This window comes from Pseudomonas sp. W2-17, assembly GCF_041060445.1.
Taxonomy (GTDB): Bacteria; Pseudomonadota; Gammaproteobacteria; order Pseudomonadales; family Pseudomonadaceae; genus Aquipseudomonas.
In genome coordinates this window covers 114,327-161,511 of sequence record NZ_JAUFNS010000015.1, presented here as the reverse complement: position 1 = coordinate 161,511, position 47,185 = coordinate 114,327, and the positions used below count along the sequence as shown (strand labels likewise).

The 47,185-nt window shown below is 61.7% G+C and carries 40 protein-coding genes (1 of these 40 running past the window's edge); 15 read left to right on the top strand and 25 right to left on the bottom strand.

The annotated features are described in order from the left end of the window. A partial coding sequence (gene tnpB, locus QWI20_RS19255) for an IS66 family insertion sequence element accessory protein TnpB (protein ID WP_369306775.1) occupies positions 1-283 on the bottom strand: 283 nt, incomplete at its 3' end. On the opposite strand from tnpB, the gene QWI20_RS19250 reads away from it, so the two are divergent. Genes QWI20_RS19250 through QWI20_RS19240 form a run of 3 tightly spaced genes read left to right on the top strand, consistent with a single transcriptional unit; the run spans position 282 to position 3,270 of the window. After that, complete coding sequence (locus QWI20_RS19250; protein ID WP_369306774.1) at positions 282-1,328, top strand: DUF6396 domain-containing protein; 1,047 nt, start codon at positions 282-284, stop codon at positions 1,326-1,328. The genes tnpB and QWI20_RS19250 overlap by 2 nt on opposite strands. 50 nt (positions 1,329-1,378) lie before the next feature. Beyond that, on the top strand, positions 1,379-2,458 hold the full coding sequence (locus QWI20_RS19245; protein WP_369306773.1) for a DUF6396 domain-containing protein: 1,080 nt from the start codon (positions 1,379-1,381) through the stop codon (positions 2,456-2,458). Between the two features lie 14 nt (positions 2,459-2,472). Beyond that, positions 2,473-3,270, top strand: coding sequence for a hypothetical protein (locus tag QWI20_RS19240; RefSeq protein WP_369306772.1), 798 nt, complete (start codon positions 2,473-2,475; stop codon positions 3,268-3,270). 329 nt (positions 3,271-3,599) lie between these two features. Here QWI20_RS19240 and QWI20_RS19235 read toward each other — a convergent pair whose 3' ends face one another. Next, complete coding sequence (locus QWI20_RS19235) at positions 3,600-5,072, bottom strand: MFS transporter (RefSeq protein WP_369306771.1); 1,473 nt, start codon at positions 5,070-5,072, stop codon at positions 3,600-3,602. A gap of 54 nt (positions 5,073-5,126) precedes the next feature. Beyond that, positions 5,127-6,368: a glutamine synthetase family protein gene (locus QWI20_RS19230; protein WP_369306785.1), complete on the bottom strand. Its 1,242-nt coding sequence runs from the start codon at positions 6,366-6,368 to the stop codon at positions 5,127-5,129. 354 nt (positions 6,369-6,722) lie between these two features. Between QWI20_RS19230 and vioA the strand changes: the two genes are divergently transcribed. Both vioA and QWI20_RS19220 read left to right on the top strand, forming a co-directional pair. Beyond that, the gene (gene vioA / locus QWI20_RS19225; RefSeq protein ID WP_369306770.1) at positions 6,723-7,841 is read left to right on the top strand and encodes a dTDP-4-amino-4,6-dideoxy-D-glucose aminotransferase VioA; all 1,119 of its coding nucleotides are present in this window, start codon (positions 6,723-6,725) and stop codon (positions 7,839-7,841) included. A 77-nt stretch (positions 7,842-7,918) separates the two neighbouring features. Further along, complete coding sequence (locus QWI20_RS19220) at positions 7,919-11,434, top strand: glycosyltransferase (protein WP_369306769.1); 3,516 nt, start codon at positions 7,919-7,921, stop codon at positions 11,432-11,434. A gap of 69 nt (positions 11,435-11,503) precedes the next feature. Here QWI20_RS19220 and QWI20_RS19215 read toward each other — a convergent pair whose 3' ends face one another. From QWI20_RS19215 to QWI20_RS19200, 4 genes are read right to left on the bottom strand one after another with little or no spacing between them, the layout of a single operon-like run. After that, positions 11,504-12,523: a ketoacyl-ACP synthase III gene (locus tag QWI20_RS19215; RefSeq protein ID WP_369306768.1), complete on the bottom strand. Its 1,020-nt coding sequence runs from the start codon at positions 12,521-12,523 to the stop codon at positions 11,504-11,506. A gap of 7 nt (positions 12,524-12,530) precedes the next feature. Continuing rightward, positions 12,531-13,172 (bottom strand): acetyltransferase, encoded by a 642-nt coding sequence (locus tag QWI20_RS19210; protein ID WP_369306767.1) that lies wholly within the window; start codon positions 13,170-13,172, stop codon positions 12,531-12,533. Continuing rightward, positions 13,172-13,930 (bottom strand): SDR family NAD(P)-dependent oxidoreductase, encoded by a 759-nt coding sequence (locus tag QWI20_RS19205; protein ID WP_369306766.1) that lies wholly within the window; start codon positions 13,928-13,930, stop codon positions 13,172-13,174. The genes QWI20_RS19210 and QWI20_RS19205 overlap by 1 nt, the downstream gene beginning before the upstream one ends. 8 nt (positions 13,931-13,938) lie before the next feature. Continuing rightward, complete coding sequence (locus tag QWI20_RS19200) at positions 13,939-14,145, bottom strand: acyl carrier protein (protein WP_369306784.1); 207 nt, start codon at positions 14,143-14,145, stop codon at positions 13,939-13,941. A gap of 296 nt (positions 14,146-14,441) precedes the next feature. Between QWI20_RS19200 and QWI20_RS19195 the strand changes: the two genes are divergently transcribed. After that, on the top strand, positions 14,442-17,996 hold the full coding sequence (locus QWI20_RS19195) for a glycosyltransferase (protein WP_369306765.1): 3,555 nt from the start codon (positions 14,442-14,444) through the stop codon (positions 17,994-17,996). 16 nt (positions 17,997-18,012) lie between these two features. Here QWI20_RS19195 and QWI20_RS19190 read toward each other — a convergent pair whose 3' ends face one another. Beyond that, the gene (locus QWI20_RS19190) at positions 18,013-19,041 is read right to left on the bottom strand and encodes an AraC family transcriptional regulator ligand-binding domain-containing protein (RefSeq protein ID WP_369306764.1); all 1,029 of its coding nucleotides are present in this window, start codon (positions 19,039-19,041) and stop codon (positions 18,013-18,015) included. Positions 19,042-19,229: 188 nt separating this feature from the next. Here QWI20_RS19190 and QWI20_RS19185 point away from each other — a divergent pair, with 188 nt between their 5' ends. Further along, entirely contained in the window at positions 19,230-20,414 is a 1,185-nt protein-coding gene (locus QWI20_RS19185; RefSeq protein ID WP_369306763.1) for an acetyl-CoA C-acyltransferase family protein, read from the top strand. Between the two features lie 12 nt (positions 20,415-20,426). Beyond that, on the top strand, positions 20,427-21,278 hold the full coding sequence (locus QWI20_RS19180) for a 3-hydroxybutyryl-CoA dehydrogenase (protein ID WP_369306762.1): 852 nt from the start codon (positions 20,427-20,429) through the stop codon (positions 21,276-21,278). Positions 21,279-21,722: 444 nt separating this feature from the next. On the opposite strand, the gene QWI20_RS19175 is transcribed toward QWI20_RS19180, so the two are convergent. The 6 genes from QWI20_RS19175 to gabT all read right to left on the bottom strand — a co-directional run bounded on the left by QWI20_RS19175 (position 21,723) and on the right by gabT (position 29,219). Continuing rightward, entirely contained in the window at positions 21,723-24,104 is a 2,382-nt protein-coding gene (locus QWI20_RS19175; protein ID WP_369306761.1) for an RND family transporter, read from the bottom strand. A 26-nt stretch (positions 24,105-24,130) separates the two neighbouring features. Continuing rightward, complete coding sequence (locus QWI20_RS19170; protein ID WP_369306783.1) at positions 24,131-25,168, bottom strand: WD40/YVTN/BNR-like repeat-containing protein; 1,038 nt, start codon at positions 25,166-25,168, stop codon at positions 24,131-24,133. 359 nt (positions 25,169-25,527) lie between these two features. Continuing rightward, positions 25,528-26,487, bottom strand: a complete 960-nt coding sequence (locus QWI20_RS19165; RefSeq protein ID WP_369306760.1) for an omptin family outer membrane protease — start codon at positions 26,485-26,487, stop codon at positions 25,528-25,530. A gap of 174 nt (positions 26,488-26,661) precedes the next feature. Further along, positions 26,662-27,150 carry an Lrp/AsnC family transcriptional regulator gene (locus QWI20_RS19160; RefSeq protein WP_003174918.1) on the bottom strand — a complete coding sequence of 163 codons (489 nt, stop codon included), beginning with the start codon at positions 27,148-27,150 and terminating at the stop codon, positions 26,662-26,664. A gap of 44 nt (positions 27,151-27,194) precedes the next feature. After that, positions 27,195-27,839 (bottom strand): 2-haloalkanoic acid dehalogenase, encoded by a 645-nt coding sequence (locus QWI20_RS19155; protein WP_369306782.1) that lies wholly within the window; start codon positions 27,837-27,839, stop codon positions 27,195-27,197. 81 nt (positions 27,840-27,920) lie between these two features. Next, a complete protein-coding gene (gene gabT / locus QWI20_RS19150) occupies positions 27,921-29,219 on the bottom strand; it encodes a 4-aminobutyrate--2-oxoglutarate transaminase (protein ID WP_369306759.1) in 1,299 nt (432 codons plus the stop codon). A 214-nt stretch (positions 29,220-29,433) separates the two neighbouring features. Between gabT and QWI20_RS19145 the strand changes: the two genes are divergently transcribed. The 7 genes from QWI20_RS19145 to QWI20_RS19115 all read left to right on the top strand — a co-directional run bounded on the left by QWI20_RS19145 (position 29,434) and on the right by QWI20_RS19115 (position 33,694). Then, entirely contained in the window at positions 29,434-30,360 is a 927-nt protein-coding gene (locus tag QWI20_RS19145; protein ID WP_369306758.1) for a 2-hydroxyacid dehydrogenase, read from the top strand. 523 nt (positions 30,361-30,883) lie between these two features. Continuing rightward, a complete protein-coding gene (locus QWI20_RS19140) occupies positions 30,884-32,146 on the top strand; it encodes an S-type pyocin domain-containing protein (RefSeq protein WP_369306757.1) in 1,263 nt (420 codons plus the stop codon). Between the two features lie 15 nt (positions 32,147-32,161). Beyond that, positions 32,162-32,404, top strand: a complete 243-nt coding sequence (locus QWI20_RS19135; RefSeq protein WP_369306756.1) for a pyocin S6 family toxin immunity protein — start codon at positions 32,162-32,164, stop codon at positions 32,402-32,404. Between the two features lie 31 nt (positions 32,405-32,435). Then, positions 32,436-32,681, top strand: coding sequence for a pyocin S6 family toxin immunity protein (locus QWI20_RS19130; protein WP_369306755.1), 246 nt, complete (start codon positions 32,436-32,438; stop codon positions 32,679-32,681). 109 nt (positions 32,682-32,790) lie between these two features. Then, positions 32,791-33,030: a pyocin S6 family toxin immunity protein gene (locus QWI20_RS19125; protein ID WP_369306754.1), complete on the top strand. Its 240-nt coding sequence runs from the start codon at positions 32,791-32,793 to the stop codon at positions 33,028-33,030. Between the two features lie 130 nt (positions 33,031-33,160). Next, the gene (locus tag QWI20_RS19120) at positions 33,161-33,400 is read left to right on the top strand and encodes a pyocin S6 family toxin immunity protein (protein ID WP_369306753.1); all 240 of its coding nucleotides are present in this window, start codon (positions 33,161-33,163) and stop codon (positions 33,398-33,400) included. A 60-nt stretch (positions 33,401-33,460) separates the two neighbouring features. Further along, positions 33,461-33,694: a hypothetical protein gene (locus tag QWI20_RS19115; protein ID WP_369306752.1), complete on the top strand. Its 234-nt coding sequence runs from the start codon at positions 33,461-33,463 to the stop codon at positions 33,692-33,694. Positions 33,695-33,961: 267 nt separating this feature from the next. Here the strand turns inward: QWI20_RS19115 and QWI20_RS19110 are convergent, their stop codons facing one another. The 11 genes from QWI20_RS19110 to QWI20_RS19060 form a co-directional block, all read right to left on the bottom strand. Further along, a complete protein-coding gene (locus tag QWI20_RS19110) occupies positions 33,962-35,068 on the bottom strand; it encodes a tartrate dehydrogenase (protein ID WP_369306751.1) in 1,107 nt (368 codons plus the stop codon). Positions 35,069-35,088: 20 nt separating this feature from the next. Continuing rightward, a complete protein-coding gene (locus QWI20_RS19105; RefSeq protein WP_369306750.1) occupies positions 35,089-36,549 on the bottom strand; it encodes an NAD-dependent succinate-semialdehyde dehydrogenase in 1,461 nt (486 codons plus the stop codon). Between the two features lie 117 nt (positions 36,550-36,666). After that, positions 36,667-37,836 carry an acetylornithine deacetylase gene (gene argE / locus QWI20_RS19100; RefSeq protein ID WP_369306749.1) on the bottom strand — a complete coding sequence of 390 codons (1,170 nt, stop codon included), beginning with the start codon at positions 37,834-37,836 and terminating at the stop codon, positions 36,667-36,669. After that, positions 37,833-38,987 (bottom strand): NAD(P)/FAD-dependent oxidoreductase, encoded by a 1,155-nt coding sequence (locus QWI20_RS19095; RefSeq protein WP_369306748.1) that lies wholly within the window; start codon positions 38,985-38,987, stop codon positions 37,833-37,835. The genes argE and QWI20_RS19095 overlap by 4 nt, the downstream gene beginning before the upstream one ends. Continuing rightward, on the bottom strand, positions 38,984-40,375 hold the full coding sequence (locus QWI20_RS19090) for an FAD-dependent oxidoreductase (RefSeq protein WP_369306747.1): 1,392 nt from the start codon (positions 40,373-40,375) through the stop codon (positions 38,984-38,986). Before QWI20_RS19090 ends, QWI20_RS19095 begins: the two co-directional genes overlap by 4 nt. Next, the gene (locus tag QWI20_RS19085) at positions 40,357-40,665 is read right to left on the bottom strand and encodes a (2Fe-2S)-binding protein (RefSeq protein ID WP_369306746.1); all 309 of its coding nucleotides are present in this window, start codon (positions 40,663-40,665) and stop codon (positions 40,357-40,359) included. The genes QWI20_RS19090 and QWI20_RS19085 overlap by 19 nt, the downstream gene beginning before the upstream one ends. Continuing rightward, positions 40,662-42,503, bottom strand: coding sequence for an ABC transporter ATP-binding protein (locus QWI20_RS19080; protein ID WP_369306745.1), 1,842 nt, complete (start codon positions 42,501-42,503; stop codon positions 40,662-40,664). Before QWI20_RS19080 ends, QWI20_RS19085 begins: the two co-directional genes overlap by 4 nt. 1 nt (position 42,504) lies before the next feature. Then, positions 42,505-43,380 carry an ABC transporter permease gene (locus tag QWI20_RS19075; protein ID WP_122624288.1) on the bottom strand — a complete coding sequence of 292 codons (876 nt, stop codon included), beginning with the start codon at positions 43,378-43,380 and terminating at the stop codon, positions 42,505-42,507. Continuing rightward, positions 43,377-44,333: an ABC transporter permease gene (locus QWI20_RS19070; protein WP_065987220.1), complete on the bottom strand. Its 957-nt coding sequence runs from the start codon at positions 44,331-44,333 to the stop codon at positions 43,377-43,379. Before QWI20_RS19070 ends, QWI20_RS19075 begins: the two co-directional genes overlap by 4 nt. A gap of 12 nt (positions 44,334-44,345) precedes the next feature. After that, positions 44,346-45,983: an ABC transporter substrate-binding protein gene (locus QWI20_RS19065; RefSeq protein ID WP_369306744.1), complete on the bottom strand. Its 1,638-nt coding sequence runs from the start codon at positions 45,981-45,983 to the stop codon at positions 44,346-44,348. A gap of 95 nt (positions 45,984-46,078) precedes the next feature. Beyond that, a protein-coding gene (locus QWI20_RS19060) for an NAD(P)/FAD-dependent oxidoreductase (RefSeq protein WP_369306743.1) crosses the window boundary here: on the bottom strand, positions 46,079-47,185 show its 3' portion. Its footprint extends 168 nt past the window's final position; the window shows 1,107 of its 1,275 coding nt (coding positions 169-1,275); its start codon lies beyond the right edge, outside the window — the gene reads right to left on this strand; the stop codon is at positions 46,079-46,081.

The following is a 47,185-nucleotide window of genomic DNA, read 5'->3' as shown; positions in this document are numbered from 1 at the left end:
GTTCCTGAACTGTCAGAACGATCGCCTCGTCAGTGGCATCCGGTGATGTTTTGAATCGTTCGGACTCGAGTCGCTTGAGCCAAAGGCAAAAGCCGTTGCGCTCCCAATATAAAATCTTCACTCGGTTGCGGGACTTGTTGAGGAAGACGAAAAGCACGGGGTCGAATACTGCGACTTTAATATCCAGTTCGACCAGCGCAGCCAAGCCGTCGATCGATTTTCGAAAGTCGACCGGCTTGGGGTACAGATACACTTTTTCGACTTTGGCATCGGGTCGCATCATGGTGAGCTGGCTCCTGAGAGAATCGGGAGCACAGCATCCAACATCAGCTAAGCGCTTCGAATGTGGGGTTTATGGAGCGCTTACTTTCATTCCTCAGAAAGCCGATTATGATGTTGCCTACAAACGTCTGGAATTTGAGTGTGTGCACGAAAGCGAACGTATGCCAAGCGTACCTCCAGACGCAGAACCTTTATATCGATATGGATTACATCTGACACAACTTAAGGGTCCAAAAGATTTCGACAAGGCCGCTCGCTATTTTCGAATTGCCGCTGCAATTGGGGATTATCGCGCTGCGACCAATTTGCAAAAATTACTTTCGCAAGGGATGACTGCCGCAGAGCATCCCGCTCGGGAGACCATAAATTTAGTAGAGGAATTTATGGCCCAAGGCATCCCAGGCGCTTTCTACGACATGGGACATTATTTGGAACTTGGGTACGGCTTAAGGCAAGACGTGGAAGCTGCACGCTACTATTTCAGGCGCGCAGCAGACATGGGTAACCCCAGCGCCCAATATTACGTCGCTGATATGCTCGCTCGGATCGGCAATGTAGGAGATGTAGCGCACTCTATGATGCGATGTGCTATGGAGCAGGGACACGCTGAAGCAGCGGCAGATGTGGGCACTTCCGAACAGATACGACATAACTACACAGACGCTGCGTTTGCTTATCAAGCGGCTGTAAAAGCTGGGGATTCCGCCAGCGCAACGGTTTTAGCAAAAGCATTTAGTAAAGATCAGCAGATCAATGCTCCGGACAGTTTCGCGCTAGGAATGGATTCAGAAAGGGCGCGACGCTATAGAATAATCGCTGGCTTCATACGCAGATACGAACACGTAGGCGGCAAAGTCCCCGACATTGACCTAATCGTCCCCCTCCCCCCAGCCAAACTTCCCGATTGGGACGAAACATTCGAATGGAAGCGCAAGCGCGACGCCGCCGCACCTCCCTCCCCACCCAGCGAAGAATTGATCGCGCGAATGTGCGAGAAAAAGGGACTTGATCCAGCCACAGGCTGGCCGTTGAGTGGGTTGAGGTAATACCTCTCGTTGCATGAGCACTCAAGCAAACAGCGTATACAAGGACTGATATGAACTATTACGCATTAGCAGCGCTACTGATCGCGCTGGCTCTAATTGGCTGCGATACAAAAGATGAAACACCCGCAGGCTTACCCCCTGTAAGTGCAGATTACGACGCCGCGCCTGATACATCGGAATTTAAATGCGTGTATGAGTCGGCAAACCTGCCAGCACCTAATCCAGAAGTAGAACTCTTGTATCAATATGGAATGCACCTCGCAGCGGCAAGAGAGCCTGAAGACCTCGATAAAATTGCGCATTACTTTCGGATTGCCGCCGCGCATGGTCATTACCTGGCGGCGACTGACTTAGAGCAACTGATGTTTCAGCACAAAATAAATACGACGAAGCGGGTGGGCGAGACTATTAATCTGATGAAGCCTTTAACAACCGAAGATATCCCCTGGGCGCATTTATATATGGGTGTTTATCTTGGACTTGGATATGGCGTCAAACAAGATGTTCCAGCATCGCAGTATTACCTTAGACGCGCGGCCGACCTAGGAAGCCCTGATGCCCAATATAGTATCGCCAGAGCTGGTATATATTATCCAGACCTTCCGGCGATCACCCGCACCATGCTACGCTGCGCGATGTTACAAGGACACGTAAACGCCATATATCTTTACTTTGAGATGACCCCTGGCAATAAGAATTATGGTGATGCGTTACCCGGTCTTCAGTCAACCGTTAAATCAGGAAATGCGGAAAGTGCGTCATTTCTCGCCAAAGCATTTAAACGGACGAGCTTGGCAGGAGATTCCATTGCCTTCACTTCGGAGGAGAGCGGAGAAAGGTCTCGGCGTTATACTCTGATCGCAAAATTTTTAGCCAGATACGTAAATCTTCATCCTCAGTTACCGGACATTGATCAAATTGTACCTCTGCCCCCAGCCAAATTGCCTGACTGGGACGAGACGTTCAAATGGAAACGTGACTGGAATGCAGCCATTGCACCGCTTCCGCCAAGTGATGAACTCATTGCCCGGATGAGTAGAGAAAAAGACCTTGATCCGGAAACTGGACTGCGATTGAGCGCGCTGAAACTGAAATTCAGGTCTTTCGTTAACAACATTCTGTGGCAGTAAGGAGACGAATAACTATGGCTGCGTCATCGAACAAAGTCTTGGGCAAGGTGCTCGCCTCGATTTCTATTATGAGTTTTCTCGCCATCTGTCTTTTGGGGAGCGACTCATTCCATAAGTGGCTCATCAACTCTGCTTTAGAAGTGTCTCGTTTCCTGACCTCACCTGTCGATGCAGACGAGGAGAACGCAAAATGGATACTGGAGTCCATGAGCCTGCAAGCTGCTGCAGATGCGCTAAGTGACGCTAAGCTAGATCAGGAGATATGGATCACGACACCGCAAGCTACCATTGATGAGAGGTATTTCTCTTGTGCGCCCCTTCGCCTTGAAAAACCGAGCGCGTCTGCACTAGCCGCGTTCAACGAAGCGGAAATGCTGGGTCAGGGGTCTGAAGCAAAGCTCAGATATACCGCCTCTGCTCGGGGAGGATATTGGCGGGCGGCGGAACGCCTGGTAACTATAAATTTGCGTGAGGGGCATGAGAGCTACGCAGCCCTCTCAGTAGCTTGGCTTATTCGCAACAACATACCTGCCGGCTACAACAAAATGGCCGACCTTTTACGGAGCGAACCTGAAGGGCTAGCACACAACCCGTCGCTTCTTAGAGGCTCGTTCAGATGGCGGGCCGCTCTCAACGGCGATCCGGATGCTTTGTCGAAAATGGCAGACCTGCTGACGCGTGAAGGCGAGCCGCAGTTTGCCAAAACGCTGCGTGACTGTGCTGAACGTAACAGTCAAACATTCGGGGAACACGAGGAAAGCCCTTGGGATTCATTCCTGCAGTGGCTGCTGGAGGCCGGATCTACCCCGTAGAGTTTTGCCGGCTGATGCCCGCATTCGAGAGCAAGCTCCCCGCAGGTCCAGCGGCCCGCGACAGATCGGCGGTTGAATGGAGATCAACTGTAGGAGCGACCGGGGTGGCGCTCCACCTTGCCCGCGAATTGGGGTCGGTCAGACGAAATTCATTTCGCAGACAGATCGCCTTCGCGAGCAAGCTCACTCCTACAGTGGCTTGTGTCGGCCAAGGTTTGGGGGTGAGACACCGAACCTGTGGGAGCGGCCGGGGTGGCGCTCCCGCAGAGTTCTAGGGCGCAGCGGAGAAAGTGGATGGCAGCAAGATCAACGAGATCAACGAGCCCCCATCACAAAGGCCGATCCACCCCGACATCTCGACGCACTTCAACCGCCTCCTCAGGCCCAGCCGCTTCAGGTTCAGCAGCCACTTCCTCATCCATAATCGCCACCGGCCGCACGACGCCTTCACCCGACGCCACAACCCGCTCCACCATCTCTGGCTGCACTTCAGATTCAGCCGCCACATCCGGCGCCACATCCGACGAAACCTCAGGCTCAACATCCTGCATCTGATCCTGCACCACCTGCTCATCCACCCGCGGGTCAAGGGCAACCACCAGCGGCGAGCTGGACATGCTGTCGGGCATGGCGATGTGGTGCAGCGGGGCGTCTTCGACCTGGTGCAGGTTGGTGACGGCTTTCGGACGAATACGCGTCACCAGCACCAGCGCCACGCAGCAGACGAAGGCATAGAGCATGTTGCTGCCGAACATCTTCATCAGCACGCCGGACACGAGGGGGCCGACACTGGCGCCGACGCCGTAGGTCATCAGCAACATGGCGGTCAGCGAGACGCGGCGTTCGCCTTCGACGTGGTCGTTGGAGAAGGCCACCGCCAGCGGATACAGCGAAAACTGCAGCAGGGACGCCAGGAAGCCCACCGCCAGCAGCAGCTCCATGGGCACGTTCGGGAGGATCGCCAACGGCAGCGAGGCCAGCACCAGCAACCCGGCAACGCCGCGGATCAGCCAGGCGCGGTCGTAGCGGTCCGAGAGTTTGCCCAGCGGGCCTTGCACGATGAGCCCCGCGCCGATGCAGCTGGCCATGAACAGACCGACATGCTCGGTCGACAGCCCCTGTTGCGCCGCATACAACGGCGCCAGGCCGTAGAAGGAGCCGATGATCATGCCGGCGCTCAATACCGTGGTCAGGGATTGCGGCACCCGGCGCATGAAGAACAGCGGCTCCAGCGGGGCCGGGTGCATGGGCGCCGGGTGAATGCTGCGGGTCATTGCCACGGGCACGAGGCAGAGGGCGAAACACATCGCCACGAGCATCAGCAGTTCAGGGCCGAGCTGCGGATGGATGACCAGAATCAGTTGGCCGAGCACCAGCCCCAGGTACGACGCAATCATGTAGAGGCTGAACACCGTGCCGCGCTGCTTGGGCGAGGCCTGCTCGTTGAGCCAGCTCTCGATGACCATGTACTGGCACATCATCCCCAGGCCGACAATCATCCGCAGGAAGATCCACGCCGGCAGGTAGTCGAACAGCCCGTGGCCCAAGACCGCCGCGCCGACGATCCCGGCGCAGGTCGCGTACGCACGAATGTGCCCGATCCGGCCGATCAGCCGGTGGCCGATCTTGCCGCCCAGGGCCAGACCGACATAGTTCGCAGCCATCAACGCACCCACCCACAGGCCATCGACCTGATCGGCGGCCAGACGCAAGGCAAGGTAGGTGCTGAGCAGGCCCGAGCCGATCAACATCATCAGCGAGGCAAAATACAGCGCTCGAAAGGACTTCCAGATTTGGCGCATAGCTTTCCAAAAGACGGAAACCCTCGATTCCAGAGGATTTCCGAACAGCGATTCTTAAGCCTGAGCGGCCAGAACGCGGCGCTCCCAGGGGGTGATTTCGTTAAAGAAGCTGGTCAGTTCCAGGGTCTTCGACGCGACGTAGCCTTCGATGAATTCGGCACCAAACAGTTCCTTGGCCAACGTGCTGCGAGTCAGACGTTCCAGGGCCGCGTGCAGGGTACATGGCAACGACAGATTATCGGGCACATCGAACTCGCCCTGGATCGGCGGAGAAGGTTCGAGCCTGTGCTCGATGCCATGGAGCCCCGCAGCCAGACTGGCCGCAATCGCCAGATACGGGTTGGCGTCGGCGCCTGGCAGACGGTTTTCGACCCGACGGGCGACCGGTGCGCTGGCCGGAATGCGCAGCCCCGCCGAGCGATTGTCGTGGGACCAGCACGCGTTGTTCGGCGAGGCGAATGGATGACACAAGCGCTGGTAGGAATTGACGTTGGGCGCGAACAACGCAGTGAAATCGGCCATCGCCGCCTGCTGCCCGCCGATGAAGTGATGGAACAGCTCGGTGGCCTCGCCCTGATCGTCGCTGAAGATGTTCTTGCCAGTCGTCGTCTCGACCACGCTCTGGTGAATGTGCATCGAGCTGCCGGGGGTGTGCGCCAGCGGTTTGGCCATGCACACCACGATCAGGCCGTGCTTGAGCGCGACTTCCTTGAGCATGTGTTTGAACAGAAAGGTCTGGTCGGCCAGCAGCAGCGGATCGCCGTGCAGCAGATTGATCTCGAACTGGCTGACGCCCATCTCGTGCATGACGGTGTCGCGGGGCAGGCCCAGCGCCGCCATGCAGGCGTAGACCTCTTTGAAGAACGGCCGCAGGCCGTTGTTGGAACTGATGCTGAACGCCGACTGGCCGTCTTCGCGACGACCGTCCAGACCGACCGGCGGCTGGAAGGGCTGGCTCGGATCCGGGTTGGCGGCGAAGACGAAGAACTCAAGCTCAGTGGCCACCACCGGTGACCAGCCATGCCCGGCGTAGCGGGCGATCACCGATTTGAGCTGACCGCGGGTGGACAGCGGCGACGGCTGGCCGTCGAGCTCGTCGGCGTCGCAGATTGCGAGGGCGCGAGGCTCGTCGCTCCACGGCAGACGGTGAATCTGCTGCGGGTCGGCGATCAAGGCCAGGTCGCCGTCGTCGCTGCCGTAGAATTTTGACGGCGGATAGCCGCCCATGATGCATTGCAGCAGCACGCCCCGCGCCAGCTGCAACCGACGGCCTTCGAGAAAGCCCTCCCCGGTCATCACCTTCCCTCGTGGCACGCCGTTCAGATCCGGCGTGACGCATTCAATTTCATCAATGCCCATCAGTCGCTGCGCGAGTGAATGGTGGTCATCGCTACTCATGACTCAAATCCTTTTTCATGGGGCAGGCCGCAGGGCGGCAAGGCGTACAAAATAAGCGTCAGGCGTTCGGAATATCAAGCGCATCTTTGCAGCACGGCGGGTTGGCCGGCTTCTTGCTTTTTCGGTGCCATAGCGCCGCAAACGCCATTTCGATGACGGCAGGCGTTCGACGACGCCAGCCACGACAGCGCGGGCGTTACGCCGTGCGTCAACGCGCACAGCCCGCAGCGCGTCAGAGAGCACAGGAAGCTTATGAGTAAAACGATCCCGGTCACCCAGCCGCTGCTGCCTCCGCTGGAAGAGTTCATGCCGTATCTGCAGCAGATATGGGACAGTAAGCGCCTGACCAACGCCGGGCCTTTCCATGAAAAGCTGGAGAAAGACCTGGCCGCGTACCTGGGCGTCGACCACTTGTGCCTGTTTTCCAACGGCACGCTGGCGCTGCTCACGGCGTTGCAGGCGTTGCGTGTGACCGGCGAAGTCATCACCACGCCCTACTCGTTTGTCGCCACCGCCCATTCGCTGCTGTGGAACGGGCTCAAACCGGTGTTCGTCGACATCGCGCCGGGCACCTTCAACCTCGACCCAGACCGCATCGAAGAAGCCATCACCCCGGCAACCACCGCCATCATGCCGGTGCATTGCTATGGCATGCCATGTGACGTCGACCGTATCCAGCAAATCGCCGACCGCTACGGCCTGAAGGTGATTTACGACGCCGCCCACGCCTTCGGTGTGCAGCACCAGGGGCAGAGCCTGCTGCGCAACGGCGACCTGTCGGTCCTCAGCTTCCACGCCACCAAAGTCTTCAACACCTTCGAGGGCGGCGCGATCGTCTGCCCGGACGCGAAAACCAAAAAACGCATCGATTACCTGAAGAACTTCGGTTTCGCCGACGAAGTGACGGTCGTCGCCCCCGGCATCAACGGCAAGATGAGCGAGATCAACGCCGCGTTCGGTCTGTTGCAGCTCAACTACATCGATGGCGCGCTGGAACGCAGGAAGCAGATCGACACGATGTACCGCGAAGCCCTGACGCAAATACCGGGCATCGATTTGCTCTGGAGCCCCGGCGAGCACCACAACTATTCGTACTTCCCGGTGCTGGTGGGCGACGGGTTTCCGATCAGCCGCGACGCCTTGTTCGAGCGCTTTCGCGAGCAGGACATTCTGGTCCGGCGCTATTTCTACCCGTTGATCTCCTCGTTCCCGATGTACCGCAGCCTGGAATCCGCCAGACCGGAGCGCTTGCAAGTGGCGAGCGACGTGTCGAGCCGGGTTCTCTGCCTGCCGATCTTCGATAGTCTTACCCCGGATGAATTCGCCAGGATCATCGCGATCATGCAGACGGTACTGGCCGAGCACCGCTGAGCAGCGCCCACATTCACATCGCCGGTCCGCGCCCATGGGCGTGAACCGGCGCCCGTCATCCGTCGCAAGGTAACCCGATGAGCGCTTCACGCCTGGTCAGCATCGTCATTCCCGCCTACAAACCCACGTACTTCGAGTTGGCGCTGCGCAGCGCTTTTGCGCAGGACTACGACCAGCTGGAGATCGTGATCTGCGACGACTGTCGTGACGGCGGCATTCGCGCGCTGGTGGATGAGCTGACGCCGGAAAGCCCGTTTCCGATTCGTTACTTCTTTAACGAACATTCCCTGGGCGAGGCGCTGAACGTTGCGCGCGGGGTCAGGGAGGCGCGGGGCGCGTACATCAAGTTTCTTTACGATGACGACCTGCTGGAACCCGAGTGCGTCAGTGCGCTGGTCGAGTTGCTGCATGGCCATCCGGACATCACCCTTGCCGCCTCCACCCGACGGCTGATCGACGAAAACGGCGACTTTCTGCCGGATACCCTGGTGACGTTCTTCCCGTTCAAGGAAGACGTGGTCATTCACGGCCCCGAACTGGTGTCGTTACTGTCGGAAATCCCGCTGACCTTCATGGGCGAGCCCAGCTCGGTGATGTGCCGTCGCGATGACGTGCTGGCCCATGGCGACGACATCATGTCGCTCAAGGGTCAGCTGATCCATTGGCTCGGCGACATTAGTCTGTACGTCAAGCTGCTGCGGGCGGGCAACCTGGCCATGCTGGGGCGCCCGCTGTCGCGCTTTCGCATGACCGACACCCAGAGCAGCAGCATCACCCGTTCAGCGCCGCAGATCGCCAAAGAAGGCCACGCCAACTTTTACCGCATCACCCAAGAGCTGGAGTGGCGCCGGGAATCCAGCCTCAACGGCGACGTGAAGATAGCCCCCCTGCGCGATCGCGATAACTTCTCCAATTTCAATCTGCGTGCCTGGTTCTTGCAGAAGTCGGCTGCCGACCTGCGCAATGACCAGATTCTGGACTGGGCGGGCAAGCGTCGCCCCACCGGGCCGCAAAAGCCGCACATCGTGCAGTATTTTCAGCAGCACAACGGCGCGCCGGCCCTGGCGGTCATCATCTCGGATTTGCACAACCGTCAGCAGGCATTGATCAAGACGCTGGTGAGTGTCGAGGCCGCCACCCGAGGCTGGATGCCGCCGAAAGTCTTCGTGCTGTATGACGGATCTGTCGACGCTCCGCGCCCCGAGAGCGAGGGCACCGCCGTTTACCTGCCGGTCTCCGGCCACAACCGCGCGGCGCAACTCAACCGGTTGATGGATGAGCAGGGGTTCGACTGGTTCCTGATGCTCGATGCCGGCGCCACGGTGAATGTCGCCGGGCTGTTCAAGGCGGCGGTCAAAATCAGTGAGGGGCCGACCACCCGGGCCTTGTTCGCCGATGAGATCGCCCAGACCCCGGACGACACGTTCGAAGTCATGCTGCGACCGGACTTCAGTCTTGACTACCTGCTCAGCCGCCCCGCCGTCACCAGCAAGCACTGGATCTTCAACCGCTATTCGGTGATCGATGCCGGACGGTTTGACCCGAATTACCCTCAGGCCCTCGAACTGGACCTGATCCTCAGCCTGATCGAGCACGACGGCATGGGCGGCCTCGAGCACATTGCCGAGCCGCTCGTTACCCATCGACCGCAAGCGCGCGAGTCGAACCTCGATGAAGCGCGAACGCTGCAGCGTCACTTGCTCGACCGAGGCTATGAAAACGGCCAGGTGGTCGAGATACGCCCTCGGCAGTACCAGATCAAGTACGGCCACGCCGGCCAGCCCAAGGTGTCGATCGTTGTTGTCGCCCGGGATCAGATCCTGCTGCTGCAGCGATGTGTCGAGAGCATTCTGGAAAAGACCACGTACCCGAATTACGAGATCCTCATCGTCGACAACGACTGCCAGGCGCCGGAGACCATTGACTGGCTGAACGGTGTCGCGGCCATGGGGCTGGATCAGTTGCGGGTGCTGCGCCACTCCGGCGAATTCGACCGCTCGGCCCTCTACAACAGCGCCGCACGCCAGGCGACCGGCGAGTACCTGTTGCTGCTCGACAACAGCACCGCCGTGTTGCACGGCGACTGGCTCGACAACCTGCTCAATCATGCGCAGCGGCCCGAAGTCGGCATCGTCGGCGCAAAACTGCTGGCGCCGGACAACACGATCCGGCACGCGGGCCTGATCCTCGGTTTACACGAGCCGGTCACCCCGATCTTCAGCGGCCAGAGCGGCGCCAGCGAAGGCTACATGCAGCGGCTGGCGGTGGATCAGAATTACAGCGCGGTCAGCGACGCCTGCCTGATGATCAGCCGGGCCCTGTTCGAAGCGGCGGACGGGCTGGATGAAGGTGCGTTGAATAACCGCTATCGCGGCGTCGACCTGTGCCTGCGGGTGAAGGAATCCGGGCGATTGATTGTCTGGACGCCCCACGTTGTGCTGCTTCAAGAAGCGGCCGAGGCCCAAGTGCCGGATGAAGACGCAACGCACGCGCTGTACAACAAGTGGCTGAAGTACATCGCCCATGATCCTGCGTACAACGACAACTTTTCGGCCCGCGCCCAAGGCTTGCAGCTCGAAACCAACACCGAGTTGACGTGGCGGCCGCTGTCATGGCGACCGGTGCCCATCGTGCTTGCTCATCCGGATGAGCTGTCCGGATCAAGCCAACGCCTGAAGGGTGCGCTGGATGCATTGGCTCAAGCGCTGCTGATCGAGCCTGTGTCGGTTCCTGAGACACTGACCCTCGGCGAGTTCACTAGGCTGCGCCCGGAGACGCTTATCCTCCAGAGGCCCTGGAACCAGGCGGCGATCAGAGACGTGACGACCATCAAGTCACACGCCAATGCGCTGCGCCTCTACGACATGGATGAATATCCGCCCTCAGCCGAGCAACTGCCGGATGCCCCTTCTGTGCAGCAGGTCCGTGCCGACCTTCAGGCCGGTCTTGCGCTGATGGACAGGGTGGTGGTTTCCAGCGCCGGGCTGGCGGATGAACTGGGCGCCTGCCACGAGAATATTTACATCATCGAAACCCGGCTGGCGGAGCGTTGGAAAGCGGTGCAGTGCGTCTCGCTGCCCCACCGCAAACCACGGGTTGGCTGGGTGGGCAGCGTGGCGGATTTGCCTACGCTGGCATTGATCGCCGACGTCATCAAAGCCCTCGCCGATCAGGTCGAGTGGGTGATGATGGGCCCCTGCCCAAAGACCCTGCGCCCTTACGTCCATGAATGGCGCAGCCCCGTGCACGGCGAGTTGTACCCCGGCGTGGTCGCATCTCTGGATCTTGCCGTCGCCCTGATTCCCGCCCGGCACGACGTTTTTGGCGAACACAGAAGCTGCCGCCTGGCGCTGGAATTCGGCGCCTGTGGCTATCCGGTGATTGCCACTGACGTGCAGGGCCTGCGTAACAACCTGCCACTCACGCGGGTGCAGAACACAACGGCTGCCTGGACCGATGCCATCGCCCAGCACCTCAATGATCCGGACGAGTCGAAACGACTTGGCCAGGTCTTGAAACAGCGGGTGCTGGGTGACTGGATGATCGATGAGGCGTATCTGCAGTGCTGGCAGCAGGTGTTGCTGGATCGCTGAACTAAAAAGGGCTCCTGTATGGAGCCCTTTTGGGTATCGGTTGATCCGCCTCGAAGAGGTCAGATTCACTCACCAGCGAATAACGCATCCACCCCACGAATACCCCACGCCGAAACCCACCGCCGTGATCACGCTGCCGGGCTGCACCTGGCCTTTCTTCAGGGACTCCTTCAACGCGATGGGAATGCTGCACGACACCGTGTTGCCGCAGTGTTTGAATTCGGTGATGAATTTCTCCGGCGGCAGTTTCAGTCGGCGCCGCAGGGCTTCGAGCATGAACTGGTTGGCCTGGTGGAACACGAACAGGTCGGAATGCTCGACCGTGAATTGCTCGTCGAACAGTGAGGCGAACAAGGCCGGCACCCGGGTCATGGAGAATTCGAAGATGGCCGGGCCGTTCATGTACAAGTCCGCGTCAGAGCGAACATTGCCGCTGTCGTCTTCGTACTCGGCGGGCATGTGTTCTGCATCGAAAGGCCGCCGGGCAGCGCCCATGGGCACGATCAGATTGTTCGCCCCGGCACCGTCGCTGCCGTAACGAAAACGATCGAGGCAAGGCCCCTCCTCGTCCGACGCTTTGATCAACGTCGCAGCCGCCGCATCGCCGAACAGCGTGCGCACGCTCTTGTCCCGGGGGTTGATGTAGCGGCTGTAGGTTTCGGCGGTGATCAACAGCACGTTCTTGCACTGGCCGGATTCGATGAAGCCTTTGGCAATCCCCAGCCCGTAGATAAACCCCGAACAGCCCTGATTGAAATCGAACGCGGCGCAGTGCTGCGGCAGTTGCAGGCGATGCTGCAGGATGCAGGCGGTGGCCGGCAACATGTGATCGGGGCTTTGGGTGCAGTAGATCAGGCAGTCGATCTGCTCTCGCGGCGTGGCGCTGTTGGCGAAGAGTTTTTCGCAGGCGCGAAACGCCAGGTCCGACGCGGTCTCGCCCTCGGCAACGATATGCCGCTGGCTGATCCCGGTCTTCTGGAAAATCTTGTCGACGTCCCACTCCGGAAACGCCTCGGCCAGCATCTGGTTGTCGAGCACTTGCTCGGGCAATTCGTATTCGATTTCAGCAATTCGAGCGTAGGTAGGCATGTCGTTCTTATCCTGAGATGCGCTTGGCCGGCACACCGAAAACCACGCTGCCGGGTTTGACCGCTCGCAGCACCACGCTGCCGGCGCCGACCACAGCCCCTTTGCCGACGCGCACTTTAGGCAGTACTGACGCGCGCGAGCCCATGAACACTTCATCTTCCAACACAGCGCCACCGGTGACATCGCATTGACAGCTCAATGTGGAGAAGTCGCCGATCTGCGCGTCGTGCCCGACCGTGCAGGCGGAGTTTATGGTGACGAAATCACCAATCACCAAATCAACCGACAGCACCACGCGAGGACAGATCAACACGCCGCGGCCCAGTTTGACATTGTCGCCAACCACGGCTGTGGGGTGGACCAGGCTGAAAAACGCTGTGCCCTTGGCCAGCAGTTTATCCACCACGTATTTTTTATCGGACGGTTTGCCGATGGCGCAAATGACGAGTTCATCTGCAGCCGGCTGGTAGCCGTCGATGGTGCCCAGAATATCGGCGTAATGGTGAAAGCCATTGAGTGACAAACCGCCGTCATCAATGAAGCCGGCGATGATGTAGCCGGGATTGTGCTCGACCCAATCCTTCATCCACGCATGGACCTCTCGGCCCAAGCCACCCGCGCCTGCGATGATGAGTTTTTTTATGTGCATCAGGCCAGATAACCCCCATCAACAACCAGTGACGTGCCTGTCACCCAACGTGCGGCGGGTGACAGTAAATAGTTGACGGCATAAGCGACATCACGGGGCTCGCCAAGGCCCAGCGGATGCTGGCGCTCAATGGTAGCCATCGAATCTTCGCCCACAAGCCCTTCGAGCTTCTGTGCCATCTCGGTCCTGACCACGCCGGGCGCAACGGCGTTGACACGAACCCCCTCACGGGCCAGCTCAAGTGCGGCGGCGCGAACCATCGATTCAACTGCACCTTTGCTCGCGCAGTAACCCATCAACGCGGGCTGGGCCACCTGAGCCATGACCGACGACAGCATGACGATGCTGGACGGATTGCGGCACACGCCTTTTTGCCTGAACGCCTTGATCAGCGAAAAGCCTGAGGTGACGTTGGTGGCGAAAATGGTTTCCCAATGATCCAGGCCCATGGCGCGAATCGGCAGCGGCAACTGCACACCGGCGGCATGTACGAGACCGTCGAAAGGCGAGCTGTTGCGCGCCAGGGCTTTCATCCAGGCCGAGACATCGGTGCCACCCAGAAAATCAAACACCTCGATCACATGCCCTTGGCCGTGCAACTGGCCCAGGGTTTCTTCCAGCCGCTGAGTATCACGGGCAACGGCGACAATCCTGGCGCCCTGCCGGCTTAGCCATACGGCGACTTCACGGCCGATACCGGAGGACGCCCCGGTCACGAGGATGGACATACCCTCCAGCGAAAACGGATTGTCGTGCACGGAAACCCTCAATCGGCAACCAGCGTAATGACGTCCCTGACGGTGACGCACTTATTGAGGCGCGAGGCCGAAATGGTTTTCTCCAGGCGTTCATCAACCAGGGCCATGAAGGTCACTAAAGCAATCGAATCCCAGTCCAGCGGCTGGTCGACCTTGAGGGAGCCCTCATCGGCTTCCATCGCTTCTTCGATCAGCGCGACTACCTGCTCTTCCAACGCCACTGCTTGGTCTTCCATCACTCGCCACTCCACAGAACATGATCGGACGCCTTCGCCGATGCGTGTTCGTGCAGAAGCAAGTTCCGAACCAAAGACCGAAAAGCAGGCGCAGGGCCGCGAATCATAGGGGTGCAGGGATTTCGGAGAGGGTTGGAGGAATCGAGGGGAGACAAAAAAACGGCGCGCCCCACGCTGCAGGCCACCGGGAGCCTTGGCCGGGATATTGCTTCAACCGTCGCTCATGCCGTGGGCGTCATTTTCATGGCAGATTTTTTTATTTAACGGGTACCCCCATGGATTCTCAACGACTGGTCAGTGTCGTCATCGCTGTCTGCCGCACCGAGTTTTTTGAAACCGCGCTGAGCAGCGTGATCGGGCAGACCCACGATGCCATTGAAATCGTGATCTGCGACGACGCCACCGACGGTCTGGCAGAAACCGTGACTGACCTGTACCGGGCGTCGTGCCGCTGGCCGATTCGCTACCTGCGCAACGAATTTCCCGAGGGCGCCGACGCCTGTTTCAACCGTGCCGTTGCCGACGCTTGCGGGCAGTACATCAAGTTCATGGCGGGTGACGCCGTGCTGGCGCCGGACTGCATTCAGCAGATGGTCGCGGCGCTGGAGGTCAATCCCCAGGCCTCACTGGTGGCTGCGCACCGCCAATGGTTGAACGCCGAGGGCGCGGCGCTGCAGGAGAATCTGGCAACCCGTTTTCGTGTCAGTGAGCCGACGGTATTCAACGGGCCTGACATCGTCGGGCTGCTGGGGGAGTTCACCTGCAATTTCATCGGTGAGTTGAGCAGCGTGCTGTGTCGCCGCGACGACCTGCTGGCGTTAGGACCCGATCTGTTCTCGCTCAACGGAGAGTCCGTCGGCCCGCTCGGGAATCTGGCGCTGTACGCCAAATTGCTGCACGGTGCCGAGCTGATCCTGCTGCCGGCCACACTGACGGGCACGCGCATCGCCCCGCAGCAGTTGACCGAACAGGGCATCGAAATCGTCGGCACCGACAGTGATCACCTCCCTGTGTTTCACCGGCTGATCCGTGAAGCCGGCTGGGCCAGCACGTCGCTGGACAACGGCTGGGTCGGCGCCCGCCCGTTGTCGGCAACCCAAGGGTTTACCGATTTCAACCTGCTCGCGCAGTTGTCCGCGCCGTTGCCGCAGCGGCTGAACCCGCAACAGGTCGAGGCCTGGCTCGGTCATCGCGTGCCGACGGCCGACCAGCAAACGCAGATCGACCAGCACTTGGCTGACGTCGGCGCGCCTTCGCTGTTGGTGGTGATCAAGGATGTCGGCAACGCCCCGGAAAAGATTCAGCGCAGCCTCGACAGCCTGGCCCTCCACGGCGCCCTGCACGCTGCCATGAACGTGGTGGTGTTGACCGACGCGACCACGCTGCCGGCCACTTTAGTCGGCCCTAGGCTGACCACCCTTGCCATCGGCGCGATGAACGCTGCCGCGCTGCTGAATCAGGTGGTCGATAGCCACCGTTTCGACTGGCTGATCGTGATCGACGCCGGCACGCAATTCACGGCGTTCGGCCTCGCTGCCAGCGCGCTGAAGCTGCTCGAATCCCCTGACGCCCGCGCCGCCTTCGCCGACGAAATGCACCGGCGGCCTCGGGGTGGCTTGAGTTCAGCCATGCGCCCGGACTTCAACCTCGATTATCTGCTGAGCTACCCGCTGCTGACGGCGGGTCATTGGCTGTTCCGGCGGCAGACGCTGGTGGACCTCGGCGGCTTCGATGAGCGCATCGCCGATGCCGCTGAATTCGACCTGATCTTGCGGTTGTATGAGCGTGAAGGCGCCGGGCAGATCGCTCACATCAGTGAGCCGCTGCTGGTGTGTGACCTGCCGGAAGCGGTGGATAATCCCGACGAAATCGCGACGCTGCAGCGCCATCTGCAGGTGCGCGGTTATTCGCAGGCGAGCATCGAGCACACCCTGCCCCGCCGCTATCACGTGCACTACGGCCACACCGAACAACCGTTGGTGTCGATCATCGTCCCGACCAAGGATCAGCTGCCGTTTCTGCAGCGCTGCGTCGAAACCCTGCTGCACACCACGCGCTACCTGAATTACGAACTGCTCATCGTCGACAACAACAGCGAAACCCCCGAAGCCCTCGAGTGGCTGGCGCGCATCGACGCCCTGGGCTCGGCGCAGGTGCGCGTGCTGCGTTACCCGCACCCTTTCAACTATTCGCGCATCAACAACGTCGCTGCGGCCCAGGCCAAGGGCGAGTACCTGGTGCTGCTGAACAACGACACCGCCATCGTCCACAGCCGTTGGCTCGATGAATTGCTCAATCATGCGCTACGCCCTGAAGTCGGCGTGGTCGGCGCCAAGCTGCTGTTCCCCAACGGACGCATGCAGCATGCCGGCGTGCGCCTGGGCATGGACGGCCCGGCCGGGCATCAGCACATCGGTGAGCCCGGGCACATTCAGGGTTACATGCAGCGCGTGCAGGTGGATCAGGACTTGAGCGCGGTGACAGCGGCGTGCCTGATGGTCCGCCGCTCGATTTACGAGGAGGTCGGCGGGCTGGATGAAGAGGCCTTCGTCGTGTCCTACAACGACGTCGATCTGTGCATGAAAGTCGGCGCCCTCGGCTACTTGAATGTCTGGACGCCCCATTCGGTGCTGATCCACGAGGGCAGCGTCAGCCAGACCCACGTCGACACCGCCACGCAGCAGGCCAAACGCAAGCGCTTCGTCGGCGAGCAACTGGCGATGTACCGCAAATGGCTGCCGACCCTGGCGAACGACAGCGCCTTCAACCGCAATCTTTCGTTCGACCTGCAATCGGTCGAGCTCGAACTCAACATGCCGCTGGTCTGGCGGCCGATGGCCTGGCGCCGCGATCCGGTGGTGCTGGCCTACCCCGCCGGCCTTTGGGCCTCGCCCCATGAACGGGTGATTGCGCCGTTCGAGACGCTGCAAGCCGCCGGATGGGTGGACGGCATGCTCAGCAGCCAGCCGCTGTCGATTCCTCAGGAGGGACGCTTCAAGCCAAATGTCGTGGTGTTTCAGGCCCGGCTCGACGCCGATCACCTGCAAACCATCGCCCGCGCCCAGCTGTTGCCGGACGCCTTCGTGGTGCTCGACATCAATGACCTGCAGCTGGGTCCCCGGACGCCGGGCGAAGACCCGTTCGCCTTCGATGCCGAGTGCGTTGACCTGCTGCAGAAAAGCCTGCACCAGGCCCATCGCGTGATCGCTTCGACCCAAGTCCTCGCCGATATCGCTCGCGAATTTCACGCGGACGTGCGGCTGCTGCCTTCGCGCCTGTCGCCGCAGGTCTGGGGCAACCTCATCTCGTGCCGTGGCGTGGGTGGCAAGCCGAGGGTCGGTCTGGTCAGTGATCGCTGGCAGCCACAGGATCTGCACACGATCCTCGCCGTGGTCGAGGCCCTGGCAGAAGAGGTGGAATGGATCGTGTTGGGCGATGACCAGGGCGTGCTGCGCAGTCATGCCCATGAATCCCACGAGCGGCCGCCTGCCGAGCAATACGCGACAGCCGTCGCCGAGCTGAACCTCGATCTGGCCCTGCTGCCTGCGGTGGACAACCTGTTCGGCGCGTGCAGGAACAACATCACCCTGCTGCAACTCGGCGCCTGCGGTGTGCCGGTGATCTGCAGCGACGTTCGCGCCTACGCGGGGGATTTGCCGGTCACGCGTGTGCCCAACACGCTGGACGCCTGGGTCAACCTGATTCGCGCCCACACGATGGATCTGGCCAGCGCGGCGCTGCTCGGCGACGACTTGCGCGAGAAGGTGCTTCGCGACTGGATGTTCGACGACGCGGCAGTTCAGGCCTGGCGCGAGGCGTGGCTGCCCTGACACCGGCGGCGGCTCATCAGTCGGCCGTCATTGAGTCGCTGGCGGTTTGCTTCCTGCGGTAGCCGCCCGGACTTTCCCCCGTCCATTTCTTGAACGCCCGGTGAAACGCGCTGGGCTCCTGAAATCCCACCAAGGACGCGATCTCCACCACGCTCAGTTCGGTGTCGCGCAGCTTCTGCTGGGCGATGCCGCGGCGAACGTCATCCTTGATGCCTTGAAACGCACAGCCCTCACGCTCCAGTCGACGGCGAAAGGTGGTGGCACTGAGTTTCAGTTCATCAGCCATTTCCAGCAGCGTCGGCCAGTGTCCGTAATGGCTGTTGCGCAAGCGCTGATAGACCTGCGCCGCAAGCCCGCGCTGGTTGCGGTAGCGAATGACCAGCCACTGCGGCGCGGTGCGTAGAAACGATTTGAGCGACGGCAACGACTGCACCACCGGCAGACGCAGGTAGTGGCTGGAAAACTCGATCTCGGTGCGCTGCTCGCCAAAACTCAGGTTGAAACCCCACAGCAGCGAGTCGTCGCTGAGACGCTGACGGCGCTGGCGAAACTGCGCGCGGTCGATGCTGATGCGGCGCCCGCCGAGCCAGCACAACAGGCTGATCATCAGCAACAGAAACGTCTCCTCGCCGAAGCGCTGCCGGACCGGATCGTCTGTCGTGGTGTCCACCGCGAGCACCGCCCGGGCGCCGCGAACGGTGAGGCTGCCGCGAAAGTCGCGCAGGAACAGGCCGAAATTGCTCAGGCACTGGCGCAGGGCCTTCTCCAGAGTGGGTTCCTGAATCAGCCCCCGGCAAATCAGGGCGAAGCTGCCCAGGGGCATGCCGTGGGAATCGAGGCCGAAAAACTCGTCGCCCAGTTCCTTGATCTGAATCAGCCACAACGCCGCAAACGCGCTGGCCGAGACCCGCGCCGTGGGGTCGTCGAGCAGCGCCATGTCGATCTCCGCCGCCTCAAGAACCGACTGCAAACGCAGCGGCTGGTCGCGCAGCCCGTGGACGATCAACTGGACGAAGTAGATCGACACTGAATCCTTTTCCCGCATGACCGCCTTTCCCTTTTTGAATGGTGCACCACGGATCAGGCGCTGATGGTAAAGAACGCCAGCCCATCTGGACAGTTTCGGCATAGGCCCGCCCCGAACGCCGATCTAGACTTGCCCGCAGTCAGCACCGGCCGAAACCCCGTTTCGCCGTGCCGCCCCCATAATTCCAATACGCATCAGGAGTCCCCATGAGCACACCCGAAGTTTTCGTCGTCAGCGCACTGCGTACCGCCATCGGTGGATTCGGCGGTTCCCTCAAGGACGTCTCGCCCATCGAACTGGGCACCCAGGTCAGCCGCGCTGCACTGGCCACATCCGGTATCGCACCGGAGCACATCGGCCATGTGGTCATGGGCCACGTGATCCCCACCGAAGTGCGCGACGCCTATCTTTCCCGGGTCATCGCCCTCGAAGCCGGCCTGACCAAAGAAACCCCCGCCATGAACGTCAACCGCCTGTGCGGTTCGGGGTTGCAAGCCATCGTCTCGGCGGCGCAGTCGCTGATGCTCGGCGACGCCCAGGCCGTGCTGGCCGGGGGCGCCGAATCCATGAGCCGTGGCGCGTACATCATGCCTCAGGCCCGCTGGGGTGCGCGCATGGGTAACGTGCAGGCGTACGACTACATGCTCGGCGCGTTGCACGACCCGTTCGCCAATATCCACATGGGCATCACTGCTGAGAATATCGCCGAGCACTACGGCATCACCCGCGCCGATCAGGACGCCCTGGCGCTGACCAGCCAGCAGCGCGCCGCCCACGCCATCGCCGAGGGCCGTTTCGAGGGCCAGATCGTGCCGATCGAGATCGCCACGCGCAAAGGCACCGTGACCTTCGCCCAGGACGAACATGTGCGTGGCGATGTGACGGCCGAACAGCTGGAGAAGATGAAAACTGCGTTCAAGAAGGACGGCACCGTCACGGCCGGCAACGCGTCCGGCCTCAACGACGGCGCAGCGGCGCTGGTCATGGCCAATGGCGACATGGTCCGCGCGCACGGCCTCAAGCCGATGGCGCGTCTGGTGGCGTATGCCCATGCCGGGGTTGACCCGTCGATGATGGGCCTGGGGCCGATTCCGGCCAGCCGCAAAGTGCTGGAACGTGCCGGCCTGACCGTGGCGGATCTGGACGTCATCGAATCCAACGAAGCGTTTGCCGCCCAGGCCTGCGCCGTTGCCCGTGAGCTAGGCTTTGATCCGGCCAAGGTCAACCCGAACGGCTCGGGCATTTCCCTCGGCCACCCGGTGGGCGCGACCGGCGCGATCATCGCCACCAAAGCGATTCACGAGTTGCACCGGATTCAGGGCCGCTACGCGCTGGTGACCATGTGCATCGGCGGCGGTCAGGGCATCGCCGTCATTTTCGAACGCGTGTAAGGAGGCTTGTCGATGAGCATGCAACACATCGCCGTGATCGGCGCGGGCACCATGGGCAACGGCATCGCGCAGGTCTGCGCGGTGGCCGGTTTCGACGTGACCCTGCTGGACATTTCCGACACGGCACTGGAGCGCGGCATGGCGACCGTGCGCAAGAACCTCGAACGGCAGGTGACCAAGCAGACGGTCGCGGCCGATGTCGCCGAAGCGGCCCTGCGGCGTATCAGCGTCACCACTGACTACGGCCAGTTGAACGGCGCGCAGTTAGTGATCGAAGCAGCCACCGAGAACCTTGAGCTGAAGCTGCGCCTGCTCAAGCAGATCGCCAGCCATGTCGACCGCGAGTGCGTGATTGCGTCGAACACTTCGTCGCTGTCCATCACACAACTGGCGGCCAGCGTCGAGCACCCGGAGCGATTCATTGGGCTGCACTTCTTCAACCCCGTGCCGATGATGAGCCTGATTGAGGTCATTCGCGGTTTGCAGACGGCGGACACAACCCACATCGCGGCGATCAAGCTGGCCGAACGCCTGAACAAAACCGCGATCACCGCCGGCAACCGGCCGGGGTTTGTGGTCAACCGGATTCTGGTGCCGATGATCAACGAGGCGATTCTGGTGTTGCAGGAAGGTCTGGCCACCGCTCAGGACATCGACGACGGCATGCGCCTGGGCTGCAACCAGCCCATCGGCCCGCTGGCGCTGGCGGACCTGATCGGGCTGGACACCTTGCTGGCGATCGTCGAAGCGTTCAACGAAGGCTTCAACGACAGCAAATACCGCCCCGCGCCGCTGCTCAAGGAAATGGTCGCGGCGGGATACCTGGGGCGCAAGACCGGGCGTGGGTTTTTTGTTTATAACTGAGTGAACGCGGATGTGGGACAGCGTGCTTCTGGTAAGACTGGCTTTAGCCGGGAACGCGTCGGTGGTCACGCCGCAGATCTTGGGGTGGCAACACCGGCCTCTTCCCGGCTGAAGCCGGTCCCACTAGGGTATTGCATGCTTCCAGTGAGCTTGCGGTGTACTCGAATGTGGGACCGGCTTTAGCCGGGAAGGCGTCGGTGGTCACGCCGCAAAATTGATGGTGGTCAAACCGACCTCTTCCCGGCTGAAGCCGGTCCCACTAGGGTATTGCATGCTTCCAGTGAGCTTCCGGTGTACTCGAATGTAGGACCGGCTTTAGCCGGGAACGCGTCGGTGGTCACGCCGCAAAATTGATGGTGGTCAAACCGGCCTCTTCCCGGCTGAAGCCGGTCCTACATAACGCGTTCGCCAGCAAATGCGCTCCGACAACCTAAATGTCGCCACTCAATGGGAAAACAGCGAATTCCCGACCTTGCCCGCCATTTTCTCCGGTTTGATCAGGAACCGCGCCAACGCCGGCAGCAGCCACAGCGCGCCGAACATGTTCCACAGCAGCATGAAGGTCAGCATCAGGCCCATGTCGGCCTGGAATTTGATGGCCGAGAAGATCCAGGTGCACACCCCGATCGCCAGGCACAGGCCAGTGAACAACACCGCTTTGCCCGTGGACTTCAGCGTCTGGTAATACGCTTCCTGCAACGGCAGGCCCGCCCGCAGGAAACTTTCCAGTCGGCTGTAGATGTAGATCCCGTAATCGACCCCGATCCCCACCCCGAGCGCCACCACCGGCAGCGTCGCGACTTTCACGCCGATGCCCATGAACGCCATCAGCGCGTTGCCCAGCACCGACGTCAATACCAGCGGCAGGACGATGCACAGCGTCGCCGCCCATGAACGGAAGGTGATCATGCACATCACCGCTACGCACACGTACACCAGAATCAGAATGGTCAGCTCGGCCTGCTTGATGACTTCGTTGGTGGCCGCCTCGATCCCGGCGTTACCCGCCGCCAGCAGAAACTCCAGGCCGTCCTTGTTGTTCTGCTGCGCGAACTCCTGCACGGCATGCACGGCGCGATCCAGGGTTTCGGCCTTGTGGTCGTTGAGGAAAATCAGCAACGGCGCCAGGGAACAGGTGTTGTTATACAAACCATCGGCACGGGAAATCGAGCTGTTGAGCACGTCCTTGTTACGCGACAGCGACTCCCATTTCAGGTTGCCCTCGTTCATCCCCTTGATGACCTGTTTGGACACGGTCACCAGCGAAATCGCCGATTGCACCCCCGGCGTATTCTCCATCTTCCACGACAGCTCGTTCATCGCCGACAGCGTCTGATACGCCGAACACCCCTCGGGCGGCGTCTTGACCATTACCACCAGCACGTCGGAGCTGGTGGAGTAATTGTTGATAATGAAGCTGTTGTCCCGGTTGTAGCGCGAGTCTGGCCGCAATTCCGGCGCGCCTTGGTCGAGGTCGCCGATCTTCAGGTTATGGCCGTACCAGAGGCCGCCGACCAGCGCGACCAGTGCCAATGTCACTGACACGCGGGCGACTTTCGGCGCGGCGAAGTTCGACAGCAGACGCCAGAACGGATGCTCGCGCACGGCATCCTCTTTGCTGCGCACCACGGCTTTTTTGCTGATGCCAACGTAGGAAATCGCCACCGGCAGAAGGATCAGGTTGGTGAACACGATTACCGCCACGCCAATGGAGGCGCCGATGGCCAGCTCGCGGATCACGCCGATGTCGATGATCAGCAACGTGATGAAGCCGACGGCGTCCGCCAGAATCGCGATCATCCCCGGCAGGAACAACTGGCGGAAGGTGCGGCGTGCAGCGGTGAGCGCGCTGTCGGCATCACTGGATTGCAGGGCGATGCCGTTGATCTTCTGCACGCCATGGGAAATCCCGATGGCGAAGATCAGAAACGGCACCAGCATCGAGTAGGGATCAAGCCCGAAACCCACCACATGCATCAGGCCCAGCTGCCAGATCACGGCGATCAACGTGGTGCTCAACACCGCGATGGTGCTGCGGGCGCAGCGGGTGAACCACATCAACAGGACCAGCGTGATCAGGAAGGCGATGCCAAAGAACATCACCACCATGATCAGGCCGTCGATCAGGTCGCCGACCTTCTTGGCGAAACCGACGATGTGAATCTCGATATTGGGGTTCTGCGCTTCGTACTTGTCGCGGATCTTCTCTTCAAGCTGGTGGGAGAACTGACGGTAATCCAGCGGCAGCAGTTTGCTCTGGTCGTTGGGGTCCGGGTAGAACTCCTGCAATGGCACATCGACGATGCTCGACTTGAAGTTGTTGGAGACCAGACGCCCGACCTGTCCGGACTTGAGGACGTTGTTGCGCAGCTTGTCGAGGCTCTGTTGCGAGCCGTCGTAGCTCTGCGGAATCACCTCGCCGCCGGCGAAGCCCTCCTCCGTCACTTCGGTCCAGCGCACGCTGGGGCTCCACAACGACTTGAGTCCGGAGCGATCGACGCCGGAAATGTAGAACACCTCGTCGTTGATCTGCCGCAGCGTCTCCATGTACTCTTTGGAAAAGATGTCGCCCTGCTTGGCCTCCACCGAAATGCGCACGGTGTTACCCAGGTTCGCCAGGTCGTTGCGGTGCTCCATCATGTTCTGAACGAACGGATGACCCAGCGGGATCATCTTTTCGAAGCTAGTAAACGGGCGCACCAGCGTCGCTTGCCAGAACAGGAAGACGCTGACCAGCAGGCAGATGCCGATCACCGTCTTGCGGTTGTTGAAAATCAACTGTTCCAAGCGCGTCGGCTTGTCGTGATGGTGTTGAAGGTTGCTCATGAAAACGTGTCCTCGCCTGCTTGTTCTTATTGTTGAGCGCTGTCAGCGCCCGTCGGCGAGGTGACGCGAACGCCGCCCTGTCCTACCAGAACCAGATTGCCCTTATCGTCTTCAGCCACCCCGGACAGCGAGAGCCGGTCGGGGCGATTGGCAACCGTGAAGCTTTCGCCATCGTCCGTGCTGCGCATGACGCTGCCGCCGTTGCCGACCAGCACGATGGACTGGTCGGGCATCAGCGAGGCATTGGCGATGCTGAACTCCAGCGGGCCGCGCTCACCCTGCAGCGGGACGGGCTCCCAGGTGGTGCCGAAATCGGTCGAACGAAACAAATTGCCGCGCAGGCCGTAAACCAGCAGCGTATTGGATTCCGCCGTGCCTACCGCGCCGAACAACGAGCCCTGATAAGGACCTTCAAGCTTTTCCCAGGTCTGGCCGTCGTCCGGGGAGCGGAACATGCTGCCCTGTTCACCGACCACGAACAGTCCGGCGTCCTTTACGTACGCAATGCCGTTGAGGTGGAACTGGTCTTCGTTGTCCAGCCGGTCGCCGATGTCTTCCCAGTGCTGGCCGCCGTCGGTGGTTTCCAGCACCGCGCCATAGGCGCCCACGGCGATCCCGGTAGTCAGGTCCTTGAACCAGACATCCAGCAACGGCGCTTCGCGTTTGAGGTCTTCGAACTGTTTGGTCCACGTGGCGCCGGCATCGCTGCTGGCGAGGATCTGCGCATCGTGCCCCACCGCCCAGCCGTGTTGCTCATCGACGAAATACACCGCCGTGAGCATCTGGCGTGTCGGCACTTTGGCCTGGGTCCAGGTGTTGCCCTGGTCGTCGGAATAGAGAATGTGGCCGCGATCCCCCACCGCCACCATGCGCTTGCCGGCATGGGTCACGTCCAGCAGCAGACTGCGGGAAGCTTTCGCGGATTCAAGGGCGTAAACGGCGGAATCGCCAGCGTTGGCGGGGGCGTCAGCGGGCGTGCTGTCAGCGGCGAGGGTTGCGCCGCAAAAGATCGGGGAGATAAGCAGCGACAGCGCAGCGTGGAGAGGCAGGCTCTTGAAAAGCATCCGGGCGCTGAAATGGCCCCGAATGACCGCAAACCGAGTGCGCCGAATGACGGGCTCACGCATGGAGCTACCCCTTTCTTTATTTTTATTGGGTGCTTCAGAAGGCCGTTTAACCGCGCAGACGCTCTAGCCTGCACGCGACGTGGCCGTACCGAAGCGACCCCATCCTAGTCAGCTTTGGAAACGTATGACAATCGACATGACGTTATCTTTTGTTAAGCAGCGGGGCGCTGATTGGCGTGTTATCACTGGGAGTGATTGAGCGAATTCACCGTGTGTAGCGTCGCTGGGCCGTAGAACCCCCATTCAGGGGTCAACCGTGCCGGGCTGCTCGGCACCCGCACGGTTTTCCGCTTGGCTCAGAAAGCGTAGGTGAGCGCCAGAGTGGACATCGTCGTCCTGGCGGACTGGCTGCCAGCGTCGCCAGCGATTCGGAAGCGATCGCCGCTGTGGGTGTCCTTGATCAGCGTGCTGCCTTTCGCCTCGGCGTACACCTGATGATCCACACCCACCCTCACCGAAAGCTGCGGACTCATGCGGTAACTGAGCGCAACCGCCAGACTTTGCATGCGGCCGTTGTTCCCGTAGTCACCGTCGTAGGTAACGCCGGTGACATGATGCCGATCATGATCCCGCGCCCGCACCCACTGGCTGTATTTGAACCTGCCTTCCAGCGTCCAGTTGCGGAACTGGTAGAGACCGACCAGCCCCACATAAGGCGTGTCGTAGGTCTGCTGATAGGAAATGCCTTTCTCCCCTGCCGGGAATTCTCCGGACTCGTCGCGGAACCCCTCGTCCGACGAATAGGTATAACGCCCGCCTTTCGCCGACCAACCAAACTGGTTGCGCTGATAACCGAGCATCACACCCAGTGCCACATCCTCACCCTTGAGCGCCCACGCGGTGGCGGCGAAATCGGCCTGCCAGGCTTTGCTGACCTGAGTGTCCGGGTGATCGGAATAGTGGCTCCAGTCACTGCGATCGTCCTCCAGCCAGTCGTAATCCTTCATGTGCCCGTCGCCCTTCGCCACCCGCGTCCAGCCGTTCAGATCAAGGGACAGCCAGTTTATCGGCTGGTACTTCACGCCCAGATGCAGCGTCGGCACCTGCTTCATGCTCCAGTTCAACTGGCTGATCTTCTGCCCGCGTTCAACGTCGTACACCTTTTCCCGCGCCTGCCCATTCAACAGCCCGACACCCAGGCTCACCCCAACCGCCCCCAGCTGGAACTGCTCCTCGCGGGTCGTCTGCGCTTCGGCCAATGCCTCGGTTGCCAACGCAGCCAGCCCTAGCCACAACAGCGTCTTCCTGCCCTTCATCACCCACTCCGCACTCTTCTTATTGAGATTTTTGTCCAGCGCCGCACGCAGCTGAACAAGGAGCGAAAGAATGAAGCGCCGCGAAGGAAATCTCTGCCGGGCGGTTCTGAAGGAATTGCGTGAAAGCTAAACGTTGGCGTTGGGAAATTGCCTACAAAGCCGTCGAAGGTCTGTTCAGTGACGCAGCAATTTGCGCAACGGCACCCCGTCCTTGAGCACCGGCGACTTGATGACGATGTAGCTGAAGTACTTGGAGATCCCGATGTTTTTGTCGAGCAGGCTTTCCACCACTTCCTGGTAATGCTGGATGCTGCGGGTCATGAAGCGCACCAGGTAGTCGTAGCCGCCGCTGATCAGGTGGCATTCCAGCACTTCGTCCACCAGACGGATGTTGGATTCGAACTTGGCGAAGTCTTCGCGCTTGTGGTCGCTCAGGGTGATTTCGGTGAAGACGGTGACCGAATCGGTGATCTTGGCCAGGTTCAGATGCGCTTTGTAGCTGGAGATATAACCGGCCGACTCCAGCCGTTTGACCCGCTGCAAGCACGGGCTGGCGGACAGGCCGACGGCATCGGCGAGGCTGACATTGGTCATGCGGCCGTCCTTTTGCAGTTCGACCAGGATGCTGATGTCGATCCGATCCAGTTTTACGAGCCCTTCCATCACGTACCTCTTGACTGCCGTTGTAAGACAATCTTCTAGCAAAATCAGCGCCGTAAAGACAGCTGATGCTGCGCCACCAGGTCGGCCATGCTGTTGATGCAGTACTCTGCCGCGCAGGGCGAAGGCTGACGCGCCCGGTGGCGGCCGATCAGGCAGCGGTCCAGCGCGGCGAAGGGCTCGACCGACGGTCGCGTTACGTGCAGGACCGGTTGCACCTGATCACCCTGATCCGTGAGCCATTGCGGACCTTCGGCCAGGGAAATGAAATCTTCCGGTGCAATTCCCAGTCGCTCGCACAGCACGCCGCGATCCTCGGCATCGCGGTCGCCGCGCACCAGCAGTCGATAGAACTTGCGCAGGTACAGCATCGCCCCCGGCGCGTCTTCGAACAGCGACCAGTTTCCTGCTGAACGGGCAAAGCTCATGCCCTCCTCCCAACTGGCGTGCAGGCCCCATTTTTCCGCCAGTTGGCGATGGGCGAAGCACAACAGGCCACTGAAACCCAGCTCGGCGAAGCGCGGATACAGGCTCGCAACCACCGCGCTGAATTCGGCGAGCGCTTCATCCCTGGCCGGCTGCCCGCCGCGGCTGTCGAGCAGCGGTTGCAGCGCGGACCAGACACCCGAATCGCGATCCACCAGCACTTCATCGCAATCGATCAGTAACGCTCGGTACTCTGTCAGCCCCAATCCTGTCAGCCCCAAATCTGTCAGCCCCATGTGGATCGAACCTCCTGGATGCATCTGGCCCGTCGCGGGCAAGGCGCTACTTCAATTCGAGTTCAAGACCCGTGCCAAGGCGGCGTCGAGGATCTGCACGGCTTCGTCGACCTGGGCTTCTGTCGTCACCAGCGGCGCGAGGAAGCGCAGCACGTTGCGGTAAACGCCGCATTTGATAACCAGCAAACCACCGGCGCGGGCTTCGTCAATCACCCGTGAATTGAGGTCGGCATCCGGGGTGCGCGCGGCGTCATCCTTGATCAGTTCGATCGCCAGCATGAAACCGGTGCCGCGCACGTCGCCGATGCGCGGGTAGCGCGCCTGCAAACCGATCAGGCCCCGACGCAGGCGTTCACCCAGGAGTTGGCTGCGCGCCAGCAGTTGTTCTTCCTCGAACGCATCGATCACCGCCAGTGCCGCCGCGCAGGCCAGGGCGTTGCCGCCGTAAGTGCCGCCGAGGCCGCCGGGCAGCGGCGCGTCCATGATGTGCGCCTTGCCGACCACGCCGGACAACGGCAAGCCACCGGCGAGGCTCTTGGCGACGGTGACCAGATCAGGCTGGATGCCGGCGTGCTGGTAACCGAACCAGGTGCCGGTGCGGCCGAAACCGGTCTGGATTTCGTCGAGGATCAGCACGATGCCGTGCTTGTCGGCCAAGGCGCGCAGGGCCTGGAGAAACTCCGGCGGCGCGGTGAGGAAACCGCCATCGCCCTGCACCGGTTCGATCAAAATCGCAGCCACGCGATCCGGTGCCACTTGGGTGGCGAGCAATTCGTTCAGCGCGGTGATTGCGTCAACGCTGCTGACGCCGCGATACGCGTTCGGGTACGGCGTATGGAACACCTCCGGCGCAAACGGCCCGAAGTTCTGCTTGTAGGGTTGGCTCATGCCGGTGAGCGTGGTGCCGAGCAAGGTGCGTCCATGGAAGCCGCCGCGAAAGGCGATGACCGCCGAACGGTTGGTATGGGCACGGGCGATCTTCACGGCGTTTTCCACCGCTTCGGCGCCAGAGGTGAAGAACGCCGCTTTATAGGCTTCCTGCCCGCCGATCATTTCGCACAGGCGCTGGGCCAGGTCGAGGTACGGCGTGTAGGCCGCCACCTGGAAGCAGGCGTGGGAGACTTTTTGCAGTTGAGCCTGCACGGCCGCGACCACTTTCGGGTGGTTGTGGCCGATGTTGAGCACGCCGATGCCACCGACGAAATCCAGGTAGCGCTTGCCATCCACGTCCCACATTTCGGTGCCCTGGGCGCGGTCGATCACCAGCGGGTGCGCGGTCACCAGGCCACGGGGCACAAATTGCTCGCGCTGACGGAGCAAAAGAGGGGTTTCGTCGACTTTGCTGTTCATGGCATTTCCCATCGTGAGTCCGGCAACCTGGAGGCGGTTGCGATGCTGTTCAGGTTACGGCGTGCGGGCAACGCACTTAGCCGAACTTGGCCCGTGAGAAATTCGGATCAACTGTTTTGGCCCCGCCTTTCAACAGATCCTGCGCCGGGCTTGGGGGATGATGGGGGCTGGCTCCCTACACTTCCCTCCAACGTCCTTTCAGCAGGAAACGCCCATGGCCTTGCTCTACAAAGCCGACCCCGCGCGCGCGCCACACTGGCAGACGCTGTTCGCCGAACACGCCCCGGACATCGAATGGCGCGCCTGGCCGGACATCGGCAATCCCGAAGAGGTCGAGTACCTGGCCGCCTGGCAGGCGCCGGATGATCTGACGCAGTTGCTGCCCAATCTGAAAGTGTTGTTTGCGCTGTCGGCCGGGGTCGACCAGCTGGATCTGTCGCGGTTGCCGGCGGATCTGCCGGTGGTGCGGCTGCTGGATCCGGGGATTACGCGGGGGATGTGTGAATACGCGACGTGGGCGGTGTTGAGTCTGCACCGGGACATGTTGCGGTACCGCGAGCAGCAGGCGGCACGCTGTTGGCAGGCGCATCTGTTGCAGCCGGCGGAGCATCGGCGTGTGGGGGTGATGGGGTTGGGCACCCAGGCGCAGCAGATTCTGGCGACGCTGGCGCCGTTCGGGTTTGCCTTGTCGGGCTGGGCGCGCAGCGTTCACGAGATTGAGGGGGTGCAGTGTTTTGCGGGTCACGCGCAATTGTCGGCGTTTTTGGGGCAGTGCGATATTTTGCTGTGTGTGTTGCCGCTGACGGAGCAGACGGAGGGGATTCTGGACCGGAATCTGTTTGCGTTGCTGCCGCGGGGCGCGGGGCTGATCAACATGGGGCGCGGCGGGCATCTGGTGGAGGGGGATTTGCTGGAGGCGCTTGAGAGTGGTCAGTTGGGCGGCGCTGTGCTGGATGTGTTGCAGGCGGAGCCGGCGGCGGCTGAACATGCGTTCTGGGATCATCCGCAGGTGGTGTTGACGCCGCATGTGGCGGCGATGACGCAGCCGGCGAGTGCGTTTGGGGTGTTGCTGGAGAATATTCGGCGGTTCGAGCGGGGGGAGCGGATGGTGGGTCAGATAGATCGAAACCGCGGTTATTGAGTTGTTTTTCAGATCACAAGCAAGATCAAGATCAAGATCAAGATCAAGATCAAGGGCGTCTGCCTGGGGGCAGACTGTTTCGCCTTCGGCGAGTTACTTGGAAAAGCACCCCAAGTAACCAAGGGTGCTTGCTCCTGGTTGGGCCCTTCCTTCGTCAGGGTTCCTTCACTCCGGTCTCGCTCCGTGGGCCCGCCGCCATCCGCCATCCATGGCGGGGGGCGGCTCTCGCGGCATCCATGCCGCTCGGCCCACTCCGCGAGACCTGCGTTCAGCCTGCACCCAAGTCGCGATTTGTGGTGTCTGAACTTTTTGCATACGAAGATCAAGATCAACTGCAGATCAAACACTTATAGGGGACTGATTTATTTACAGCGCTTCACCGTAAATTAATCTGTCCCCGGTCCGTTAGTGTGGCACCTGACGTCTTCCCGGCTGAAGACGGTCCCACTGAAACAGCGCATGCTTTTAGTGGGACCGGCTTTAGCCGGGAAGAGGCCAGTCCAGTCGCCCACAATTATGTGACGTGCAACCTGACTTCTTGTCTGCTGAGGCCGGTCTCAGTGACATCAAAAGCCTGTCCGCCCGGCAACATCCCGTAACCCCCACGCCGTTGACCACTCGTCGACCCGACCGCATCCTCCGCCGCCTCAAATTGGCAGGCATCAACAAGGTCATGTTCAAGGACGACAAAAAAGATCCCTTTGGGGACGACTCGATTTTCAAAGGTCTTCCCAACGGGGGCGCGTCGTGGGCAGCGTGGAATCCACCTCCCGAACCCGTGCGGGTGCCCACTCCGATGCCAGAGCGCTGGCCGGCCCCGAAGGAGCGCACCGACAAGGTCTTCGCCAAATCCTGTACCGGGGAATGGTGCAGCACTGACGCCGGCACTGAGGTAGAGCCCGCCTCCAACTTCGGCGCGATCATGATGGCGGGCGCCATGATGCTGCCCTCCGCCTCCAACGCCATTGCCGCCGCACTCGGCGCAGACATGGGACTGGGCCGCATGGCCGGCGGCGGCATCATGCAACGCAGCCACACTTGGCTGCTTCGCGGAGCCGGCGGACCGGCGAGTCTCTTCATCGTGGGCATGCTCCCGGCGAAGATGGGCGACAGCACGCTCTACACCGACGACGAATTGCGCAACCTGACTCAGGCGACCACGAGGGTGCGCTTTCAGCTGCGCCGTGACGCCGAAGGCGAGTTGCAGATTTACGGCATCCATTCCAAGGCATCAGGCGACGATTCGGTCCGCACCGTGCAAGCCCGCTGGAATGCCGACAAAAGCGCGATGGAAGCCCATCTCAAGGGCGTCACCATTCTCATGACGCCCCGCCTGGGCCGACACGGGAGACTGGAACCGCTGGTCTACCCTGAAAACAGCGACGCCCGTCTAGGCACCCTCCTCGTCCACCCGATCCCGGACGACACCGACAGCCAGCTCGAAGGCCTCCCCGGCGAAGACATCACCGCTGAAGACTGCATCCTGGTCTTCCCCGCTGATTCGGGGCTGAGGTCGATGTATGTGGTGTATGCGCGGCCGTTTAATGGGGATCATGGGTATCATCCTGCCCCCGACAAGCTCGCTGCGTTCCCTAATGCCACGGATGCTCGTCAGAGAGGAACTAGGAAGCGATGGGTTGATAAGAAAAGGATTTATGAGTGGGATTACCAACACGGTGCTGTTGAGGTGTATGACAAACAGGGCAACCATTTAGGTGAGTTTGACGCCGATACCGGTGAGCAGACCGGTAAAGCGAAACCTGAACGACGAATCAAGAAAAACTAAACGGGAGCACTACCAATGCCATACCTTTCAATTAGCGGGTTCTTTCCCGAACCGAATCCGGATGACTCCATTAAGTATAAAAAAGCCGTCCCACAGGAGGCACAAATTCTTGTACTTACGACGATGGGTTGGGCGTCTCTGACTGATGTGCCTGAAGGTGAACATGAGCTGACAGAGATTCAGGCTGCAGCAGTGTTGGAATCGCTAGGCGACCCTTTGAACAACGAGCTGGTGTACTGCGTCGGCCTGCGCAGATAGGCGAAGCTGATGGTTTAAGGAGTCAGCCCATATGGCATTCATGCTGCTACAGGGTTTTTACCCTGAACCCGACCCGATCAACTCGCTTCAGTACGAGAGGGTGGTACCGCAAGCACTCGAACAAAACGTGCTTGCTGCGATGGGTTGGACGACAAAATCAGACCTCCCTCCTGGCGTTACAGGCCTTGATCGGGATCAGGCCATAGCAGTGCTGGAAGCACTAAATGAACCGAGGAAAGAAGCATTGATTTATTGCGTTGCGCTCTACAGAGATTAATGACCCAGTTAGCGCTCAAAGGCGGATTAATACATGGCGTAGCGTTGTAAATAAATCAATCCCTTAAATCCACGCAATCCGGCAGCAATGTCGGAACACAGGACCGTGTATGCACCTTGAGATTAACGGATTCCTTAAAAACCATGACCCAGACGATTCGCTCAAATTTGAATTGCTGGTAGACAGCGCTTTGACCGAACAGATTGTGAAGTTTCTCGGACATCGAAGCCTCAATGCAATGGCAGAGGCTGAATGGCTCCTCACCAAAGAGCAAGTAGCTGAACTTTCTTCGATTATCGGAAAACCATTGCCATTGGATTTGGCCCTGCTGATTGGAGTTGTGGGGTAGTCGTACACCCGTGAGCGAGGAAGGCGTCGGAATTATGCTACAGGCTAGCCGTACTCCCGGGCCTACATCCAGTTAGAAGCGAACAATCAGGCTCATCCAAACCTGGCCATAGATTAAAAAAGGAAGATTAATGTACCTGAGCATCTTCGGCTTTCTGGCCGACATCGATAAAGACGATTCGCTTAAATTCGAACTGCATCTGGACGAGTCTTTAAATTTGGAACTCTCACAGCTGCTTGGCCATCCTAGCCTCCATGCAATGGCAGAGGGGGATTGGCTGTTAACGAGTGATCAGGTGGTCGCTCTGTCCTCGAGGCTCGGAGTAATACTGCCAAGGGATCTGAATCTGTTCATTGGTCTTACAGCTTGAACGCCAAATGGCCCCCAACTCTGTTGACCCTCCACATCCCCAGCATCTTCAGGCCCAGTCTTGCAATACACCGTTGAAATATTCGACAGAAAGACCGAACTGCTGGTGTCTGAAATCAACCTGCCCGAGGGATGTAACGCTCAGTTGAGCGAGATAATGGGATGGTCGAGTCCGCAACGTGGCGACGAAGGATACGACCTTAACCCACAGCAGGCTTCAGCCATTGAGGCACTGGCTGGCAGAGAATTCTTTGATGATCGCCATATCTGTCAACTGACCTGCAACGTCGTTTGAGGCTTGACGCTTTTGGCGTTCCAACCAAAGCATTCGCGAGCAAGCTCGCTCCCACAGGGACGGTGTCCGGGCCTGAATTTTTGATCGTTCCCACGCTCTGCGTGGTAATGCCGCCTCAGACGCTCTGCGTCCCTGTGGGACTGGCTTTAGCCGGGAAGGCGTCAGCGGCCATACCGAAAAATTGATATTGCACACACCGGCCTCTTCCCGGCTAAAGCCGGTCCCACATACGTCAAAAACCAGTCCCACCGAACACCGCGCCCGCCGCTAAACCAACTTTCCGGCAATCGCAGCCCCCACATCTTGCGTCGAGCCCTTCCCGCCCAGGTCCGGGGTGATCGGGCCTTGCGCAATCACGTCTTCAATCGCCTTTAATATCCCGTCGTGGGCCGCGCGGTAGCGGTAGCGGTCGTCGCCGTCGCCGTCGCCGTCGCCGTCGCCGAGGAAGTCGAGCATCAGTGCGCCGGACCAGATCATCGCGATGGGGTTGGCGATGTTCTGTCCGTAGATGTCCGGCGCGGAGCCATGCACTGGTTCGAACAATGACGGAAACCGCCGTTCCGGGTCGAGGTTTGCCGACGGGGCGATGCCGATGGTGCCGGCGCACGCCGGGCCGAGGTCCGACAGGATGTCGCCGAACAAATTGGACGCTACTACCACGTCAAACCGGTCGGGCTGCAACACGAACCGTGCGCACAGAATGTCGATGTGCTGTTTGTCCCAGCTGACCTCAGGGTAATTCGCCGCCATCAACGCCGTGCGTTCGTCCCAGTACGGCATGCTGATGGAGATGCCGTTGGATTTGGTCGCGGCCGTCAGGCGTTTGCGCGGGCGAGTCTGGGCCAGTTCGAAGGCGAATTTGAGGATGCGGTCGACGCCACGGCGGGTGAACACCGATTCCTGCAGGACGAATTCGTGTTCGGTGCCTTCGAACATCTTGCCGCCCACCGAGGAATATTCGCCCTCGGTGTTTTCGCGGATCACCACGAAGTCGATGTCGCCCGGCTTGCGTCCGGCCAGCGGACAGGGCACGCCGGGGAACAGGCGCACCGGGCGGATGTTCACGTATTGGTCGAAGTCCCGGCGGAACTTGAGCAACGAACCCCACAGGGAGATGTGGTCCGGCACTTTGTCGGGCCAACCCACGGCGCCGAAGTAGATCGCGTCATAGCCCTTGAGCTGCTCGAACCAGTCATCGGGCATCATCTTCCCGTGGGCGAGGTAGTAGTCGCAGTGGGCCCAGTCGAGCACGTCGATGCTCAGGTTCAGTTCCCATTTTTTCGCCGCCTGTTCCAGTACCCGTAGCCCTTCCGGCAGGACTTCCTTGCCGATGCCGTCGCCCGCAATCGCGGCGATTCTGAATGCCTTGCTCATGGTGCGCCCCTCGGTATGAATCAGTTCAAGCCGCCGATGTGGAAGGCTTTGACTTCAAGGTACTCGTCCAGGCCGTATTTGCTGCCCTCGCGGCCGAGGCCCGATTGTTTGATGCCGCCGAACGGCGCGACTTCCATGGAGATGATTCCGGTGTTGAGGCCGACCATGCCGAACTCCAGCGCTTCGCCGAAACGCCACGAGCGCTTCAGGTCCTGGGTGAAATAGTAGGCGCCCAGGCCGAACGGGGTGGCGTTGGCCAGTGCCAGCGCTTCGTCTTCTGTAGTAAAGCGCATCAACGGCGCCACGGGGCCGAAGGTTTCCTCGTTGGCCAGCAACATGCCAGCGTGGGCGTCAGCCAGCACGGTGGGTTGCACGAACGGGCTGTCGCCTGCGGGAATCCCGCCGCAGAGTAGTTTGGCGCCCTGACTCAGGGCATCGTCGATGTGCCGGGCCACCTTGGCGACCGCCGCCGGGTTGATCAGCGGGCCGATGGTCACGCCGTCTTCCAGGCCGTTGCCGACCTTGAGTTTGCCGACCTCCTCCACAAGCCGCGCGGCGAAACGGTCGTAGATGCCCGCCTGCACCAGAATGCGGTTGGCGCACACGCAGGTTTGCCCGGCGTTGCGAAACTTGCTGATCATCACCCCGGCCACGGCCTGTTCCAGGTCGGCGTCGTCGAACACCACAAACGGCGCATTGCCGCCCAGTTCCAGGCTCAGGCGCTTGATGTGTTCGGCGCTCTGGCGCATCAGCAGGCGGCCGACGGCGGTGGAGCCGGTGAAGGAAATCTTGCGCACCGCCGGGTTGCCGGTGAGCTCTTCACCGATGCCCGCGGGCATTCCGGTGATGACGTTGAACACGCCGGCCGGGATGCCGACGCGCTCAGCCAGTACCGCCAGGGCGAGGGCCGAGAGCGGCGTGAGGTCCGACGGTTTGACGATGATCGGGCAACCGGCCGCCAGTGCCGGCGCGCATTTGCGGGTGATCATCGCGTTGGGGAAATTCCACGGGGTGATCGCGGCGCAGACGCCCACAGGTTGCTTGAGGGTCAGCAGGCGGCGGTCGCCACTGGGGGCCGGCATGGTTTCGCCGTAGACCCGGCGCGCTTCTTCGGCGAACCATTTGACGAAGCCGGCGCCGTAGCGGATTTCGCCCTTGGCCTCGTTCAGCGGCTTGCCCTGCTCGCAGGTCATGATCAGCGCGAGGTCATCAAGGTGGTCGATCATCGCCTGAAACCAGCGCTCCAGCAGCCCCGCGCGTTCTGCTGCCGGGCGAGCGCGCCAGGCAGGCCAGGCCTGCTCGGCGGCTTCGATGGCGCGGCGGGTGTCGACCGCGTCCATGGCCGGGACCTGCGCCAGCAGTTCGCCGCTGGCGGGGTCGCGGACGTCCAGGGTGGCGCCACTGTCAGCAGCGATCCACTGGCCGTTGACGTAGGCGCGTTCAGCCAGCAGGCCGGGGTCTTGCAAGCGATTCTTGAGCATGGTCGAGTCCTGATCCGAGACAGATTCCAGTCTAGGGATCTGGCGCGGACGAGGATGCCGAAAGCGTCTTCAAACCAGCGTGCCGTGCTGAAATTCACGTCAGGACGGCAGGCTCTGCTACGCCTTCAACGAGCCCAGCAGCCCTTGCAAAAAGCGCTCGCCGGCGTCCATCTGGCTGACCTCGATAAACTCGTCCGGCTTGTGCGCCTGCTCGATGGAACCCGGGCCGCACACCACCACCGGCACGTCGAGGCGCTGTTTGAACAGACCGCCCTCAGTGCCGAACGAGACCTTGGTCATGCCGGTGTCCGGCGCGGCGAATTGCTTGAGGAAGCTCACCGCTTCCACCGTCGGATGGGTGTCGAGGCCGGGGTAGACGTTGATGGTTTCGATCTCGATGGCCGCGACGCTGGAGAGCTTCTGCGCCTCGCGCACGATCACTTCGGCACGCTCGCGCATCTGCTCGATGAACTGCTCCAGATTGTCCGCCGGCAGGTTGCGCACCTCGAAATCCAGGGTGCACAGGTTCGGCACGATGTTCAGCGCCTTGCCGCCGCTGATCTGCCCGACATGCACGGTGCTGTAGGGGACGTCGTAGTCGGTGTCCTGAGCGCCATGTTGTTGCAAATGCTGCTGGCTTTCCCGCAGGGAGGCGATGAAGTCGCAGGCCACGTGAATGGCGTTGACCGAGCGCGGCGCCAGGGACGAATGCGCCTCCTGACCCCGGCAATAGGTCCGGTAGGAGCCCTTGCCCTTGTGGCCCAGCACGAATTGCATGTTGGTCGGCTCGCCGATCACGCACAGAAACGGCCGCACCGGCGCCAGGTGCAGCACGTCGAGCAAGCGCCGCACGCCGACGCAACCGATCTCCTCGTCATGGGACAGCGCCAGTTGCAGCGGGCGATTGAGGGGGCGTGTGAGTGAGTGCTCTGCCGCATCGAGCATGGCGTCGATGGCCAAAGCGATGAAGCCCTTCATGTCGCAGCTGCCACGGCCATAAATGCGCCCGTCCTGCACGGTGGCGGCGAACGCCGGAAAGGTCCACGCCTGCCCTGCCGCCGGCACCACGTCGGTGTGCCCGGAGAGCAATACGCCGGGCTGGTCTTTCGGCCCGGTGCTGGCGAACAGGTTGGCCTTCTTGCCGCTCTGGTCTTTGACGATCAACGACTCGATGCCCTTGCTCAGCAGCAGGTCGCGGACGTAGTCGATCAGGGCCATGTTGGACTCCGACGACACGGTTTCGAAGGCCATTAGCCGTTTCAGAATCTCGAGAACGCGGGGTTTCATGAGGCGTGGCTCCGTTGCACGGCGGGAAGGGCAAAACGCGTGATGGAGAATGCCTCGATCGGGGTCGTGGTGCGACCGGTGTCGAGCAGTTCGGCCATCACGTCACCGACGCCGGGGCCGAGCTGAAAGCCGTGGCCGCAGAAGCCAAAGGCATAGAACAGGCCGTCGACGGTGCCGCTGGGGCCCATGATCGGCAGCGAGTCCGGCAGGTAGCCTTCAATGCCGCTCCACACGCGGATGATGTTCAGATTCCCCACGCCCGGCAGTAGACGGCGCATCTGTTCGGCCTGATTGAGGATGCTGCGCGGCTCGACAGCGGCGCGACGGTTGAGCATGTCGGGTTTGCTGCGAAAGCCGCCGCCGATGACGATATTGCCCCGGGGGATCTGGCGGAAGTAAATCACTTCCTCGGCGATCTTGGTGTACACGCCGATCACCGTCGGCAAGGCGTAGGGCACCGGTTCCGTGACCGCCATCTGCGGGCCGTGGGTGTCCAGCGGCACCGGTTCGCCGAACTGCGCCGAGAGTTTCTGGCCCCAGGCGCCGGCGGTGATCAACAGCTGCGCGGCGTGGAACTGACGACCGTCAGTGGTGGTGACGTGAAAATCACCGCCGACCTTCTCGACCTCGGCCACTTCCGTGCGTTCTTCGATCTGCGCCCCCAGACGTCGGGCGGCGCGCGCGAAGGCTGGCGCGGCGAGGCGTGGGTTGGCATGACCGTCGTGGGGGGCGTACGAGCCGCCTTTGACGTCCGCGCCGAGAAAACCAAAGCGCTGATGCAGCTCGGCGCCACGGTAGATTTTCAGGTCCAGCTGCTCGGCCTCCGGGGCGGCGGCATAGGCCTCCAGCTCGGCGATTTCGTCTTCGCGGTAACACACGCGCATGTGCCCGCTGGGGATGAATTCGAGGTCGTCGTCGATCAGTTCCGGCAGGCGTTTCCACAGTGCGTACGAGCGGTTGGCCAGCGCCAGTTGCCCGAGGAATCGCCCTTGCCGGCGCACGTTGCCGAAGTTGACGCCGCTGGCGTACTGGCCGATCTGGTCGCGCTCCAGCAGGATCACCGACTGCCCGCGCTGACGCAGAAAGAACGCCGTCGCTGAGCCCATCACGCCGCCACCGACGATCACCACATCTGCTTTTTGCACGCTCATGGCGACACCTCCTCAATGAGCATCGACAAGGGTTTGACCGGCGCCTGCCCGCGCTGGCGACCGACTTCCTGCACCTGCACGCCGGCCTCTGCGGCGATCACTTCAGCCCCCGCCTGGGAGCAATAACGCCCTTGGCAGCGACCCATGCCGACCCGGCTGAAGGCCTTGGCGCGGTTGACTTCACAGGCGCCCTTCTCGTTGACCGTGCGACGCAATTCGCCGGCCGTGATCATCTCGCAGCGGCAGACGATGGCGCTGTCGGGCAAAGCCTTGGCCTGCTCGGCAGGCCAGGGAAACGCTTCGGCCAGGCCCAGACGAAACTGGTCCATCACCCCCAGCGCCTGTTGCTGTTCATCGCGCAGCCCGGCATTGAAGGGTTGCTTGAGGTCTTCGAGCAGTGCCAGTGCCACTCGACGCCCGGCGTGCTCGGCAGCATCGGCGCCGCGAATCTTCGCCCCGTCGCCGGCGGCGTAGACGCCGTTCACCGAGGTACGGCCGGCCTCGTCCGTCGCCAGCCACCATTGGCTGGAGGCTTCATCGAAGGCCATGGCGCAACCGGCCAGATCACCCAGCTGGGTTTCCGGACGCAGGTGATACCCCAGCGCCACGGCATCGGCCTGCACGGTCACGGCCTTGCCGCTGCCCGTCGTAAAACGCACGCCCGCCACGCCATTGGCGGCATCGCCCAGAACCTCCAACGGCTTGACGCCAAGATGCACCGGCACTTTGGCCTGGTACAACTGCGCCAGCAGTTTCATGCCGGTCCACAGCAGACCCGGTCGTGCCAGCAGTTTGGGCAGGGCCTTGATGCGCAGGCTGAAGGGTGAAGTGTCGAGGACCGCGGCCACCTCGGCGCCGGCTTTGACGTACTGGCTGGCGACCAGGTACAGCAACGGCCCGCTGCCCATGAACACCACGCGATGGCCGATTGAAACCGCCTGATTTTTCAACGCGATCTGCGCCCCGCCCAGGCTGTAGGTGCCCGCGAGCTGCCAGCCTTCGATGGGCATCAAGCGGTCGGTGGCGCCGGTGCAAAGGATCAGCGCGTCATAGTCCAGCGTGGTGTGGCGGCCCTGATTCGCGCAGCACAACTGCCCCGGCGTGAGGTTCCACACCAGCGTATCCGGGCGGTAATCAATGGCGCCGCGGATGCGGTCGAAAGTCTGGTGCAGGTCCTTGGCCTTGTCGGCTTCGCTGCCGTACAAGGTGCCGTAGTCGCGGGTGAAGCCGTCCGGCTGGCGGCGGTAGATCTGCCCGCCGTCGCGGCGGTTTTCGTCCACCAGAATCGGTTTGATGCCGGCCGCCAGCAAGGTTTCGGCGCAGCGCACACCGGCCGGGCCCGCACCGACGATGACGACGCGATGGGTGCTCAGCTGTGCAGTGGCCATGTCGCCTCCGGTTGTGTGGTGACGATGTCCAGCCCGTCGCGGACTTCGTTGGAGCAGGCGCGCAGGCGTTCGCCGCCACGGGTCCAGACCCAGCAATCCTGGCACGCGCCCATCAGGCAGAAACCGGCGCGGCGGCCACTGTCGAATTCCGATTGGCGCAGCGCGGTGCCCTGGGTCAGCAACGCCACCATCAGCGTGTCGCCCTGCAACGCTTCGATTGGCGCGCCATCCACGGTCAGGTTGACCGTCGGCCGGCCCTGTTCGGCCAGCCTCACAAAACGCCCTTTCATGCATACGCTCCAAAGCTTGTGGGGGTGACGCCGCGCTGGGTCGCCAGCAGATCGGCGGCGTCTCGGTGGCAGAGAATTTCGCTGCCGTTGTCCAGCGTGCGGCGGTTCGGCGCGGTGCGGTTGCACAGGCCGTCGATGCGCATTGGGCAACGATTGAGAAAGGTGCACAGCTCCGGCAGGTTGGCCCGCTCGCCGATCGGCGGCAGCTCGCCATGGGTGGCGCCGCAGGTTTCCAGCCAGCCCTGGCGCAGTTCCGGCACCGAGTGGATCAACAGGTCGGTGTACGGGTGGTACGGCGCTTCGGCAAAGGATTCGCGGCGGCCGGCGTGGACTTTGTGGCCGCTGTACATCACCACGATGTCGTCGCACAGCGCGCGCACCGTAGAAATGTCGTGGCTGATGAACAGGTAGGACACGCCCAGTTGCTGACGCAGGTCGCGGAGCAGTTCGAGGATGGCGGCGCCGACCACGGTGTCGAGGGCCGAGGTCACTTCATCACAGAGGATCAGATCGGGCTTGGCCGCCAGCGCCCGGGCCAGATTGACCCGCTGTTTTTGTCCGCCCGACAGCTCATTGGGACGGCGATCAGCCATGTCCCGCGGCAGGCGCACCAGATCAAGCAGCTCGCCGATGCGCGTCTGCAAGGCCGCGCCCTTGAGGCCGAAATACATTTTCAGCGGGCGGCTGAGGATGGTCGCCACGCTGTGCATCGGGTTAAGCGCGGTGTCGGCGTTCTGGAAGACCATCTGGATCCGGCGGAACTGCTCCGGCGTGCGCTCGGACAGACTGCCGCCCAACGGCTGACCGTCGAAGGTCAGGCCGCCGAGTGCAGGGGTCAAAAGCCCCGCCACGACGCGCGCCAGGGTTGATTTGCCCGAGCCGGACTCACCGATCACGCCGATGGCCTGGCCCCGCCGCACGGTCAGGTCGATGTCTTCCAGCACGCGAATCGCCGGCATGCCATGCAGGTTCTTGTTGCCATAGCCGGCGGTCAGGCCAGTGATGGTCAGCAGCGGGCTTTCTTCAGCAACGCCACACGGCGGACGAATGCGCGTATCAGGGCGTGCGGCCGCCAGCAGGCTGCGGGTGTATTCGTGGGACGGTGCCTTGAGCAGGGGCGCGGTGGCGCTTTGTTCGAGAATCTGCCCGCCGTTGAGCACGACAATCTGGTCGGCCATTTGCGCCACCACGGCGAGGTCATGGGACACGTAGACCGCCGTCGCGCCACGTTCCCGCACCACGCGCTTGAACGCGCGCAGCACGTCGATCTGTGTGGTGACGTCCAGCGCGGTGGTCGGCTCATCGAGCACCACCAGCAGCGGGTCGCTGATCAGCGCCATGGCGGCCATCACCCGTTGCAATTGTCCACCGGAAACCTGGTGCGGATACCGACGGCCAATGCGCTCCGGGTTTGGCAGGGCCAGGTCGCGGAACAGGCCGATGGCCTTGGCTTCGAGCTCCGCGCGGGTGCCGAGGCCGTGGATCAACGGCCCTTCCACCACTTGATCGAGGAGTTTTTTCGCCGGATTAAAGGCGGCCGCCGCGCTCTGGGCAATGTACGAGACACGATTGCCCCGCAGGCCCTGCAACTCTTTTTCGCTGAGGGCCAGCATGTCGTGGTCGCCGACCTGCACCACGCCACCGGACAACCGGCAGCCCCGTCGTGCATAACCAAGCAAGGCCAGGGCAATCGTGGTTTTACCGGAGCCGGACTCGCCGATCAGCGCCAGCACTTCGCCCTTCTCCAGGGCAAAGCTCACGCCCTTGACGATCTCCACTTCGCTGCCCGGATCACCGGCCACCACGCGCAAGTCTTCGACGCGAATCAACTGGGTCATATCAATGGCCTCCCGAGCGTCGACCGCGTCGTGATGACAGGTAGTCGATCAGCAGATTGACGCCGATGGTCAGCGTGCCGATGGCCAGCGCCGGAATGATGATCGCCATCGCGCCCTGGTTGAGGCCGCCGATGTTTTCCCGCACCAGCGAGCCAAGGTCGGCGTCCGGCGGCTGCACGCCGAGGCCCAGAAAACTCATGCCGCTGAGCAACAGCACGATGTAGCCGAAACGCAGGCCAAGGTCGGTCAGCACCGGGTTGAGCATGTTCGGCAGGATTTCCCGGCACGCCACGTACAGCTTGCCTTCGCCCCGGGTGCGCGCCACTTGCACGTATTCCAGGGCCTCGATATTGACCGCCATGCTGCGGGCCACCCGGAACGAACCGGGGATGTAGCTGATCACTGCCGTGCAGATCAGCAGCGTGACCGACGAGCCGAAGGCCGAGACCATGATCAGCGCGAGCATTTTGCTGGGGATCGAAATGAACGCGTCCATGATGCGGCTGATGATTTCGTCCAGCCACTTGGGCGAAACCACCGACAGCAGCGCGCAGCCGGTGCCGAAGGTGCTGGCCAATAGCGCCGCCACCAGCGACAGACCGACCGTGAATCGCGCCCCCACCAGCACCCGGCTGAGCATGTCGCGGCCCAGGTAATCGGTGCCGAAGGGATGCGCCAGACTGAAGCCTTCGAAGATGTTGTCGGAGATCACTTCCCCGACCGGGTGCGGCGCCAGCCACGGGCCGAACAGCGCCACCAGCAGCCAGATCACGCAGACGGCAGCGCCGACCAATCCCAGCCAGGACGGGTTGCCGGAGACCTTGGCCAGTGCCAGGGCGGAAGACGCAGGCCTGGATTTCGCAATGAGCGGGTTCATTGGTTTCTCAGCCTCGGGTTGGAGAGGATGGCGCAGAGGTCGGCGAGCAACACCAACGCCAGATAGGCCGCGCAGAACAGCATGGTGCAGGCTTGCACCAGGGCCATGTCGCGGTTGGTCACGGCATCGACCATCAGGCTGGCAATGCCGGGGTAGTTGAAGATGGTCTCGACGATCACCACCCCGCCGAGCAGGTACGACAGGCTCAGGGCGATGGCGTTGGCAATCGGCCCGATGGCGTTGGGCAAGGCGTGGCGCAGCACGATGCGGATCGGGCTGACGCCTTTGAGGCGGGCCATTTCCACGTACGGACTGTCGAGCTGGTCGATGACGGCGGCGCGGGTCATCCGTGCCATCTGCGCCACGATCACGCAGCACAGGGTCATTACCGGTAACGCGTAGGTGCGCAGAAATTGCAGCGGTGACGTGATGTCGGTGGCGTAGGACAGCGCCGACAGCCAACCGAGGTTGACCGCGAAAATCAGCACCGCCAGGGTCGCCACCAGAAACTCCGGCACTGCAACCATCGCCAGGGTGATGAAACTCAGGCAGCTGTCGATGCGCCCGCCGCGCCCCATGGCCGAACCGATGCCGAGGATCAAGGCCAGCGGCACTGACACCAGCGCCGTGGCGGCCGCCAGCATCAGCGTGTTCGGCACCCGGCCCGCCATCAATTCACCCACCGGCATGGCGTTGGACACCGACTGGCCCATGTCGCCGGTGAGCAAATTCATCAACCAGTGCAGGTAGCGCAACACGCCGGGTTGATCCAGCCCCAGTTTAAGGCGCAGCGCCGCCACCTGCTCAGGGGTGGCGAACTGGCCGAGGGATTGCTGCGCCGCGTCGCCCGGCAGCACGGCCGTGATCGCGAACACGACCATGGACACGATCAACAGGGTCACGACTCCGGCACCGAGGCGCCGGCAGATCAACCACAGCGTATGGCTATTCATCGCACTGCCTCCTCAAGCGTCCAGCCACACCTGCTCGGCGAACATGTAACCCATGAAGCCGCCCAACGGGTTGGAGTCGTAGCCCTTGATGCGCTGGTCGACGCCGTCGATGTTGCTGATGAACACCGGCACGCCGATGCCGCAGTGATCGTGCACCAGGGTCTGCATGTCGCCGTACATCTTGGCGCGCTTGGCGTCGTCGGTTTCGCCCCGGGCCAGCATCAGCAACTGGTCGAACTGATCGTTCTGCCAGCCGGATTCATTCCACGGCGCCTTGGACTGGAAGAACTGCGAGAACATCACGTCGGCGTTCGGCCGCGGGTTGATGTTGCCGAAGTTCAACGGGTGCTTCATCCAGTGGTTGGACCAGTAGCCGTCGCTCGGCAGGCGGTTCACGTCCAGCTTGAGGCCGGCCTGTTTCGCCGATTGCTGCAGCAGCACGGCGATGTCCACCGAACCGGTCGCGGCAGGCGACGCCATGACCGGCATGGTGATGCTTTCCATGCCGGCTTTCTTCAGCAGGAACTTGGCTTTTTCCGGGTCGTAGACCGTCTGCGGCAAGTCGGTGTTGAAGTAGCGCGAACCCGGCGCAATCGGGTGATCGTTGCCGACCACGGCGAAGCCACGGAACACGGCGGATTTGACCTGTTCGCGGTCCAGCAGCAGTTTCATGGCCTGGGTGAATTCCGGGCTTTTGCCGGGCAGCTGGTCCTGGCGAATGATCAAGTCAGTGTAGTTGCCCGACGGTGCATCGACGACGCGGTGTTTGGGGCTGGCGGCAATGCGCGTGGTGGAGCGCGGGTTGACCTCGTTGATCATGTGCACGTCGCCAGACAGCAGCGCGTTGACCCGCGACGGCTCGTCGGCAATGGCGATGAATTCGATCTCGTCGAGGTACGGCAGGCCCGGTTTCCAGTAGTTCTTGTTGCGCACGGCCACCGAACGCACACCCGGCTTGAACTCGCCGACGGTGAACGGCCCGGTGCCGATGCCTTTGTTGAAATCGGTGGTGCCCTCGGGAACGATCAGCAGGTGCGACACGGCGAGGATCGACGGCAGTTCCGCGTTCGGCGCGCTGAGGCGGATCTGCACCTCGTTCGGGCCGGTGGCCTTGATCTCGGCAAACTGCTCCATCAGCGGCATGACTTTGGAGCCGGTGATCGGGTCCTTGTGGCGGCTCAGGGAGAACACCACGTCGGCGGCGCCGAGGCTCTTGCCGTTGTGGAAGGTCACGTCCTTGCGCAGGGTGATGGTCCACAGCGTGGCGTCAACGTTATCGATGCGCTCGGCCAGTTCCAGTTGCGGCACCAGGTGCTTATCGAAACGGGTCAGGCCGTTGTAGAACATGTAGTGACGGGCATAGTCGGTGGACAGCGCGCCCTTGGCCGGGTCGAGGGTGTCGGCGGTGGAACTGGACATGCCGGCCACGCGGATCTTGCCGCCGGGCTTGCCCTTGCCGCCAGCGGTGGCTTCTTCGGCGAACAGTTTGCCGGCGCTGCCGAACAGGCTGCCCGCCCCCGCTGCGGCGACGCCGGCAAGGCCGAGCATCTGCAGGGCGTTGCGCCGCGACATGCCGCGATTGAGGCCTTCGAATACCCGCAGGCTGTCTTGGCCGGAGATAAGCTCGGGGGTGTCTTTGTGGTCAGTCATATCAAGGCTACCTGTCGATGATCGGGATATTCGAGTGCTCACGGATGTCCGGAGCGTCCTGGAAACGCAGACGACGGTGACGCTACAGCGGCAACTCAGTGCAAATAGTCCTGGAAACGGTAATAAGCGCCCACGAACGGCAGAAACCAGGGCTTGCCGAAGTGGCCGGGGATCGCTGGCCATTCCAGTTCACGCCAGGGGTTGGCCGCCGCGTTGCCGGCCATGACCTCGGCCATGACCTGGCCCATGTGCACGGACATCTGCACGCCATGGCCGCTGTAGCCCATGGAATGGAACACGCCGCCGTGCTGGCCGGCGCGGGGCAGGCGGTCGGACGTCATGTCCACCAGGCCGCCCCAGCAGTAATCGATTTTCACGTTGGCCAATTGCGGGAACATGTTCAGCATCGCCGCCCGCAGCACCTTGCCGCTTTTGGCGTCGGACACGCCGTCGGACATGGCAAACCGCGCGCGGCCGCCAAACAGCAGGCGGTTGTCCGGGGTCAGGCGGAAGTAGTTGCCGATCATGCGGCTGGTCACGTAGGCACGGTGCTGCGGCAATAATTGATCGATCAGCGCCTGGGGCAAGACTTCGGTGGCGATGACAAAACTGCCCACCGGCACGATCCGCCGGCGGTACCAGCCGAGGTCGCCGTGCTGGCACGCGCCGGTCGCCAGCAGCACTTGGCCTGCGTGCAGCGAACCCTTGGCGGTGTTGACCTGATAACCGCCGGCCTCGGGCTTCCAGTCCTTGACCGCGGTGTGTTGGTAAATCATGGCGCCGCGCCGGGCAGCGGCTTCGGCCAGACCGACGCCAAAGCGGCCAACGTGCATCTGCACGCCGTTGCGCTGCAACAACGCACCATGGAATTGCGCCGAGTTGACTTCGGCTCGGGTTTGCTCGGCATTCAACAACTCGACGTCGGCGTCCACCTCCCGGCGGATCAGCTCGCAGGTGCGGGCCAGGCCTTCGTAATGCAGGGGTTTGGCCGCCAGCTTGAGCTTGCCGTTGCGCAGCAGATCGCAGGCGATCTTTTCGTGCTCGACCAGCGACACCACGGTCTGCACCGCGCTTTCATAGGCCTGGTAATAGGCGCGCGCCCTGGCCGCACCGAGACTGGCGTGCAGACCGGCGTAATCCTGCGCCACGCCGGTGTTGCACTGCCCGCCGTTGCGCCCCGAGGCTTCGCCGATGACCCGACC

Coding starts and splice junctions, on each gene's coding strand:
- QWI20_RS19250 (WP_369306774.1), top strand. CDS start 282: ATGGTGAGCTGGCTCCTGAGAGAATCGGGAGCACAGCATCCAACATCA.
- QWI20_RS19245 (WP_369306773.1), top strand. CDS start 1,379: ATGAACTATTACGCATTAGCAGCGCTACTGATCGCGCTGGCTCTAATT.
- QWI20_RS19240 (WP_369306772.1), top strand. CDS start 2,473: ATGGCTGCGTCATCGAACAAAGTCTTGGGCAAGGTGCTCGCCTCGATT.
- QWI20_RS19235 (WP_369306771.1), bottom strand. CDS start 5,072: ATGCGCCAAATCTGGAAGTCCTTTCGAGCGCTGTATTTTGCCTCGCTG.
- QWI20_RS19230 (WP_369306785.1), bottom strand. CDS start 6,368: ATGACCGGGGAGGGCTTTCTCGAAGGCCGTCGGTTGCAGCTGGCGCGG.
- vioA (WP_369306770.1), top strand. CDS start 6,723: ATGAGTAAAACGATCCCGGTCACCCAGCCGCTGCTGCCTCCGCTGGAA.
- QWI20_RS19220 (WP_369306769.1), top strand. CDS start 7,919: ATGAGCGCTTCACGCCTGGTCAGCATCGTCATTCCCGCCTACAAACCC.
- QWI20_RS19215 (WP_369306768.1), bottom strand. CDS start 12,523: ATGCCTACCTACGCTCGAATTGCTGAAATCGAATACGAATTGCCCGAG.
- QWI20_RS19210 (WP_369306767.1), bottom strand. CDS start 13,172: ATGCACATAAAAAAACTCATCATCGCAGGCGCGGGTGGCTTGGGCCGA.
- QWI20_RS19195 (WP_369306765.1), top strand. CDS start 14,442: ATGGATTCTCAACGACTGGTCAGTGTCGTCATCGCTGTCTGCCGCACC.
- QWI20_RS19190 (WP_369306764.1), bottom strand. CDS start 19,041: ATGCGGGAAAAGGATTCAGTGTCGATCTACTTCGTCCAGTTGATCGTC.
- QWI20_RS19185 (WP_369306763.1), top strand. CDS start 19,230: ATGAGCACACCCGAAGTTTTCGTCGTCAGCGCACTGCGTACCGCCATC.
- QWI20_RS19180 (WP_369306762.1), top strand. CDS start 20,427: ATGAGCATGCAACACATCGCCGTGATCGGCGCGGGCACCATGGGCAAC.
- QWI20_RS19175 (WP_369306761.1), bottom strand. CDS start 24,104: ATGAGCAACCTTCAACACCATCACGACAAGCCGACGCGCTTGGAACAG.
- QWI20_RS19170 (WP_369306783.1), bottom strand. CDS start 25,168: ATGCTTTTCAAGAGCCTGCCTCTCCACGCTGCGCTGTCGCTGCTTATC.
- QWI20_RS19165 (WP_369306760.1), bottom strand. CDS start 26,487: ATGAAGGGCAGGAAGACGCTGTTGTGGCTAGGGCTGGCTGCGTTGGCA.
- QWI20_RS19160 (WP_003174918.1), bottom strand. CDS start 27,150: ATGGAAGGGCTCGTAAAACTGGATCGGATCGACATCAGCATCCTGGTC.
- gabT (WP_369306759.1), bottom strand. CDS start 29,219: ATGAACAGCAAAGTCGACGAAACCCCTCTTTTGCTCCGTCAGCGCGAG.
- QWI20_RS19145 (WP_369306758.1), top strand. CDS start 29,434: ATGGCCTTGCTCTACAAAGCCGACCCCGCGCGCGCGCCACACTGGCAG.
- QWI20_RS19135 (WP_369306756.1), top strand. CDS start 32,162: ATGCCATACCTTTCAATTAGCGGGTTCTTTCCCGAACCGAATCCGGAT.
- QWI20_RS19130 (WP_369306755.1), top strand. CDS start 32,436: ATGGCATTCATGCTGCTACAGGGTTTTTACCCTGAACCCGACCCGATC.
- QWI20_RS19125 (WP_369306754.1), top strand. CDS start 32,791: ATGCACCTTGAGATTAACGGATTCCTTAAAAACCATGACCCAGACGAT.
- QWI20_RS19120 (WP_369306753.1), top strand. CDS start 33,161: ATGTACCTGAGCATCTTCGGCTTTCTGGCCGACATCGATAAAGACGAT.
- QWI20_RS19110 (WP_369306751.1), bottom strand. CDS start 35,068: ATGAGCAAGGCATTCAGAATCGCCGCGATTGCGGGCGACGGCATCGGC.
- QWI20_RS19105 (WP_369306750.1), bottom strand. CDS start 36,549: ATGCTCAAGAATCGCTTGCAAGACCCCGGCCTGCTGGCTGAACGCGCC.
- argE (WP_369306749.1), bottom strand. CDS start 37,836: ATGAAACCCCGCGTTCTCGAGATTCTGAAACGGCTAATGGCCTTCGAA.
- QWI20_RS19095 (WP_369306748.1), bottom strand. CDS start 38,987: ATGAGCGTGCAAAAAGCAGATGTGGTGATCGTCGGTGGCGGCGTGATG.
- QWI20_RS19090 (WP_369306747.1), bottom strand. CDS start 40,375: ATGGCCACTGCACAGCTGAGCACCCATCGCGTCGTCATCGTCGGTGCG.
- QWI20_RS19085 (WP_369306746.1), bottom strand. CDS start 40,665: ATGAAAGGGCGTTTTGTGAGGCTGGCCGAACAGGGCCGGCCGACGGTC.
- QWI20_RS19080 (WP_369306745.1), bottom strand. CDS start 42,503: ATGACCCAGTTGATTCGCGTCGAAGACTTGCGCGTGGTGGCCGGTGAT.
- QWI20_RS19075 (WP_122624288.1), bottom strand. CDS start 43,380: ATGAACCCGCTCATTGCGAAATCCAGGCCTGCGTCTTCCGCCCTGGCA.
- QWI20_RS19070 (WP_065987220.1), bottom strand. CDS start 44,333: ATGAATAGCCATACGCTGTGGTTGATCTGCCGGCGCCTCGGTGCCGGA.
- QWI20_RS19065 (WP_369306744.1), bottom strand. CDS start 45,983: ATGACTGACCACAAAGACACCCCCGAGCTTATCTCCGGCCAAGACAGC.